Here is a 56,677-nt window from a genome sequence, read left to right as displayed (position 1 = left end):
TCGGGCCCGATCGTGATCGGCGGCAGCACTTCGCGGCGCGCATGGCCGATCTTGGCATCCTTTGACAGACGGTAGACAGGTGCAGCAAGGCCCGGATTTGCCCCGAAAAGGCGATCGACAGTCACAGGCGCCCCTTCGGACTGGTTCATCATCAGCGCCATGCTGGTAAGTTCACGATAGGCAGTATTGGCCGCGACAGGGGCGCCGCCCTGGTCCGCAATCAAAACAGACTCGTCCAGCGCCTCGATCCAGCCGAAGCGAGGCATTCCAGATTGCGCCGCCCGCGCGATGGAGCCACGCTCCGGGAACAGTCCCAGCATGCGACCTGCGCCGCGCACGCTCCACAGCAGGAAGACGAGGCCGCCAGACGCCATGGCGATCAGCAGAATCGGCCCCGGCGCACCCGACGCGCCGGGCCAGGCCAGCGCCACACTCGCCGCTGCAATCGAAATGAGCAGGCAGACCCAGAAGCCAAGCTGCATCATGTCAATCTGATTGCTCGCAGACGTTGCACTTGCCTCGGGGGCCAGTTCAAGGTCTTCTGCGGGGGTCGCTTTCGCCTGGTCTGGGGAATCCATGGGTCGCTTTACACTCCTACCGCCAGCGCTGAATTTTTCGCGCTGTTTACTGTACGCCTTCTTCGCCCGGCGTAGCTTGCCGACTCAGACATGACGGAATCCTAGTTTATTCAGTTTCGCACGGCAAAGGTTAATGAAAGCGAAAAAACCGTTAAGGCAAACAGTAGAAATTACAGAATTCACAGAGCAATCGAGGCACTTCATGAGACAGACTTCCACCGCCATAGCAGGCCTTCTCCTCCTGGCAGCTTGCAACGGAACGCACATGGCAGAGACTGTCCCGGCGCCCGCAACGCAGGAGATGGCTCAGGAAGCCGTCGAGACCGAAACCGAGAGCGAGCGTCTTAACGCCTGGTTTGAAGAGAAATTCCAGGATGCCGCGGCCCGCAGCCCGATGATGCAGACCTATCTCGGCATCAAGACTGATTATGGCAAATGGGATGACATCACCGATGCTCGTGCAATCGAGGATCTGGAGATCCAGCGCCAGAACATCGCCGAGATGAAGGACAATTTCGATTTCGACAAGCTGGATGACCAGGCACAGCTCTCCTGGCGTCTGGCAGAGTATGAGCTTGCCCGCGCCGAGGCCGCCTTCCCGTATCGGCACTATGGCTACACGTTCAACCAGATGTTCGGCGCCCAATCCGGCATTCCGGCTTTCCTGGTAAACCAGCACCGCGTCGCCAGCCTGTCCGATGCCGAAGCCTATATCTCCCGCCTTGAAGGCGTCAGCGAATATCTCGGACAGAGTGTCGAGAATGCGAAATACTCCGTCAGCCAGGGCATCCAGCCACCGGCTTTCGTGTACCCATACGTGCTGAGCGACTCTCAAGGGGTTATCACGGGCTATCCCTTCACCAGCGATATATCTGATGGCAGCGAGGACAGCCCGCTGATGGAGGATTTCCGGGGCAAGCTACAGGCCATGCTCGACAAGGGCGATATCGACGCGGAGACAGCCTCAGATCTGCTGGACCGCGCAGCAATCGCGCTGAAAACCTCCGTCGGCCCCGCTTATGAAAACGCCATCGCCGTACTGACTGAACAAGCCAAAACAGCCACCACGGATGATGGCGCCTGGAAGTTCCCTGATGGGGAAGACTATTACGCAATGCGCCTGAAACAGGTGACCACAACGGACAAGAGCGCTGCGGAGATCCATCAGCTGGGCCTCGATGAAGTGGCCCGTATCCAGGATGAAATGCGCGGCATCATGCAACAGGTCGGCTTTGAAGGCAGCCTGCAGGATTTCTTCGAATTCATGCGGACCGATGAACAATTCTACCTGCCGAATACGGAAGAAGGCCGGGCGGAATATCTCAGCGAAGCGACTGAAATCATTGATGGCATGAAGGCGGATCTGCCAAGCGTATTCAAGACCTTCCCAAAAGCAGACATGATCGTCAAAGCGGTTGAGCCGTTCCGCGAGAAATCTGCTGGTAAGGCGTTCTATTCCCGCCCTGCCCCGGATGGCAGCCGCCCCGGCATCTATTACGCAAACCTGTACCGCATGCAGGATATGCCGACCTATCAGATGCAGGCGCTCGCCTTTCATGAAGGCATCCCCGGCCACCACATGCAGATCGCCATTGCCCAGGAACTGGACGGCATTCCGAGCTTCCGCAAGTTTGGCGGGTATACGGCCTTCACCGAAGGCTGGGGCCTCTATTCCGAACTTCTTCCGAAGGAAATGGGCTACTACTCTGATCCATATGATGATTTCGGCCGCCTCGCGATGGAGATCTGGCGGGCTGCCCGGCTGGTCGTGGATACGGGCATCCACGACAAGAAATGGACGCGCGAGCAGGCGATCCAGTATCTGATGGACAACACGCCAAACCCGGAAGGTGACGCGCGCAAGGCAATTGAGCGCTATATCGTGATGCCGGGCCAGGCTACGGCCTACAAAATCGGCATGCTGAAGATCGTTGAGCTGCGTGAACATGCCAAGGCGGAACTGGGCGACCAGTTCGATATTCGCGAATTTCATGACGTGGTTCTGAAGGATGGCGCGGTGCCGCTTCAGATACTGGAAGAAAATGTCGACGAATGGATCGACGAGAAGAAGGACGCATGAAAATGACAGCACGCAGACTGACCCGATTGGGACTTGCAACAGCGAGCCTGTGGGCTCTGACTGCGTGCACCTCTGTCGTTGCTCCCTTCCTGAAGCCGGATGTCGAGACTGAAACCATTCAGATGAAAGGGGGAAACTGGCAGCTTGATCCGGCACACGCCTCCCTGCTGTTCAAGATCAACCATCTGGATTTCTCCACTTATGTGGGACGTTTTGATCGTTTCGACGTGACGCTAAAGGGAGACCCAAAACATCCCGAAGACGCCATGCTGGAAGCCATTGTGGACATGACCTCACTCGACGTCGCCAATGAGGATTTCGCACAGACCCTGATGGGGCCGGACTGGTTCGATGCCACGCACTATCCACAGGCCCGGTTTCAGTCCACGCGGATCATCCGGACTGGCGAGACGACTGCGGATGTTGAGGGTGTCCTCACCCTGCATGGCCGGTCCGCGCCGATCACCTTGTCGGTCAAGTTCAATGGCTCGGCCTATGATCGGCTGCGTGGAGCCGATGTTGCAGGCTTCTCCATTCGTGGGGATATCGACCGGACCGAATTCGGGATCAGTAAATTCAGCGGATTGCTGGCCGACACCGTGCATCTGGAGATCGAAACGGAACTGTTGCGCAAGCCCGACGTATCTTGATCTGATGCATGTCTCCCCTAAGAGGGGGGAGAAAATACTGTTCTATGGGAGACGATGAATGCTGGGTGAGGTTATTGCGGAAGTCTTCACGGTATCAGGCTTGTTCACATTGATGATGCTGTTGATGCTCCAGGCTGTTCTGGGCTTTGACAACCTCCTCTACATTTCCATCGAATCCAAACGCGTGGGCGAGGCCAAGGCCCCCATGGTGCGCCGCTGGGGGATTGGCCTGGCCGTCGTCTTCCGGATCATTCTGCTGTTTATCATCGTGGCATTGTTCGATGCCCTGTCGGAACCTCTGTTCGGCTTCCATATGCCAGGTATTTTCGAGGGGGAATTCACCTTCCAGGGCCTCATCACATTGGCGGGCGGTGCCTTCATCATCTACACGGCGGTCAAGGAAATCTCCCACATGCTCACTGTGGAGCACATTGAGCATAGCGAGGGGGGCAAATCCAAATCCGTCACTCAGGCCATCCTCCTGATCGTGGCCATGAACATGGTTTTCTCTTTCGACTCTATCCTGTCAGCCATGGCGATTGCCAATGTGGAGATCGCAAAGATCGTCAATTCCGCAGGCGAGACACTCGGCACATTCAAAGGCACGGTGACAGACTGTAAGGCTGCGCTGATCTCCTCCCCTATTCCGGATGCCGTCGGCTGCCGCCCTGGCAAGGACTATCAGGTCTGGCTCATGGCCATCGCCATTATTGTATCGGGGGTCGTGATGGCCCTGATGGCAGATGCTGTGGCCAACTTCCTGAAGAAAAACCGCATGTATGAGGTGCTCGGCCTGTTCATCCTGTTCCTAGTCGGCGTTCTGCTGGTCACGGAAGGCGCACACCTGTCCCATATGACCCTGTTCACCTACACGATCGAAGCGATGTCCAAATCATCCTTCTATTTGGTGATCTTCGTACTGGTCGTGACGGACATCATTTCCAGCAAGTATCAGAAACGTCTATGGGCGCAGAAGGAAGCGGAGATCCTGGGCGGGGGCACCGAGCAAGCCTCACGTGACGGGGCGCAGGCGCATATGGACCGCAAGACACCGGCCAAGCCCCCTCAAAATTAGAGAGAGCGCTAACCCAGGATCTGTGTGCGTCGGGTGATGCGCAGGGCCATGCGATTGCCCTTGCGGCCAATCTGGCCTTCCGCTGCCACCGGGCCATCACGCCCGCCGGTCAGCAATTCCACGGGCTGATCTGCTGGCACGCCGAGAAGCAGGGTTGAGCCCGCTTTCAGGTTTGAAAGACGCGACATTGGCACACTGAGAGACGCAATGCGGGCTGTCAGCACAGCTGTCATGGCAGCAGGCGCAGGCTTTGGCTCCTCAGCTACAGGGGCGGCTTCAACTGGCGCCTCTACAGTTTGAGCCCGCCTCGCCTTGGGCGTGTCAGCCGCATCAAACAGATCATCTTCTGCCAGGATCAGGCGGGCCGTCATCCGAACCGTCTCCACCCGCACATCAAGATCCAGAATGGAGGCGTCGCCAGGGTTGGCGAGGGCCGCCGCAAATTCTTCGTCAGTCTCGATACGCGCAAACCGCAAGGCCGGGGCGATGGCCGGCCCAAGGGGGCGCACCAAGGCTTCCAGAAGCGCTGTATCCAGCAGGGTCAGCTGACGTACACGTTCTTCCTGTTCGCCCTGCCCTCCCGGCTTTCCGCCGCAGGCTGTTTCGATCAGGGCACTGACCAGAGGCGCGCTCAGCACCATCATTGCAGCAATCTCACCGCCCGGCGCCGCAAAGCAGGCAATCGCAGAGCCTGCTGGCGCAGAGCCCGGATAAAGCGCCTGGTCAAAACTGCCTGTTGATCCCGCACGCACAGTTGCCGCCGCTTTCAATCCACAGCCATCGCGCAGCGCCAGAGACAGGCGCGCAGCCAGACGGCGCGAATCTTCGGACACATCCGCAGCAGCTGGAGCTGCAGCAACAGGGCGCAGCCGGGGCTGCGCTTGTGGTTCAAAGTCAGGAATTGGTTTTTCGCTGGTGACATCCGGCTCTTCCGGAATATCCGGCATGTCATCCAAATTGGGACGCAGCAGAGCTTCAATCTCAGCCGGGCTCAACACGCCGCGCGACGTCGGCAGCGGCCTCTCTGGTGTAATCGGCTCAAACGTGGTGGGCATGTCCAGCATGATATCTGCCTCACGTCTCGGAGACATGTCCCATCCGTCATCGGCGGCGAGAGGCAAGGTGGAGCGCATGTGAGTATCAGCCGGGTCCTGTGTGAATCTCTTTTTTGCGCCTGATACGGTTAACGACTGGTTAGTAATTTCCCACCCGCTGCGGCTGTCATCAGTCATGAAAAGGTCTCCGGATCCTCCGGCGTTAACAGCGAAGCACTTATTGTTAAATATCACACTTCGGCGTTAAGGCCTTGATTACCATGCTGTAAGACATCGTTTGGACCTTCATGCCATGATGTCTTCAACGCATGAGGCGTCAAGCATATCTGCCGAAGCGTTGGGCTGATGAAAAAACGGCGGTGATCCTTTTCGGGGTCACCGCCGTTATCTTTTTGAAGCTGTGGAAGGATCAATCGTCGCGCAGGGTACGCTCTTTGCGCTCATGACGTTCCTGGGCTTCCAGGCTGAGCGTGGCTGTCGGCCGGGCTTCCAGACGGCGCAAGCTGATCGGCTCGCCCGTCACTTCGCAATAGCCATAAGAACCATCATCAATCCGGCGCAGCGCAGCATCGATCTTGGAGATCAGCTTGCGCTGACGGTCCCGCGTGCGCAGCTCCAGCGCCTTATCGCTTTCCGCCGAAGCTCGATCCACGATATCCGGGAGTGAGCCAGACTCATCCTGAAGATTATTGATGGTCTGCTTTGCACCATCCAGGATGTCGGCTTTCCAGGTTTCGAGAAGCTTCCGGAAGTAGGCGAGCTGTTGCTCGTTCATGAAGTCCTCGTCCTCCGAGGGGCGATAGTCGTCCGAGAGGTCAACACTCATCGCTTCATACCTTAACTCTGTTTGGGGGCGGATATAGAACGCCCAGCGATTCACTGCAATCATTCTTGCTGTGTAATTTTTGTCAATGTTTTCAGACAATTGCGGCAAAAACGTGTATTTTCTTAAAGAATATCACCAATCTTTCACTGGTTTGTTCCCGCTTTCACCTGCAATTTACAGGCCGGGACTTGATCTTTAGGGCGACGACGCGCTCTATGATCCTTCGTCCAAAACTCAGCCGATTGATGGTTTCAGCGTACATGCCCCGACGCCGGAAAACTATGGATAAGACCTCCGGCTGGATGCAGGCAGTGGTCTTCAACTCCTTGTTGATTTTAATGCCTGTCATCGCGGCCCAGAGCCTTGCTGCGGCTTTTTCCGGTTCAACCTTCTCGGAATCTCCGGGCATCGAAGCCATCGATACGACACGCCGCAACATGGATGAGGCCTTTGCCTCCTTTGCCCCCCGCAGTGCTGGCGACAAGTACAAATTCTGGCACGACATTGTTGAACGCGAGCTGACCGACATGGATGTCGCAGCCGCGCGCGGCTTCCTGCTCGCGGCGCCCCAGATGCTGGACAGGGAATCGGTTCGGGAACTGGAAGCCGATTCAAACGGCGTGCGCCTTGAGCGCGCCGACGATCGCCTTGCCGCCGCCGCCCTGCGAAAGCTGCCACTGGATATCGGGCTGAAATTCGAAGAAGCGCAGGTCTCTGCCCGTATTCGCGATTCCGGTATTGAGCCGACACCTGTCACGGAGGCAAGTGAAGCATCCGAAACGCCTGAAACGGCACCCGCCGAGGAAGATGGCGCCTTGGCTGAGGCGGAAGCTGAAGCCGACGGCGACATCTCCGTCAGCACCAATTCCCGCAATAACCGCCACTTCCTGCTGCTGGGCACATTTGCCGATTTGGCCAACAATTCCGAGCGCTGGCTCGATGGTGACCGGGTGGACATCATCGCGCTGAAAATTACGGCAATAGGCCTCTTGGAAGCAGAAGCCACAGATGGCCTGTCGGATACGAATATCCGCGCAGCCTCCATTCTGAAATCAGCGCGCCGTGCCCGCCGTATGACTCCGGAATTTACCGCCTACCTCAAAGAGCGCTTGAATGACGCCCTTCCCGACAGCAAGCTGCGTCCTGCCCTTGAAGATGCGCTTGGGGAACTGGCCACAACGAATGTCCGCGAGGATCGCGTCAAGGCAGCCTTCCTGGAATCCCTCGACCCGCATGGCCTGGAGAAACTGGAAGCTGACTTTGTGCAGATTGACCGCATCGGCATGCTGACCAGCCCGTCAGCAGCCATCACGCTGCTGGAGCCGGTGAAGGACACGGCCGATCTGCGCCGTGTGCGTCTGCTGACAGAAGCGGGGGGAGACCGCGCCGTTGCCCTGGTGAAACAGGAAGGCCCGGCTGCGCTTCGTATTGCCGACACAGGCATAAAATGGACCCGCCAGCTGATGCTGCAGGTCATGGGCCTGACCGCATCGGGCCTCGCGCTTTTCTATGTGATGATCGCGACCTTCCGCCGAAATGTCCGCCTTCCAAAGAAGCGCGTAGAGCCGGCAGGCATCTAAAAAGACAAAAGAGAACTGAAACAGGCCGCAGGCAGTGGAGCTTTAAATACCGAAAGCGCCCTGAATGCCGTCGATCAGCAACTGAACCGACAGGGCCGCAAGGATAACGCCCAGAATCCGCGTCAGGGCCCCTGCCACGCTGGCGCCCATCATGCGCACCAGCGGGCCTGCAATCAGGAAAATGACCAGCGTCAGCAAAAGGTTCAGGCCGATGGCGGACAGCACAACGCCCTTCTCTACCCAGTCAGACTTTTCAGACATGTAGAACATGGCCGTGGCGATAGAGCCCGGCCCGGCAACCATGGGAATACCCAACGGAAACACCGAAATATCGTCTGGCTCTGGATCTGCGTTGTGGCTATCCAGATGCTCTTCAGCGCGGTGCTCCCGGCGCTCGGTCCGCTTTTCAAACACCATATCCAGCGCGATCAGGAACAGCAGAATGCCGCCCGCAGCCCGGAAGGCATCAATCGAGATGTGCATGGCATTCAGCAGCCACGCGCCGCCGAAGGCGAAGCCGAAAATGATGATGCTGGCCACGAAAATGGACTTGAACGCCATCTGCCGGCGATAAGCGGCATTGCCCTGAGCGGTCAGCGTTGCGAACACGGGTGCAACGCCCAATGCATCTATCAGGACGAAGAATGTGACGAATGTCGCGGTAAAAAGGGAGATAAGGTCAGCGCTCATGCGCGCGCCCTAATCTTTTTGCGTGGCGGCGTCGAGTATTTCCTGCACCATCGGGGCCACGCTGACCTTGTCTGGAGTTGTCTCGAACCGGGAAAGATCGGCTGCGCCTGAAGCGAGGGCCAACATCATGCGATGCCCGCGCAGGCGTTGAAGGAGGCCTTCATTGCCCCGATGCCCGTCTGCCGAGGCCGTCCGGCCATTCCCAAGATCCACGATCATGTCTTCCCCCTGCCCGGCCTCCAGGCGAGAGATCGCCTCATCCAGGCTGACGGGGGGCGTTTCCGGTAAGGTGTGGGCTCTCATCAGACTTCCATCCGGCATCAGGCGGCTCCCCGCACGTCTGCCGCCATCATTTTGCGGCAACGGCTGAGCGCCCTGTAAAGGTTGGAACTGGTAACATCTGCGGAAATGTCCAGCACGGCTTCGCGATCTTCATCGGACTGGCAGCTCGCCAGCATGCTCGCCAAGGCTTCAGCGGCCTGCGCATAGGCCGGGCCGTCCACTTCTCCCAGCAGATACATTTGCATGACGGCGAAATAGGCCCGCCCAGCCGGCGTGGTGGCTTCGTTGGGGCGCAGGATGTCTTTCTCGCGCAGAACCCGCGCATGCGTTTCCAGCAGCAAGACGCCTCGCCGGTCGCCATTGCGCACGACCGCACCGTTTACAACGAATGTTTCACCCGGCTTCAGGGACAGCTTCAAGGGCATGGCGTGCGAATCCGATCCTGCATGTTTTGTTGAAATTTGCAGAAAGGCGTTAACGCTTAATTGCGATCTCGTTAGTTGTGCCAGAATGAGACCGAACTGTCCCGAATACGGATTGGGGTAAAGTGCCATGCGCCCGTGTCACGGATGCGTAGGGTCATAAGGCCTGCAGCATCTCCGGACTATCCAGCCAATCAGGCCAACCAACCGGAGCGCGCGGCGCTGATCTGAAGCTTGAGCTTCTGCGGCGGCGCGCATGGCCATATCTATATACCACGCGGTCCAGGCAGCAGATAATTAAATCCCTGCTGCAGCGCGTCACTGCCCTTTCGCCACGTAAGCGCTTGCCCCACAGGGTGGCCCGTCTATTGTGTAGCCAGACCCAGATGAGGAAGAATTCATGCGCTTTGAAGGCACCCAGGATTACGTCGCAACGGATGATTTGAAAGTGGCCGTCAACGCCGCGATTGCTCTGGAACGCCCCCTCTTGATCAAGGGCGAACCCGGCACCGGCAAGACCGTTCTGGCCGTTGAAGTGGCCAAGGCCCTCGGCGCCGAACTGATTGAGTGGCATATCAAATCCACGACAAAGGCCAATCAGGGCCTGTATGAATATGATGCGGTCTCTCGACTGCGCGACGGCCAGATGGGTGAAGAGCGCGCGAAAGACGTCAAGAACTACATCAAGAAGGGCAAGCTGTGGGAGGCGTTCACCGCCGACAAGCGCCCTGTCCTGCTGATCGATGAAATCGACAAGGCCGACATCGAATTCCCGAACGACCTTCTCCAGGAACTCGACCGTATGGAGTTCTATGTCTACGAGACGGATGAGACCGTGAAGGCAAAACAGCGCCCGATCGTGATCATCACCTCCAACAATGAGAAGGAACTGCCGGACGCTTTCCTGCGCCGCTGCTTCTTCCACTTCATCAAGTTCCCGGACGAGGAAACGATGCAGGAGATCGTCGATGTCCACTATCCAGGCATCAAGCAGAAACTGGTCAAAGACGCACTGACCACATTCTACGCCATGCGCGAACTGCCGGGCGTGAAGAAAAAGCCATCGACCAGTGAGCTGCTCGATTGGCTGAAGCTCCTGATGAACGAGGATATCGACCTCGAAACGCTGAAAGAGAAAGACCCTGAGCGTCTGACTCCGCCGCTGCATGGCGCGCTTCTGAAGAATGAGCAGGACGTCGCCCTGTTCGAACGCCTCGCCTTCCTCGCACGTCGCGGCGAAGGCGGCGGCCGCAGAGGGCCTGCGGGCTAAGCAGACGCTCTGATAGACCCGCCTGCTTTGCAGGCGGCGCTTGCAGTTAAGAATCCTGTTACCTGAACCTCAGGGGCTTCCGGTTGTGTTGAGCATTATCGCACAGAACAGCGTCCCCTAATCCTGTTTGATCTCTCCCAGAGGGTGCGCTTTGGGGCGGCGGTTCACGTCGGAACGGCTTCTCAGAAAGTCTTCCATCTTTGTCTTGTCGCCGCGCTCATCAAGCCAGGTTTTCCAGGCAAGGCTGATCCAGCCAACATGGAACAACAGGCCGCAAATGATAGCAATGAGGCCCGGTATGGGGCCAAGGTGCGCGCGCCGTACATACTCGTCCCATGTGAGCACATCGGTCGGATGAATGGCGATCTTGGCGAAATAGGCCGCGCCCTGAATAGCGAAAATCCACCCATAATTCCGGCGAAGGCGACGACCGATCGCCCGCAAGGAAGATATCCGATATTGCGGCTTTTCATAATCGTCTGAGAGCGCTGTGCCACGATCCAGAGGGATCCTGGCCCCCTGCCCGCGCAGCATCGGCACATAGAAAGCGATCTCCAGCACACGCGCGCGAAACCGCCAGACATAGAAGAACCGATAGCGCCGCGCCTCCAGCATCAGGAACATGATGCACAAAGCCCCCACCAGAACGATGGGGAATGGGGAGGCACTGGCAGAAGAGAAAGATACAGACAGGCCAATACCTGTCGTGATCACGGCCCAATTTGTTGTCTGGTCAAGACGCTGCCGCCATATGGTCGAGCGGTACACTTCCGCCCGGTAGAGGTGGGCCAACGCACCGACCTCCTTGCTACCCGCAATGGCCTCTGGCGGATCACCCTCTGGATCCTCTGAAAACTCGATGTCGCTGCTCATGAGGCATAGTATGGCGCGAGTCAGTCTCGCGCCAAGGGGCAAAGCGTCCCGTTATCACTTGTTTTTACGGGACTCTGCCTCGTCTTCACTTTCTTCCTCAGTCTCTTTGGACGCCAGGCCCTTTAGCGGGATAGGCACAGCCTCAGGCCGGAAGGACAATGTGGACTGCGGGAACGGGATCGTGATGCCAGCTTCGTCCAGAGCGTCTTTCACCGCAAAAGCGACTTCATCATAGGTCGCGCGCTGGTCAGCCGGGCGACTATCGGCCCACCAGAACAATTTGAAATCGATGGAGGAGCCACCGAATGAGACACATTGCACCTGCATTTGCTCATTCTGATTAACGGTCTCGCACGACTTGAGCGCTTCCATCAGAGCCGATTTCGCCTTCCGCATGTCAGTGTCATAATCCACGCCGACGACAAGCTCCTGCCGCTTCAAGCCGCGATCCGTCTGAATGACGACCGGATTGTCGAACAGATAGGAGTTCGGCACGATCACCAGTTCCCCATCCGTTTGGCGGACATGCGTCTCCCGGATCTGGATATTCTCCACGCGGCCATAGACATCTTCACACTCGATCACGTCACCGATGCGCAGCTTCTTGCGACCGAGGATCACAACGCCTGCCAGGAAGTTAGAAAAGACATCCTTGAAGGCAAAACCTATGGCCACAGACGTAAGGCCCAGCCCGGCAACCAAATTACCGGGAGAAACAGACGGGAAGACAACCAGGGCGGCGAGCGCCAGGCCGATGATCCAGGCCACAATGGAAATGAGATTTTGGGCGAGCGTGATCAGGGCGCTGCGCACATGAGCGCGCTTCATACCTGCCGTGACAACGGCCCGTATAATACGACCCGCAACAATGGTCAGGACGAGAATGATGAGAGCAAGAATCAGAGCAGGCAGACTTTTGAAAAAGCCCGTAGCCATACCTTCTACGGCTGTTTTCAAATCATCTATGGGGGTAAATTCCATGCGCCCTGAACGCATGACGCAGCGAGAAGTTCCGCTCAATCAGGACAGTAGCCGCGGGAGACAATAGGAGCATACCCTTCCAGAACGGCGCGGACGTGTCGCGTATCCTGATCATCCGCCTCATTCCGGATCCTCGCGGCCAGAGGCGAGGCATCTCCTGTAATTCGGGCACGCCACAAGGCATAGCGCAGGGAGTCTGGCGTCGCAGTCAGCCTCACGGCGCGGTCAAAATCCTGCAGATTACACGCCTCCATTGATAGCTCTGCCAGCAGGTGACCGAAATCGGCCTGCTCAAAGGAGCGCTCTAGCCCCTTCCCGCCCTGCGGCGGCCCCGCCAGCTCGAACATGGCGCTGACAATACGCTCGCGGAGGGCGGGCGTCTCGGCCAGCCGTGCACCTTCCGCCATGATTTCCGGGCGGCCAATATTGAAGGGAGCGCTTCCCGAGCGCGCCTTCTGGAGGAAATCATCCCAGCCTCCCTCTGCCAACACGCCCCGCGCCTTTCGCCCAGCATAGCCGGGGCCTTCACGGGGAAGGATTGGCGCGCTGTTGAGCCTGCGAGACCATTCGCGCGTGAGGGCAGCATCATGCGTCTCAGCCACCACATAAAGAAACGGCCGCTTCACGCGGTCCTGCTTTTCCGGCGGCAGGACACTTGCCGCAACCCAAATCGATTCCAGCATGCATTCTGTCTCATCCTGTTGCCCGCACGGGCTGATCAGCTGCGCAGAGGCAGGCCCTGCGACAAGACCGGAAGCGGCAAAAGTGGCAGCAAGAACAAGGGATTTCATACCGCCCTCCTAGCAAATGCAGGTGAACGCTGGATGAGCGCTGCCAAAGCCTCTGCAGCAGACTTGCCCGCTTATCCCAGCGTCAGCTTGGACATAGGCCCCTGCGGAGGCTATCTTGCCAACGAACGCCATATAAAGAGATCCGCCCATGTTCCTGAAATTCTTCAATGAGCTGCGCGAAGCCAAAGTGCCCGTCACCCTGAAGGAGTACCTCGCCCTGATGGAGGCGATGGACAAGCAGGTGATCGATATGGATGTGGAGGATTTCTACTATCTCTCTCGCGCAGCTCTGGTGAAGGATGAGCGCAATATCGACAAGTTCGACAAGGTGTTCGGCCATACGTTCAAGGGGCTAGACACTCTGGCCGATGCCGTTGACGTGCAGGACCTGCCGGAAGAATGGCTGCGCAAAATGACAGAGAAATTCCTGTCCAAGGAAGAGATGGACGAGATCGAAGCGCTGGGCGGCTTTGAGAAGCTGATGGAAACACTTCAGGAGCGCCTCAAGGAACAGAAAGAGCGTCACGAAGGCGGCAATAAATGGATCGGCACAGGCGGCACCTCCCCGTTCGGCGCGAATGGCTATAACCCTGAAGGCGTGCGCATCGGCCAGGAAAAGTCCCGCCACCGCCGCGCCGTGAAGGTGTGGGACAAGCGAGAATTCAAGAACTACGATGACAGTGTCGAACTCGGCACACGGAACATCAAGGTCGCCATGAAGCGCCTGCGCAAATGGGCCCGCACCGGTGCGCATGACGAGTTGGATCTGGACCAGACGATCCGCAACACGGCCCGCAAGGGCTATCTCGATATCGAGATGCGCCCGGAAAAGCGCAACACGGTCTCTGTCCTGCTTCTGCTGGATGTCGGCGGATCGATGGACCCTTATGTGCGGATCATGGAAGAGCTGTTCTCCGCCGCACGGTCCGAGATCAAGAACCTAGAATACTACTACTTCCACAACTGCCCCTATGAAGGCCTGTGGAAAGACAATCGCCGCCGCTTGAACAATCGCATCCCGACCTGGGACGTGCTGAACAAGTTCCCGTCAGACTATAAAGTCATCATCGTTGGCGATGCCACGATGAGCCCGTATGAAATCACCTATGCAGGCGGCTCGGTCGAGCACTGGAATGAAGAGGCTGGCGGCATCTGGATCCAGCGCTTCGTCGAACGCTATCCAAACCTTGTCTGGCTGAACCCGGTCAAGGAAGGCGCATGGGAGTATACCGGCTCCATCAAGCTGATCCGTGAACTGATCGGCGGGCACCGGATGTTCGAGCTGACTCTGGAAGGCCTGGATGAGGCCATGAAGGAACTCAGCCGCTAGCGCTCTTCACTCTCCTGTCCTACACTATTCGTAACGGATAGAGGGAGACAGGTATGCCACGCATCAAGGCCAACGGACTGGATATCGAGTACGAAGATATCGGCTCACCAGATGATCCGATGATCCTGCTCATATCAGGCTATATGGGGCAGATGACGGAATGGCCTGACAGTTTCAAACAATCCCTTGTTGATGCAGGCCGCAGGGTTGTCACCTTCGACAATCGGGACATTGGCCTGACCACTGCAGCAGAATATCCCGGTTTGGAAGAGACAGTTCCTCCGCCCATGGAGGCCCTGATGCAGGGCGCGGCAGAGGGCGCTCCGGTGCATGAGCAAGTGCCCTATGTGCTGGACGATATGGCGGCAGATGCCGCTGCGCTGATTGAAGCGCTCGGCGCTGATCAGGCGGATGTACTCGGGCTTTCAATGGGCGGCATGATTGTTCAGCTGATGGCCCTGAACCATCCAGAGCGCGTGCGCACGCTGATCCCCGTCATGACCACATCCGGCGACCCGGAATTGCCACCAACATCGGATGACGCGCTGGAGGCTCTGACAGCAGAACCGGAGGCAGAAACGCTTGAAGCCATCGGCGACCTGGCCGTACAGACCTACCACGTAATTGGTTCGCATCCGGATATTCGTAATTCCGATGCGGAACTGCGCGCGTCCGCGATTGCGGATGTCCAGCGCGCCAATCGCCCGCTCGGCTTGGCCCGGCAGTTTGCAGCCTTGCTGGCGCAACCCCGCTGGCATGAACGTCTTGGCACGGTGACGCAACCAACCCTGGTGCTTCACGGTGCAGCGGACCGCCTGATCAATCCTGAAGGCGGGCGCGACATTGCCCGGCGCATTCCTAATGCAGAATTTGAAATCATCGAAAAATGGGGTCATGATCTGCCAGAGAAAGTCGTCCCTGTTCTGCTAAACCGGATCATTCCCTTCCTGGGACGCACCACCCCAACAGGCCCAGCAAATGCTGACTGAGGTCGAGGAAAACATCTGGCTGGTCGACGGGCCAAATGTGAACTTCTATGGCTATCCCTATTCGACCCGCATGGTGATCGTGCGCCTGCCGGATGGAGCGCTTTGGGTCTGGTCACCCATTCAGCTGACAGATGAATTGAAGGAAGCCGTCAACGCCCTAGGGCGCGTGGCACATCTCATCAGCCCGAACAAAATCCACCATCTCTTCCTTCAGGACTGGAAAGCCGCCTGGCCGGATGCAAAGCTCTGGGGCCCTGCCTCAACCATCAAGAAACGCAAAGACCTAAAGTTTGAACCTGCCCTGCAGCACACTCCGCCTGCAGACTGGCAGGGCGTGATCGATCAGTTTTGGTTCACAGGCTCTCTCTTCATGGATGAGGTCGCCTTCCTTCACACGGCTTCGGGCACGGCAATCTTTGCAGACCTGTCAGAGAACTTCTCGCAATCCTTTCTGGAGAGATACTGGAAAAGCTGGCAACGCATGATCGCCAATGTTTGGGGCATTGTGCAAGGCAAAGGCTACGCACCGCTGGAATGGAGGCTCAGTTGGATCAACCGATCATCTGCACGCCAGACCATTCTCCGCCTGATTGGCCGCAAACCTGAGCATGTCATCATGGCGCATGGCGAGTGGATTGATACGGGCGCGGATGCCTTCCTCCGCCGGGCCTTCAGCTGGCTGCTGAAAGAATAGGGAAACTCATATGGATCTGGTCACCACCCATCAGGATCAGGACATTCTGATCGTCACCATCAACAGACCGCAGGCGCGTAACGCAGTCGATTCAGAGACAGCTTCAGCCCTTTATGACGCGTTCAAAACATTTGACGCCAATAAAGATCTGAGCGTGGCGATCCTGACGGGTGCAGGCGGCAATTTCTGCGCGGGCGCAGATCTGAAAGCCGTTGCCCAAGGCAAGGGCAACCGGGTTGAGACCGAAGGCGATTTCGGCCCAATGGGCCCCAGCCGTCTGATGCTGTCCAAACCCGTTATTGCAGCCGTCGACGGATATGCCGTTGCAGGTGGACTTGAACTGGCCGCGTGGTGTGATCTTCGCGTGGTCTCGCCATCGGCAATATTCGGCGTCTTCTGCCGGCGCTTTGGCGTGCCCCTGATTGATGGCGGTACGATACGCCTGTCCCGTCTTATCGGCGCCTCGCGGGCGATGGACATCATCCTGACCGGTCGAGAAGTGGACGCGGCAGAGGCCATGGCGATCGGCCTTGCCAATTACGAAACGTCGGAAGAGACCGCGCTCCCCAAAGCGGTGGAAATTGCACAGCGCATTGCCAGCTTCCCGCAACTCTGCATGCGAACCGACAGGCTGTCTGCGTTGCAGCAATGGAGCCTGGATATGCCGGCAGCCCTGAAGGCAGAAATCGAAGGCGGCCGGGACGTTCTGCGTGCGGGCAGCGCCGTGGAAGGCGCCAGCCGCTTTGCCTCAGGCCAGGGCCGCGCGGGCAGCTTCAGCCAGGACTAGGCGCTACCAGCCACCGCCGCCGCCTCCACCGCCGCCTCCACCAGAGAAGCCGCCGCCCCCTCCCCCGGAGGAGCTGGAGCTTTGCGGCAGAGAGGCGCTGACACCGGAATTCATGGTGGACACCATGCTGTCGGTCATGCTGCTGAGATTGCCCAGAGAGTGCCCGCCGAAATGCCCCCAGGCGGGGGAATAGTCCGCGGCCTCACTCGGCAGGGTCTTTTCGAAATACTTCGTCCACGGCTTTTCCACGCCCAGCGCGATCGCATAGGGCAGGAATTTCTCATAGCGATCCTTGCTCATGGGCGGCGGCGTCTCACTGCCCACCTCTGCCGCATTCAGTTGCAGCTTCTCTGCTGTCTCCAGATATAACCGGAACCCTTCAATATCGGTTCGGATTTTCTGGCCCTTTTTCGTCGGCGCCGGCATCAGATACATGAAGACACCATTCAAGACAGCAAAGGCCAATACGACCAGGCTATGCCACCAGGTCCAGTTCACCGTCAGCAAGGCCGATACGACAATCACCGCAACGGTCAGGATCAGGGCAACAAGTGTATAGCCTATGTTCCACTTGAAGTACGGGTCTCCATACTTTCGGGAAATATATTTCCGAAAGGCGGTGTACGCCTTGGTGAAATCGGAATCATAGGCCGTGCCGAGCATCAGTCTGGATCGATCAGAAAACAATCCGTGCTCCAGGATTTTCTCATCATCGCTCAACGTCGCGACATTCGTCTCGAGTGTCCGGTTCAGCAACGTGTTTTTCTTATCCGAAGCATCAATATCGACAAAGCCACCGGTCGCCATGTGCAGCAGCGCGGAAATCAGAGAGCCATGCCCCCGGAAGCCTCTGTAATAGATGTGATGAACGGCCGCCGGTGAATAACCGGCTGGCGGCTCATACTGCGCGAAGACAGGGCCCTTTGGCGGATCCTCCCCCACTTTACGAAAGCTTGCCAACAGGAAGCCGAGGACACCCAGAAACGACAGGACCAGAATGCCCAACGCGCCATAGCGGAACCAGAACAATGTGCCCTTGTCAGACAGGGAGGGCGGCGCAATCGCGCCCTTCTCGATACGGAGGGAGACCGTCAGCCCCTCTCTCAAACCCAGGGGGCGCGTGGTTTCAAAAACATAAGCCCCGCCACTCTGGCGGAAGGCATAGTCACGGCCATCTGCCCCATAGCCGCCTGTATAGGCAGATTTGTCCAGCAGCACCGCATCTTCAGGAAGGGTTACCCGTACAGAGGCCTTTTCAATCGGGAACAGCCAGTAATTTCCGGTGACATTCCAATAGAGTTCATCATGATCCTCGAAATAGCGGATTTGGTTCTTCACCTCATATTCGATTTCATAGACATGCTCTCCATTCTCAAGATACCTGTCAGCATTGCCTATGCGTATCTGATAGGCATTGCCTTCCTTGAGAATCTCGTAGGGCTCACTGTTCCCATTCCGGGTCACCCTTGTGACCTTGTACTGATAAGGCAGCTTGTCGCCTTCATGCTGGTCGTCGGCATAATAGCGCGGCAGGTCCCGGAAGATACCGCGGCGAATTTCATATCCTTCGGAGGTGACATTCAACCGCTCGGACACGTCGATATCGCCGTCTTCCTGAACGGTTATGGCAACGTCAAAACTGTTGATCTTCTCTTCCGCAACTGCGGCCAGCGCAAAGCAGGCAAAGACAAGGCTCAGCAGGATCGTCCGTATACTCACGCCTGATCTCCCATATCAATCTGCGGCACGGCCCGGTCCGCCATATCCACCTCGAAATAGTCCCTCTGCCGGAAGCCAATTGGCCCCGCAATCAGCATGGCGGGGAAACTCTGCACTGACGTGTTCAACTCCCGCACCGCGCCATTATAGAAGCGCCGGGCCATTTCGATCTTGTCTTCAGTATCGGAAAGCTCTCTTTGCAATTCCAGGAAATTTTCGCTTGCCTTCAGCTCGGGATAGTCTTCGGCCACGGCCACGAGACGGGAGACAGGCTGAGACAGCGCTGTCTCGGCTGCGCTGCGGCCAGATACATCATCCCCCGCGGCCATCGCCTCTGCGCGGCGCGTGGCGATTTCTGCAAACAGCTTCTGCTCGTGCGAGGCATAGCCTTCGACGGTGCTGACGAGTTGCGGGATAAGATTTGCCCGCCGCTTCAATTGCACATCGATGTCAGACCAGCCATTGTCCGCCATCTGAGATTTCTTCACGAGATTGTTGTAGATAAGCACGCCGCCAATCACGAAGATGGCCAGCAGGCCCAGCACGGCATAGATAAGCATGATGCAAACTCCTGGGGCTTGGGCCTTCATCCATATCCAGCATTGCCGCCGGTGTTAAGGCCAGTGTTAGGGCGTCTCTGCAGGTGAGCGTTTTTGCCAGGCCTCACGCGTCATTTCCCAGACCAGGGATTCCCGCGTCGTGCCATCCGGTCTGGTACTGAGCACACAGCCCATACGGGCAAAGCCGAGCCCGTCCAGCAGACGCTGCGTTGGCGTATTCTCCATGCTCGCTGTCATGCAGAGCAGGTCCAGATCCAGCGCCTCGAACATCCATCCAAAGCTCTCTGCCGCACCACGGGTGCCCTGCCCTTTTGAGTGCTGGGACGGGTGCAGTGCACCGCCCAGTTCGCCTGCTGCCCAGTCCGGCCATATCTGGAAATCGCTATAGCCCATGATCCGGCCGTCCCGCTCCCGCACAAACAGCAGGCCCTCTCCACGCTCCCGCTCCTCCTCATGCCGGGCGATGAACCCTTCCACGGTCTGCAGGGTCAGAGGACGCGGCAGCGAGTATATGGGCGCATGGACCGCAGGATCTGACAGGAGCGCCAGCAGACCGGCCGCATCATCCCGTCTTGCAAGTCGGGACGCATCTTCGCCCTGCCCCAGACGCTCCATCTTGCGAACGCGCTGCCGAATGCCTTCCGCCCGCTGCGGGGGCACCACATTGCGTGTAATGGGAATGTCATCCGCCATTCGCGAATTGGGCCACATTTAGCGAAGGCCTGCAATCATTTCCGCAAAAGCCACAAACACATTGACCGCTGCTGCGGCTAAGGCCAGACGGTCTATCCATGACTGAAGCCCCTGCCATTCGAAAACACGGCAAAAATGCCTTTCTGTTCGTGATCATCACGGTCGCGATGGACATGCTGGCATTCGGCATGATTGTCCCGGTGATCCCGAGCCTGGTTCAGGAACTCGCCAACATCCCTGCCGAAGAGGCTACACTCTATATTGGTGGCCTTGGGGCGACCTATGCCTTCATGAACTTCCTGTTTGGGCCAACACTCGGCGCGGTGTCGGACAGATTCGGACGCCGCCCCGTTCTGCTCGCCTCCATTGCGACCCTGGCGCTCGACTTTCTGGTCATGGCGCTCGCGCATAACATACTGTTGCTGTTCATAGGACGGGCCCTGTCCGGCATCTCCGGCGCAACCTATTCCACGGCCAATGCCTATATTGCGGACGTTACCGAGCCGGAAAATCGCGGCAAGGCCTTCGGCATGATCGGCGCCGCCTTTGGCTTCGGCTTTGTGTTCGGGCCGGTCTTTGGCGGCTTGCTGGGCGATATTGACCCGCGTGCGCCCTTCTTCGCCGCAGCAGGTCTGGCCGTTCTGAATTTCTGCTACGGCATGTTCGTCCTGCCGGAATCCCTGGCCAAGGAAGATCGTCGTAAGTTTGAGGCCGCACGGGCCAATCCGTTCGGCGCCGTGAAACATTTCTCCAAACTGCCTCACATTGCCTGGTTTCTGGTGGCCGCAGGCACCTTCTTCCTGGCGCACACTGTCTTCCCGTCGACCTGGTCTGTGCATGGCGAGATCCGCTATGACTGGACACCAAAGGAAATCGGCCTTTCGCTAGGGCTTGTCGGTGTTGGCGCGGCCGTGGTGCAGGCCGGGCTGATGGGTGTTGTCCTGAAGCGGCTGGGCACAGTGAAAACGGCCATTTTAGGGATCGTTGTGAACGTGCTGGCTCTGCTGGGTTATGCCTTCGCCGGTGCCGGGTGGATCGTCTACATGATCATCCCGCTTGGCGCCCTCGGCGGCGTGGCAGGCCCTGCCGTCAACTCCCTGATGTCCACGCTCACACCGCGCAATGCACAGGGCGAGTTGCAAGGCGCCTCCGCCAGCCTGAATTCTCTGGCGATGATCCTCGGGCCGCTGATCATGTCCTCGACGCTCTACCACTTCACGCGGGCAGATACGAAAGTGCATTTTGCGGGCGCAGCCTTCCTGCTGGCCGCAATCCTGACCGCCCTGGCCCTGATCCCCTTCCTGCAAGGGGTACGCGCCAACAAGGGTGCCATTCCCGACACGGCGGAATAAGCCGAGGGACTTGTGCGCATTCAGCGCTTGGGCCGCATCAATACACCGCCCAGCAATCCCAGAATGCCGCCGCCCAAGGCGCCTTCCAGCAGATTATTGATGACATTGATGGGGGCGAGAACGCTGTCCGCCCCATCGCCCAACACCTGTATGTTCGCAGCGTCCAGCCCGTAATGCGCGGCCAGCCCGCCAATAATGCCGCCCAGCAGGCCGCCGGTCGCGCTCGCCCCGGCAAGTCTGGTGAGGATCGGCCCCAGCACGACGCCTCCAGCGGCACTCAGAATAGCGGCTATGAAGTCTTCCATGTCTGCCCTCCTTGGCTGAGGCGAACACTTCCCGGTTCATCCTTAACTGACCAAACGGGCATTTCCGGTGCCCGTCCAGCCATTTCCCCGCAACAGGGAGTGTTGCAACTTGCCCCCACTCCGGGCAAAGACCGGCGTGATGAGTTCCTCCCGGCCTGCCCTCTTCCTGGATCGAGACGGCGTGATCAACGTCGACAAGGGCTATGTCAGCCGTATCGAGGATTTTGAATGGGTCGACGGTGCCGCTGAAACCATTTCCAGCTTCAACAAAATGGGCTGGTTCGTGTTCGTGGTGACCAATCAGTCCGGAATCGCCCGCAATTACTACAGCGAAGACGACATGAACGTGCTGCATCAATGGATGCAGGAAGAATTGCGCGCAAAAGACGCCAATATCGACAGAATTTATTTTTGTCCGTTTCACGCGGACGGAGAAAATTTTTTTTATCGGCGCGACAGCTTTGACCGAAAACCCAATCCGGGCATGTTGCTTAAGGCAATGGCCGATTTTCCCGTCAAGCGTGAAAGCAGCTTTCTCATAGGCGACAAGGCGACCGACATTGAGGCCGCGCGTGCAGCAGGCATTGCAGGATACCTTTTCCGCGGCGGCAACCTCAAAAACTTCGCAGACTGGACATTGGCCAGTTTTGAAGACGGCAATCGCGGCTGATTTCTTAACTTTACAAGAAAATTAACGGGTTAACCCAGGGTCAATGTAATTCCTGTTATTGAGACTGAAACTCAATTCACCCGAAAGAAATTCCATCCAAAATGGAGTCAATGGCGCTGGAAAGGGCTGAAATCCTGTCTGTGCGCTCAGGATTATTCGGAGGAATATGAACATGAAATACTCTCTCGTTTCAACCGCAGCGATTGGCGCCCTTTTGGTTTTGGGCGCTTGCGAATCCACAACGACACGACGCATCGCCAGTGTCGGAAATACAATGCAGACAATCGACCGCGCTCCTGGCGACCAAAGCCCACTCGGCAGTGGATCTCAGCAAGGTGAGGTCGGCCCGGCTGGTCCGGCCGGGCCAGCTGGTCCCGCAGGCCCGCAAGGCATGGCCGGTCTGGACGGGATGGATGGGTTAGACGGCATGGACGGGACTGACGGCAACTTCAATCTCGGTGAAGCTGGCATGATCGCCACGGGCGGCCTGGTTGGGGACAACGGAATTGGCGGCACGGGCCTTCTGGCAAATCTTGGAGATCCGGGCACCAGCGCCCCAATCCTGGATACTGTCTCCATTGCTGCCGGTGACATGCTTTCCGGAACGGGTGAGCAGCTTGCCTCCACCATGACAGATGCAAGCTCAGACTCCTCCCTCAGCAATATCGTCGTTGCCGCAGCCGACACTGTAACCAATGTCGGCGACACCCTGACCGGTTATGGCAGCGGCAATGAGATGCTCGTGGACGGCGCACTTGATGCCGCTTCGCCGCTTCTCGCCGCCAATATTGGCGCCTCGGATGTTGTCGGCGGCGATACAACGCCTTTGATCGGCGCCAGCGTTCTGTCTGATACCCAAGCTGATGGTAGCTTGCTTGAGGCGGGCGTCGCGAATGACGACATGCTGCTCAATGTTGACCTGGCCCCGAACACTGACGGAGGCTTGGACGTCGCAGGCGTCGCCACGGTTGATATCGTTGGTGGCGAAGGAGACCTGCTGAACGCGAACCTGCTGTCCGACACCCAGAACACCGTGGAAGACGTCATCACGGCAGCCAGCGATCCGCAATTCACGGAAGCCCTGCTGACCGACACGGTATCCGGCCTCGAAGACACGACGGACGGACTGCTCGAAACAGTCTCTGCCTCTGAACCAGGTGGCAGCCTGCTGGGTGATACCACAGACAGTCTTACCGACACGACCGAAGAGCTGCTGGACACAGAGGGCGCCGGCGGCCTGTTGGGAGACCTGACAGAGTCCACTGAAGACGGGGAAAGCGGAGGCCTTGGCGGCCTGCTCTCCGGTTTAGGCGGCATCAGCTAATCCAGGTCAGGAGACGCGAATATGAAGCATCGCGCTTGTAAATCATCGGCTATCGCCCTGTTCAGTGCGATGCTTTTCATCCAACCGGCCGCGGCACTGCAAGGTGCCGCGACTGATTTGAACCGACCATTGGACCCCGGCTACACACCAACGGAATCTGATGAGATGGAGCCAAAGCCTGAAGCCCCTCAGCAACGTGGCCGCACCGATGTGGCAGCCCCCATGGGGACTGCCTCGACCATACGCGGCATCAACTTCATTGGCGCAGATGTGCCCGAAGACGTGGCCGCCGTTGCGGAGAGCTTTCTGGGACAGCAGGCAGACGTCAAAACTCTAAAGGCCCTCGCCGCAGCCATGTCTGCAGCCTATCAGGACTCCCCTGTCGCCCTCTTCTCTCTCGCCATTCCAAGTCAGGACCTGTCTGACGGGATTGTCGATATTCGTATCGCCGAGGGCTATGTGAAGAACGCCTATGTCCGCAAGGATGACAAGGTCACAGAAAGCAAATTGCTCTCCGGATATATGGAGCCTGTTATAGGCCAGCAGCCAGCGTCGCGGTCCAGCTATGAACGGGCGCTTGCGCTCTCACGGCGTGTGCCCGGTTACAAGGTGACGCCTCGGCTCGGCACGACAAAGGAACAAGGCGCAACAAATGTTATCCTGGATGTCGAACCCAAGAAGAACCGCTTCTATGGCGGGTATGACAATCGTGAATCCCGTCTGATTGACCGCGGCCGCCTGACCGCCGGCGGCGTCGGGTACAATCTGATGCGCGAGGGGGACCAACTGTCCGGGCGGCTGTCGATATCAACAGATGGCCAGCAGGCACGCTCAGCCGAAATCAGCTATCGCAGTCCCGTCGGCACGCGCGGCACAATGCTGGATCTTGCCGCCGCCTATCAAGAGACCCGGCCTGACGCCATCCCGATCGAGGGGGAAGCCGTTCAGGTCTCTGCAGGTCTCTCTCACCCCCTTCTGCTGGACTTCAAACGCGAAGTCTCTGCAAGCTTCCGGATCGACCATCTGCAAAGCACGAACGCAGCCTTCGGCTCTGTCCTGACCAATGATGAAATCACCGCTGCGCGGCTGGGTCTGACGGGTCGCAAGACAACGAAGAAACGCGCAGTGCAAGGCGTTGCGACCCTGTCTCAGGGAGTGGATATCAATAGTGCAGAAACCTCGACCCCCGGCGCGTCGGTAGACTTCACCAAAATAGACGTCAGATCCCGCCTAATTCAGGCTGTCGGCAAGCGTGTCCGCTTGAACCTCTCAGCGTCTGCGCAGTGGACAGAAGACGCGCTGCCCGCAAATGAGCGCTTGCTGATCGGTGGCGCGAGCTTCGGGCGAGGGTTTCGGAACGGCCTTGTCGCCTTCGACAAGGGCTATGCCGCCATTTTCGAACCGAGCTATCGCCCTCTGCAAAAGGGAGACTTCAAGCAGAGCGACATCTATGTCTTTGCCGATTATGGCGGCGGCTCGCTGAACACCCCTGCCTCTTCCTTGCAAGACATCACGCTTGGCTCTGCTGGCGTTGGCGTGCGCTTCAAATGGAAAGACATGGCCATGTTGGGGCTGGAAATGGCAGAGCCCTTTAAGCTGCCGGTTTCGAGCCTGAATGATGACCCAATCTACAGCGTCACATGGTCCTTCAAGTATCAGCCTGGACAGTCCTGATCCCTGTAAACAAAGGGATCTCGGAAGCTGGACTGTACAATCTGAATTCCGTTTACGCAAAGGTAAGGCTGGCGTAACGGAAATCTCCCGACTAGTGTGCGCCGCAACAATGTACGCACATCTGGAGGAAAGCATATGCGTGAAGCAGTTATCGTATCCTACGCCCGGACCGGCATGGGGAAAGCCAGCCGGGGTTCGCTGAACAACACCCACGGCATCACGCTGGCAGGCCATGCGATCAAGGGCGCCATCGACCGCTCCGGCATCGAAGCAGCTGAGATTGAAGATGTCTTCCTCGGCTGTGCTCAGCCTGAAGGCGCGACCGGCCACAATGTGGCGCGCAACGCAGCGCTTTGGGCCGGTTGCCCGTCCACCACATCCGGCGCGACGATCAACCGTTTCTGCTCTTCCGGCCTGCAGGCCATCGCCAATGCAGCTCACACCGTCATCAATGAAGGCGCTCCGGTTGCCATCGGCGGCGGCGTTGAGTCCCTTTCCCTCGTCTCCCGCAGCGGCCACATGAACATGTACCGCTACACCGAAGACGAACTGATGAAGAAATGGCCGGCGATCTGGATGACCATGATCGAAACCGCAGAGATCGTTGCAGACCGTTATGGCGTCAGCCGCGAATATCAGGACGAATATTCCGTTGAATCCCAGAAGCGCACCGCAGCCTTCCAGGAAAAAGGCTACATGGCCGAGGAAATCGTTCCACTGAAGACCACGATGAAACTGGTCAACAAGGAAACCGGCGAAGAGACCCTGCAGGAAGTCGTGTGCGACCGTGACGAATGTAATCGCCCGGGCACGACCTATGAAAGCCTGGCTGGCCTGAAGCCGGTCTTCTCCGGCGGCATGGTCGTCAAGCAAGGTCAGTATGTTACTGCCGGTAACGCCTCCCAGCTCTCCGATGGCGCCGCTGCTGTGGTCGTCATGGAAGCCAAGGAAGCCGAAAAGCGCGGCCTGAAGCCGCTCGGCCGTTTCGTTGGCTTCAACGTTGCTGGCTGCGATCCGGACGAAATGGGCATCGGCCCGGTCTTTGCCGTTCCGCGCCTGCTGGAACGCCATGGCCTGACCGTTGACGACATCGACCTTTGGGAACTGAACGAAGCGTTCGCGTCCCAGTGCCTCTACAGCCGTGACCGTCTTGGCATCGACCCGGCGAAATACAACGTCAATGGCGGCTCCATCTCCATCGGTCACCCATTCGGCATGACCGGCGCACGTTGCACCGGCTCCATCCTGATGGAAGGCCAGCGCCGCGGCGCGAAATACGGTGTTGTCACAATGTGTATCGGTGGCGGCATGGGCGCTGCAGGTCTGTTCGAGATCTTCAGCTAAGCCTTCCCCCACACACGGGAAAATCAGGCCCTGGCGCACTGCGCCGGGGCCTTTTTCTTGCCACCCAATCTGTAGAGAATATTGCAGTCAGGCACTCTACCGAACGCGATCAAAGGGAGACGAGGCAGTGATCAGACAGATATCTCCGTCGGCCATCTATATGGGGCTTCTGGCCGCCTTTGTCGGCTACTCGGCCTCCTTTGCCATCGTTCTGGCAGGCCTCACCGCCATGGGGGCGAGCGAAAGCCAGGTGGCAACCGGCCTGTTCTTCGCAACTCTGGGCATGGGCGTGTGCAGCATCTGGCTTCCGCTGGCGACGCGGATTCCCGCCGCCATAGCCTGGTCCACACCGGGCGCAGCTTTTCTGGCCGCTGCGGCCACGCTGCCCGGCGGGTTTGCCGAAGCCGTCGGCGCCCTGATCTGCTGCGCGGTGCTGATTGTTGTTACCGGCTTTGTGCCTGCCCTGGGACGTCTTGTTTCGTCCATTCCGAAGCCGATTGCCAATGCACTTCTGGCGGGCGTGATCGTTCCGCTCTGCCTCGCGCCTGCCATCTCGGCTGGCAAGGTGCCCTACCTGATCCTGCCGCTCTTGCTGGCCTGGATCGTTGGATTTGCCTGGCACAAGCTGGCGGCCATGCCGATCACGATTGCGGCCTTCATCATTCTTGTCGTGCTCAATATAGATCCATCGGAGGCCAGCGTGACGTCCAGCGCTCCGGGCTTGCCGCCGCTTGAAGCCATCATGCCGGTGTTCACGCTGCGCGGCTTCATTTCGATCGCCGTCCCGTTGTACCTCGTCACTATGGCCGGACAGAACATACCCGGCTTCGCAGTGCTGGACCTCAGCGGATACACATATGAGCGCCAGCCCCTGTTGCGGAAAACCGGACTGGCGAGCCTGCTGATCGCGCCCTTTGGCGCCATCCCGGTGAACATGTCGGCGATTACCGCAGCGATGATGTCGGGCGAAGATGCAGGGCGTGATCCCGCACAGCGTTACTGGGCCGCCGTTGCCTCTGGCGTCGCCTACATAATGATAGCCTTCTTCTCCAAACCCATCGTGGCCTTTGCCAATATTGCCCCAAGAGAGCTGATCACCGCCGTCGCCGGGTTCGCACTGATCCCGGCACTCGTCTCATCGCTCTCTGCAGCCTTTGCGGACCCAGGCCGGATTGAAGCGCCCGCGCTGACCTTCCTGTTTGCCGCCAGCGGCATGACCATGTTCGGTGTCAGCGGGGCCTTCTGGGGTACGCTGGTCGGCGTTCTGGTCTGGTCCTTGAAGCAATGGAGACACCGCGCGCAGAACAAGCCCGGCTGATCCACGCGGCACAACGGCACCAATCCGTGCATTAGGCCTGCTGAACGCGCCTTTCAGGGCATTTTGCTTTTCAGGACCATGCGGCGTGCTAGCTTTCCTCATGTGAAACGATACTGGAGCCGCCATGAGACGCGCTTTCTACGCCGCCGCATCCCTTCTCCTGGTCGCGGCCTGCAGCCCGGCAGAGACCGCTGATCCGCAACACGGCGTCAGCACCGATCCCAATTCCGCGACCCGGTTCATTACGGTGAACGCCCCCCCGCCCAACACGGCAACGGTCAAGGAGGGAGACAGTGTTGCGCGCGATGCTGACGGGCGGCCCTATGCCTATGAACTGCTTGGCAAACCCCTGCCCCCGCTTTCCGGCCAGATGGCAGATGGCTCGCCCTTCGACCCGGACACGCTGGACACTTGGACGGTGATCGATGTCTGGGGCATCTGGTGCGGAGACTGTATGGCCGACGCACCGTATGTCGCCGCACTGGTGACAGCGATTGACCAGGATCCGGACCTCAACTTCCTCTCCATTCACACGCCCGCAAATGCCAATCGCGCCACAACGGAAGACATGTTCGGCAAGTATGGCTCCGTCGCCGCCTATTTCGAGGAAAAGGGCTACAGCTTCCCGACGCTGATAGATGACGACGCCTCTATCCGTGAGGCGCTGAAGATCAAATGGACCCCCTCTTACCTTCTGGTCGATCCGGACGGCATCATTCGCGGCTTCCGTTCAGATCTTTCCGTGGCAGATGGTGAGCCGGTGAAAGACTTCCTGCAGGATGTCGCGAAGCTGAAGGCAGATCTGCGCGAAAGCGGAATAGAAAACCCCTTGCAACAGGCCTCAATCGGGCCTGAAGGCGCCGCCGGTCTGACCGGCGCGGTGCCGTTCAACACAAACGCCATACGCGGGGCTTTCCCGGGCTATCAGATCGTACCGGACCAGATCTCGGATGAGGGCGAAAGCTATCCGGTTTTCAACATCATGGCAGAGGGCGACGACACACCTGTCTATGTCGTGGAGTCGAGTTGGTCCCTCGGCCAGGTCTACCGCGTCATCACAAGACATCCGGAAGTCACCGGCCCCTTGGGCGAACATGTCGGCAGCTTTCACCTCAGCGATCTGCCGGAGTTGACCCGCAAGGGCTGCGCGGAGGGTACAAAATCCTATGCCGGAAAGCTGGTTTGCACCGAAACTGCAGGCGAGGCTCTGTTCCAGCGTGTGTTCGATATACCGGACGGCGAAGAGGCCGATCCCGTACTGATACAAATGATCTGGCTGCCGGGAGCCGAGGCGCCAACCGAATAGACATGTCGCGCCAAGTTGAAACGCGCAATGACAGGCATGCTGCCATTTAATTCGAATAGCCCCTCACAGGCGTTTGATCATTCGCGCGTCAGCCTGTAACTGTTAGGGTAGCGCTGGGGCAAGACGGAAAGGTGGGACTTGATGCTGCATCCATCCACAAAACGGCTGATCGATAAGCTCAGCGAGATGACGCACAAGCAGAAAGTGGCCTGGCAGGAAGGCGAGAACGGCCAGATCACGCACGATACCGAAGGGTATCGGGTGACTCTGACGCCCGATCCTTGCGCCGTGTTGCTGACGGATGCGCTGGGCCGCGAAATAGAGACCTGCTCGCCGGATGACTTCGCCAATGAAGTTGATGCAAACGGCCGCCCCTACACCCAGTTCGTCAGCGAGCTCTATCTGGAAGCGCGCCGCCATGCGCGCGGCGCTGAAAAAGCGATCAATGCGCTGCTCGCTGGTCTGGACGATGTTGATGCCGAAGCTGAGACAGATGAGGCAGAGGCTGAGGTGGAAGAGACGTTCGAAGCCATCGAAGCAGATACCAGCGCAGAGGACATGATCGAGGATATCGGCGATGACAGCGATCCGCTGGACCCCGAAATGTATCCGGAATTCGAAGGCCAGTCCGACATGCAACGCGCGGTCGCGAGCCTGGCGGACCAGGTAAACGGCCAACCAGGCACCGCCGCGCCAGAAGAGGCCGCCGCCGAGGAGCTCGAAGAAGAGACAGAACTTCAAGGCTTCTCGATTCCGCCAGAGGAAGAAGAGGCCGTGGCGGAAGACGAGCACACCGTGCTGGATGAGCCGGAAGCCGGCTACACACCAACCCATATGGATGTGATCGAAGAAACGCAGCCAGAGCCCGAAACCCAACCTGAGACAGCAGCCACGGAAACAGATATTGAAGCCGAGACAGAGGAAGACATTCCCGCTGCCACAGTAGAGGCTGAAGCCGCGCCGGAACCAGAGGCAGAACCGGCTCCCTACGCGCCTGCCTTCATGGAAGATGACGCAACTGCGCCGACCTATGCGCAATCAGAAGCCGTGAGAGATTTCACCCCGCAGGCTGATGCCGAACCGGAAACGGTAGCAGAGGAAGAGACGCCTCCCCCCTTCGTCGAGGAGACGGTCGACACATTCGAGGCACCCGCCAGCGAAGAGCTGCATGTTTCAGAAGCGCCGGAAGAGTCCGTGTACACGGAGGAAACGGCCGAGGAGATCGCCGCTGAAGACGCCGACATGGATACGCTCGAATCTCCGCCGGCAAGCAATAATATGAATCAGGGCTATTTCGGCGGAGGCTTTGGCGCGGGCGCGCTCAACCAGTACCGCCTAAGCCCTGCACCAGCAGAGCCTGAGGAAGCCGCCAGCGAGGCCGATCCGGAACCGGAAGATACCTTTGAGGCGACGTCTCCTGAAGAGACAGAGACAGCCCCTCAACCAGAGTCAGAGCCAATCCGCAGCTACAGCCTGTCAGGCATCACATCAGGCTTCGGTCTGGGTGCCCATAGCCGCCCGGCAGAGCCTGAGCCACACCCCCAATCTGCAGACCCGGTCGAAGAAGTGGGATCTCCACATGTCGTGATCGACGGCACGAGCGATCTACCTGACTGGTTACCGGAACAATCAGACGCAGATACTGACACAGAGGCAGAGGAAGCCGACCAATATCAGCCTGCTGAGCATGTTGCAGACGCGGAGGAAACCGAAGAGGTTCCCGTCCAGGAAGAGACACCTGCGCCGCAGCCCGACGCAGAGATTCGGGAAACTCCCGCCCCCGCTCCTGACTACACGCCTTTCCCGGAAGCGGAGACGGCTGCGCCAGAAGCTCATGACAGCTCAGGCGAAACCTACACAGCGTATGAGTCCGAAACCTTTGAGGAAGACGAGGATCCTGAGCCCACACCGCCCCCGCGCGCGGCGAAACGGTTCAACCCCTGGAACTGATTGTCAGTTTACGGATATTCCGCGCATTCAAGCATCAAAAAGCCGGGCCATGCACCCGGCTTTTTTTATGCCCAGCACAGAAACGCTCGCTTTAGCCACGCCAAAAGCGGCGGGTCATCACCACGAACACTGCCACGAATTCCAGTCGCCCCAGCAGCATGGCAATGGCGCAAACCCATTTGGCAAAATCCGACAGTTCCTGGAACGTGCTGGACGGTCCGATCAGCGGTCCGAGACCCGGGCCAACATTTGATACGCTGGTCGCAGAGGCCGAGATTGCCGTCAGCGCGTCCAGCCCTGCCAGCCCCAGCAAGGCCGCTGCACCCAGAAATGTGACGAGGTAGAGAAACACAAACACCATCACCGACTGCAGCGTTTCCTCATTCACAGCCTTGCCCGCATAGCGGATCGGCGTGCGCCGGTGCGGCTGGGTCATGCGGCGCGAATAGGCCACGATGGTTTTCGCGGCGATCTCCAGCCGGAACATTTTCAGCCCGCATGCCGCCGAGCCTGCACAGCCGCCGACAAAGGTCGCCACCAGAAAGATGGTCATCACCGGCGGGCCCCACGTGTCATACGGGGCAGAGGCATAGCCCGTGCCGGTCATGATGGAGATGATGTTGAACAGGGCTTCCTTGAAGCCATGGAAGACGTGATCGAAGATTGGCGGCTCCACCACCGCCTCGTGATAGACGACGATCGCAGTCGAGAAGAACAGTGCGAGGCCAAGATAAACGCGGGGCTGTGGGTCCGTCAGCATCGGCCGGATCCGCCCCTGCAACAACAGCATGGCCAACAGGCTGAATGGCAGGCCGGCAATGAACATGAAGACCGTCGCCACATAGGGCGCATTGGTATCGTTGAAATAGCCAAACGAGGCATCATGCGTGGAATAGCCCCCGGCAGACATCGTCGTCATTGAGTGCGTGATGGCATCAAACCAGTTCATGCCGGTCAGGTAATACAGCAGAGCGCACAGCATTGAGATGATCAGATAGGTCAGGCCCAGATAGGCCGCGATGTCGGTGATGCGCGGCAGGAACTTGCCGGACATGTCAGAGCTTTCCAGTTCGAACAGCTGCATCCCGCCGACGCGTAGCTGGGGCAGAATGGCAATCGCCGTCACGATAATGCCAATGCCGCCGATCCATTGCAGAATGGCCCGCCACAGCAACAGGCCGCGCGGCATGTCATCCAGCCCCGTCAGCACGGTCGCGCCCGTCGTCGTCAGGCCGGAAATGCACTCAAACACGGAATCCGTAAAGCTCATGCCGGAAGCGAGAAAAGGAATCGACGCGATCACTGGCAGATAGACCCAGACCAGCACGGTCAGCAGGAACGCCTCGCGCTGGCCACTTCGCTCCACTTCCCCGCGAGACAGTACCCAGATGCACGTACCGATCAGAATGGTGCCAAACGAAGACACTTCGAAAACATAGGTTTCCGGGCGGTGATCTGCCCAGTCGATCAGCATGCACGGGATCATCGCCATGCCCAGCAGGACGGTCATGATGCCTATGGCAAGGAGGACGGGTCGCAATTGCATGGTTCAGAGAGGGGCAGGATACGCGCTAAATCCTGCTGAGGTGTCAACGCATTGTGTGGTTAAGCAGCATGCGGTTTTCAGGCATGATCCGGTGTCGTCAGGCGCTTTCAACTATATCCTTGGCTAAGTGTTACGCGGTGTCTGGCAAGTCTCAGGCCAGTTATGTCATTTTACATTGCAGTCATAGGGGGCAAACCATTTGACGCAGCGTTGCCCAGACGCCAGAAAGTCGCCATCTTTCATCTGCAACTGACTGATCTCCCATGTTCGACCACGCTTCCTTTGACGCCCATGAGGGCGTGCACCTGTTCCATGATGCCAAAAGCGGATTGAGGGCGATCATTGCCATTCACTCCTCGGCTCTTGGACCGGCGGCTGGCGGCTGCCGCATGTGGGATTACGAGACCGGCGAAGATATGCTGAAGGATGCCCTGCGCCTCAGCCAGGGCATGAGCTACAAGAATGCCATGGCGGATATTCCGTTGGGCGGCGGCAAGGCTGTTATCTGGGGCAATGCCAAGACGGACAAATCCCCTGAGCTGTTCCGCGCCTTTGGCCGCGCCGTCGACAGCCTGCAGGGCAAGTACATCACCGCTGAGGATGTCGGCATCAGCGTCTCAGACATGCAGATCGTCCGCGAAGAGACCCGATATGTTGCGGGTCTGGATGAAGGCGAAGCCGCCAGTGGAGACCCCTCCCCCGTAACCGCCAAGGGCGTCTATCTCGGCATTCGCGAAACCGCCAAGCGGGCCTTTGGCACAGATGATCTGAATGGCCGCACGATTGCGGTTCAGGGCGTCGGCCATGTTGGCGGCTATACTTGTGATCACCTGGCTGAGGCTGGTGCAAACCTGATCATCACGGATATCGACCAGCAGGCCCTGAAAGATGTCTCGGCCCGCACTGGCGCGCGTATCGTTGAGCCGGATGATATCTACGACGCAGGCGCCGATATTTTCGCCCCCTGCGCCCTCGGCGCCGTAGTGAACGAACAGACGCTGGACCGTTTCAAGGTGAAGGCCATTGCCGGCGCCGCGAACAATCAGCTGGTCATGCCGGAAATGGGCGAGCTGCTTCGCCGCAAGGGCATTCTCTATGCGCCCGATTACGTCATCAATGGCGGCGGCATCATCAATGTGGCGGCAGAGATCTCCGGCACCTATTCCCGCGAATGGGTAGACGGCAAGCTGGAAACCCTGATGCACACGCTCGGCGAAGTGCTGGACGAGGCACTCAGCACGGACAAGCCGACAAATCGTGTAGCTGACGCCATCGCGCGCCGCCGCATAGGCCGCTGAACCAAGGCTTAAGTACAAATCCTTAGTTTGACTCGCAGGCCCTGCTGGTAGGACAGTAGTGTCGAGAGTTCAGCAATATGAGGATGTGCCATGTCTGTTGTCGCCATGCTGCAAGGAACGAGCAAGGAAGACTGTTCAACAACGCTTTCCGCTCTCGCCCTGGCCAAGAAAATGAACGTCCCGGTAAGAGGCCTCTGCGCCCTGCCGGACCCGAATTCCGCAATGATGGTCATCGCGACTCCGGAAGCGACCGGCCTGGCCGGAACGACCACTCAGTCCATTATCGAGATGCAGGATCAGGTTCTGAAAGTCTCGCGCGCAGCCTTTGAGGATACATGCGGAAGCGGCGCCCATGGCCTCAGCTGTGAATTCATCCATGATGTAAACACGGTGGAGCAATCCGGCTCCAATGCCGCCACGCTGGCCGAGGCCGTCATCTTCCCCCGCACGGCGGCCAAGGGCGGCGAGCCACTGAATCTGGCCTTTGAACATGTTCTGATGACGGCAGGCTTGCCCGTGGTTCTGGCCGGTACGTATGAGCCCTTCAGCGGCCCCGCCATCATTGCCTGGGACGGCAGCAATGGCGCGGCCCGCGCGGTTCGCTTCCACCTGCCTATCCTGCGCGCCATGGGCGACGTGATCATTGCTCAGAACACAAAGGACCTGAAAAAAGATCCTGACCGTGAGATCGCCGCACCACACGCCCTGCAGGATTGGCTGAACTTTCACAACATTACGTCGAAGACGGAAGAAATCGAAGGCGAAGTCGGCACCGGCCTGCTTGCCATGGCCAAGGGCGCGAATGCCTCGATGATCGTCGCCGGCGCCTATGGCCACTCACGGCTGACGGAGCGCCTGTTTGGCGGCACAACACGACGCCTGCTCACGGCAGACGAAGCCCCTGCCCTGGCGCTGGCCCATTAAACATCCCTACCAAGGAGGTCCAGATCGATGAGCTTGTCAAAAATCACGCTTCAACTCGCGCGCAATCCAGGGCTTCCTGGCGGAGACCCCAGCCAGGGCTACACCCTCATTGCGCCTCTCACAGCGGAAGGCCAGATTGATCTGGACGCATGGCGGGAGAACCGGGACTCCTGCCGCGTCGTCCGGTTTCACCCGGACCCGGACGAACGCGCCGACGGCCTGCTGACCCATCGCGGCAGCCACTGGTTCTTCCATTATGACGAAGATGATGAAGGCGATGATGAAGCCGGCTACAAGCTGGGCCAGCATGTCTTCAAGGAAGGCGAGTACATCACGATCGCCAGCCATGGCGAAACACCGCTCACTTACAAGATTACGGATGTCAGCCCGGTCTGACTTGACGGCGCGTAAATCTGGACAGACTGACAATTAAGACGCACACTTCTTCTCACAAGGGCAGGAAAAATATGCCTGTGGGAGGAAAATATGAAGAGCTATCTTGGCCTCGCCGTATCGGCGATCGCTTTGGCTGCGTGTAACAGCCCTGCGCCGGAAACATCAGAGACAGTTACGGAAATGGCGGCGGTGGAGACACCTGACACCGCGCCAGCAGATGGCCACACGGCCGGATACAATCCGGATCGCAACGCCTATTTCGGCGATCTGCACATCCATACAAGGTCCAGCTTTGATGCCTACATCTTCAATGTCCGGCGTACCGCGGATGATGCCTACCGCTTCGCCCGCGGTGAAACGATCAAGCATCCGGCCGGCTTTGACATGACCATCGCGGGTGGCCCGCTCGATTTCTACACCGTGACAGACCACGCCGAATATCTCGGCATCCTGCCTGCCATGGACACACCGGGCACAGAACTGTCAGAACTTCCGCGCGCCAAGGACATGTTCTCAAGAGACCCTGACAAGATCACCGCAGCCTTCCAGGGCGTCGGCGCGTCTGTACGCTCGGGTGTGCCCATCGAAGACATGTATGATAAAAGCGTGATCAACTCTGTCTGGCTACAGAATGTCGACGCGGCAAACCGCCATTATGTGCCGGGGGAGTTCACCACCTTCGCGGCCTATGAATTCACCTCCGTCACGACAAACCGCGAGGACGGCACCTTTGGCGGCGGAAACCTTCACCGCAATGTGTTCTTCAAGGGAGACGCGCCTGACCGCGCCTTCTCGACGCTAGACTCCACCAATCCGGAAGATTTGTGGGACTGGATGGATGAGAAGCGCTCCGAAGGGTATGAATCCATCGCCATTCCGCACAACTCCAATGTGTCCGACGGTCAGATGTTCCGCCTGGAAACATATAATGGAGACCCGCTGGATGCCGCCTATGCTGACCAGCGCATGCGGAATGAGCCGCTTGTAGAGGTCACGCAGGTAAAAGGCACCAGTGAAACCCACCCATCCCTGTCACCGAATGACGAATGGGCCGATTTTGAAATCTATGACAAGCTGCTCGGCGTCTATGATGTCTCCAAGACAGAAGGATCCTATGTCCGCGAAGCCTATCGCAATGGCCTGAAGCTTCAGGAAGAGAAGGGTTTTGATCCCTTCCATTTCGGCCTTGTGGCCGCCTCTGACAGCCATGTTGCCGGGGGCGCCTACTCCGAAGAAGACTACTGGTCCAAGATTGGCCTTGTGGATGGCTCGCCTGTTGCCCGCGGTTCTGTTCCATTCCCTGGCACGACCAGCTGGGATAATCAGCCTGAAAACAATGTCGTCAAGAATGGCCGCGAATGGTTCTCCCGCTGGAGCGCCTCTGGCCTCACAGGCGTCTGGGCAGAAGAGAATACACGCGAAGCCATCTTCGATGCCTTCCGCCGCAAGGAAACCTTTGCCACCACAGGCCCACGCATGAAGGTGCGCTTCTTTGGTGGGTATGATTACACAGGTGATATGCTGAGTGCCGCGAACCTGACCCGCCAGGCCTATGATGGCGGTGTGCCCATGGGTGGAGACCTTGTCGGCACAGGCCAGGCCCCGTCCTTCATCGCCTGGGCCCAGCGCGATCCGAACATGGGCGCCCTGCAGCGTGTGCAGATCGTCAAGGTCACATCAGATGGCGAAGCCGTTTATGATGTCGCCTGTCACACCGGCACACCTGACCCGACCACACATCGCTGCCCGGACAATGGCGCAGCCGTCGACATGTCTACCTGCACGCCCACCGGCGAGGGCGCCAGCGAGCTGAAGACCCTGTGGCAGGATCCGGACTTCGATGCCAATACGCGCGCGACCTATTATGTCCGTGTGCTGGAAAATCCGAGCTGCCGCTGGTCAACCTGGGAAGCCCTGCGCAATGGTACGCCGCCGCGCCCGGACGTGCCGGAAACCATTCAGGAGCGCGCCTATACCTCGCCCATCTGGTACATCCCGGCAGAATAGACGGGAGTACAAAGAAGCGTGAAATATCTGCGTGAACCGCTGATCCAGTTTGTTGTCGCGGCGGCCCTTGTCTTTGGCCTGCACACGGCGTGGCAAGCCTGGCAGGACAAGTCGGACTCGACCATTTTTGTTTCGGAACCCGAGCTGGAGCGCCTCGCCGCGCTCTATGCGTCCGAAGCCGGTGCCCTGCCCGGCCCGGAAGACATGACAACCATGGTATCGGACTATGTGCGTGACGAGGCGCTGGCTCGTGAGGCCCGTCGGCTCGGCCTTGACCAGAACGACACGATCATCACCCGCCGCCTCGCCCAGAAGATGAGCTTCATGGTGTCGGACCTGCGAGAAGACCCCGTCCCTTCGGAAGACACGTTGCGCGAATGGTATCAGGCGCATGCGGACAGATTCACTGAGCCTGCCCGCCTGACCTTCTCTCAGATATTCTTCAGCCCCAGCGTACGCGGCGATGCGGCGGAGAAAGACGCAGAAACCCTGCTGGCAGAGCTGAACAATAACCCCACGATGGAGACGGCTGCCCTTGGCGACCCCTTCATGTTGCAACGCCAGTATGGGGACGTGCCGGTCCGTGAACTCGCCCGCCAGTTCGGGGTGGAGTTCGCCGCCGCCATGGCAGGCCTACCCGCCTCGGATGACTGGCAAGGCCCGGTCCGGTCCGCCCTTGGTCTTCACCTCGTCCACATTACACACAAGACCCCCGCAGCACTGCGCCCCTTCGAAGAGGTCCGCGCGGAGGTGAAGCGGGATTGGGTGGAGCAAAAGCGCCGCGAAGCGAATGAACAGGCAATTGCCGACATCATCGCGCGCTATAATGTCGAGATTGAGGGCGTCGAGTGATCCGCGCCTGCCTTCTTTTCCTTGCCATAATGATCGCGGCCCTTGGCGCCGAGGCGCATGAAGTCCGCCCGGCCTATCTGGAGATCACAGAGACCGCGCCCGGCCAATATGACGTCACCTGGAAACAGCCCATCCTCGATGGTCGCCGCCTGAAGCTGGAACCAACTTTCCCTGAAGGCTGCGAACGACAGAATGAGCGCGTTACCGGCGCTGGCGGCACAGTCATCCTGCGCTGGTCCATGGCCTGCGACCTGAATAGGGGCGAAGTGTCCATTGCTGGCCTGGACCGCACCCTGACGGATGTCTTCCTGCGGATTGACCGGCAGACGACAGATGACCTCACCGCCGTCCTGCGGCCCGGCGCCGCCACGCTGGACCTGACGGTCCCCTCCGGCGCGCCAACGCTTGCCTATTTCCGTATCGGCGTGGAGCACATCATCTTTGGCTTTGACCATTTGCTGTTCGTGCTCGGCCTGGTCCTGTTGGTGCGCCCACGCCAGCTGATCCCTACGGTTACGGCCTTTACGGTCGCCCACTCCATTACGCTCGCCGCCTCTGCACTGGGCGGTATCACCCTGCCCGGCGCACCGGTCGAGATCACCATCGCCATGAGCATTGCCCTGCTCGGCGCAGAGGCCATCTACCGTATGCGTGGCCGCATGACGCTGGCCCAGCGCATGCCCTGGCTGATCGCCTTCGGCTTTGGCCTGATCCATGGCTTTGGCTTTGCCGGGGCACTGTCGGAAATCGGCCTACCCAAAGGCGCCGAAGTGATGGCACTGCTGCTGTTCAATCTGGGCGTAGAGGCCGGGCAGATCACATTCGTGCTGTTCGTGCTCGCCCTTGTCTGGCTCGGCCGCCATCTCTACCGCCAGGGCGAACCTGCCTTACGCGTTGCCACCGCCTACGCCATCGGCATAACCGGCAGCTATTGGGCGATTGAGCGCATTGTCGGCGTCTTCATTTAAAGGCCGATTGCCTTCCACAGCATTCGCGCCGCAACAACCGCCAGCAGCACGGCAAACCAGCGTTTCAGCTTCACCGCATCCAGCGTGTGGGCCAGCTTCGCCCCCACCGGCGCCATAGTGACGGTAAGTGCGGAGATCAGCGCAAACGCAGCCAGATTCACATTGCCCAATGAGAAAGGCGGCCGCCCAGGCTCCCCCCAGCCGACAATGATAGCAGCCAGCGCGCCCGGCAGGCCGATGGCCACGCCCCAGCCTGCCGCCGTCGCCACAGCGCGGTGGATCGGCCGCCCACAGAGCGTCATCAGGCTGACCCCGAACGTACCACCACCAATCCCCATCAGCGCAGACAGCGTGCCAACGCCGACACCCAGCCCCGCCCGCGCCGGCCCCTTCGGCATGTCATCCGCCAGACGCCAGGTCGGCCGTCCAAAGAAAAGCTGCGCCGCCAAGAGGAAGGCCAGCGATCCAAAAATTGCGAGCAGGCCGCGATTGGAAAGATAGCCACTGATTGCCATGCCGATCAGAGAGCCGACCACGATCCACGGGGCCCAGCCCTTGATGATGTTCCAGTCAACCGCGCCATGCTTGTTATGCGCCATGACGCTGCGGATCGACGTCAGGATGATCGTCGCAAGTGAGGTCGACACCGCCACATGCATCGCCGTTTCCGGATAGCCCAGCGCATCGAACAGGAAGTACAGAACCGGCACAATAATGGCGCCGCCGCCAATGCCGAACAGGCCTGCCGCCAAACCGGCGGTAATCCCTGCTGCGATCAATGCCAGCAGGAGAGGTGCATACTGAACAATCAGATCCATTATGTAACGACCGCCTTTTCGCGATAACACGCCTTGTCCCAGCTGCGTGTTTCCAGAATTTCCGTCAGTTCCTGCATCGCGTCCCACACTTCGGCGTAAGACAGGAACAAGGGCGACAGGCCGAAGCGGATCGTGTCCGGCGCGCGGAAATCTGCCTCGATGCCCCAATCGGCCATGGCACGCACGACGGCATAGCCTTCGCAGTGGCGTACGCTGATGTGCCCGCCGCGCCGGTCTGCCTCCAGGGGACAACTGATTTTCAGTTCGGCCTTTTCGGCCAGCATCAAGCACATCTGGCTTAGCCGCCGTGCCTTCTCCTGCACGTCGGCCATGTTCAGCCCATGGAAAATCTCCAGCGCACCATCCAGCGCCGCCAGTGAGAGGATGGGCGGCGTCCCGGCGGCAAAGCGCGCCACGCCCTCTTTCGGCTGATAGGTGGATTTGAAATCAAACGCCGCAGCATGGCCCATCCAGCCCGGCAGCGGAGAGGCAAGTTCCGGTGCCAGCGCCTCATCCACAAAAACGAATGCCGGCGCGCCCGGCCCGCCATTCAGGTATTTGTACGTGCACCCCGCCGCCAGTCGCGCGCCCCACGCTTTCAGGCGCACATCCAGTACGCCGGTCGCATGGCTGAGGTCCCAGACGATCAGACCGCCCCCTGCCTGCGCGGCGGCTTCATCGCCCGCGACATCCGCCACCTCTCCAGTGCGATAATTGACCAGGCTCTTGACCAGAACGCCGCCTTTCAGCTCTGCAACGCCCTTTCCCGCCTCTGCGCGCACCAGCTCCACGCCGGTCATGCTGGAGAGGCCCTCCAGGATGTACTGATCGGTCGGGAATTCGTCTTCCTCCACCACAAGCCGCCTCGCGGCAGCCAGAGGCTGGGCAGACGCGGCCAGCTTGAAGAGGTTTACCGAAACGCTGTCGCATACCAGGACGTCGCGCTCCCCGGCCCCGATCAGGCGCGCCAGTTTTGCGCCCACCTGCTCGGCCAGGCCAATCCAGTTGGCGCTATTCCAGGCGCTGACCCGGTCCCGCACCCACCCCTCATCTGCAGCCCGCTGCAGGGCCAGCAAGGCGCCTTGTGTGGCCGGGCCCAGTGAATGGCCGACCAGATAGGTTATGCCCTCCGGCAGAGCAAACGCCGCCCGGCAATGCGCCAGCGGGTCTCTGGCATCCAGCGCTTCGGCATCGCTGCGGCTTAGCGGGAAATGAAATGAATTCATGACAAGCTTTGTGCATGACAGATCGACCGGACGCTAGTAGCAACCCCTTATGCGACCATTGCTTTTTTCCATTGCCCTCGCGTCATTCGCCCTGACGGGCTGTGAAGCCCCCGCCGAAAACCGCCCACCTCAAAGCGCCAGCACAGCTGAGGAGGCCGCCATGCCCCTGATGACCTGGAATGATCTTCTCTCGAGAGAGCAGCCGTCGACGCCGCATCATATCCGCACGGGGCCCGGCACGTCGGATGTCATTGATCTCTGGCTGCCGGACGGCAAAGGCCCCTTCCCTGTCGTCATCATGGTGCATGGCGGATGCTGGCAGAAAAGCATCGCAGACCGCACGCTGATGGACTATGCGGCCGAAGATCTACGCCAGCGCGGCCTCGCCGTCTGGAACATAGAATATCGCGGCGTGGACGAGGATGGCGGCGGCTATCCCGGCACCTTCCAGGATGTCGCCCGCGCCGCTGATCTGTTGCGGGACTATGCCGGCGAATACAATCTGAAGCTCGACAGGGTTGCCGCGATTGGCCATTCCGCTGGCGGCCACCTGGCCCTCTGGCTGGCCGCGCGTCCGAAACTGCCACGCTACAGCCCGCTCTGGAGCGAAAACCCGCTACACATTGATCTTGTCGTGAATTCCGGCGGCCTGGCTGACCTTGAGGCCTCCGCCCCTGTCACGCAGGAAGGCTGTCTGGCCTCCATCATGGATGTGCTGACCGGGCCGCCCAGTGGGCAGCGGCCGGACGTATTCGCCGACACGTCGCCATCAGAAATGCTGCCCTTCGCCGCTCGGCAGGTCAGCGTGAATGGAGAGCAGGACCGGATCGCCCCACCCATTCTGGGCAAAGATTACACGAATAAGGCAAAATCCGCCGGCAGCGCCGCCAGTTTCATCCAGGTGCCGGACACAGGCCATGTCGAACTGATCTCGCCCGGCAGCGAAGCCTTCGAGATGGAAGCCACCCTGCTGACCGAGGAACTGAAGCGCTAGGCGCTCACCAGACGCCCGCCTGCTTCAGCGCAGCGTCCAGATCCGGCGGAATGTTCACAGCGGCTTCCCCGCTGGTCAGGTCCCGCGGCGCATCTGCAGGTTTCAGGTAGCGCCAGCCCTGGAAGGCCTTCTTGCGCTTGGCATAGGTGCGCACAAGGTTCGGGTCGAACACCAGTTCGCACATGGAATGCTCCTCGCCAGCAATCTGGCGGACATCCACAATGCGCTGGCGCACCCGGATCGCCCCCTTGATGACCCAATAGATCGATCCGCCATCCATCAGCTGGTCTTTCTGTTTAGGCATCATGCGCGTGTGATGAAATGGCTCGCGCCCCTGCTTCATCAGGCGCGCCTGCCAGTTTTCCAGATCTTCAATATCCTCCGCGCCAACGCAGAGCTTCACCATGTGAATCGTCATGGCCCCAATCTAGCGGGCTCAGCCGGGCAATCCAGACATCAGCTGCGGGCCTTTGCGATTTGCCTCGAAATCGGCTTCGGCTTCGGCGCTGGAAAAGAAGAATTCCGTCTTCACGATATTGGCCGAATAGCGACGGCTGATCGTGCGAAAAGCCGCGCGTGCCTCCAGTTCGATGGAGAAGCTGGACACATAGCTGATGCCCCAGCGTGGCTCCGTGCGAATGAAATAGCTCTGATCATATTTGGTCAGCTTGCCGCCCTCAGGCCCGGCGACCGGATGTGGCAGGTGATAGTCGATGCGCAGGAAGCGCTCGCCAACCGGGTCCAGCCAGGCCGTGGCCTGCAGCCGCTCGGCGGCCCAGACATCAAACTCGCCATCATTCTGGGAGGGGTGATGCCGGAACGCGATGCGCCAGGCATGGCCCATATCGTCCACCTGTACGTCACGCCCCATGCTGGCGCGCAAATCATCCGCGAACAGGCGGCCATCCGGCGCGGGCTCAGATGCCCAGTTGCGGGCCACCTCTTCCAGCTCGTCATCATCCCCCTGCCAGGAGACGACCTGCCAGCGTTCGCCCATGTCGCGGCGTGGATCGTAATTGTAGATGCGGCTGGCATTCTGGCTGCTCAGCTCGACTGTAAAGGCTGCCCGCAGCGTACGCGGGGCTTCGGTTGCGCTCAGCGCCTCATCAAGCGGCGGCGCGCCGGTCATCATGATAAAGCTTGTCAGCAATGCCAGCAGCATGCGCTCGTCCCGTCTCGCATAAATTGCCTGTCCCGGCTGGCCGCAGACTACGCCGCCCGGGTCGTCAGGCATTCCATCCTGCACGTCCATTTATTTACGGGAGTTGAACAAAGCTGCCACCGGCCCGTGACTGGGCCGGAAAACCTAGTCTTCGTCCTTCAGGGGCACGCCGTACAGCTCAAGCCGGTGGTCCACCAGACGGAAGCCCAGACGCTTGGCAATCTCTTCTTGCAAGGCTTCGATTTCTTCGGAATGAAACTCCACGACTTCACCCGTTTTCACATTGATCAGGTGGTCGTGATGCTCGTCCGGCACTTCTTCATAGCGCGCGCGGCCATCGCGGAAATCATGCGCCTGGATGATGCCAGCATCCTCGAACAGTTTGACCGTCCGGTATACCGTCGCCAGCGAGATCGACGCATCCATGGAATTGGCTCGGCGGTGCAGCTCCTCTGCGTCAGGGTGATCATCCGAAGTGGACAGGACACGCGCGATCACGCGGCGCGGTTCCGTCATTCGCAGGCCTTTATCGGCACAGAGTTTCTCGAGTCGATCCATGCGCATGTTTTGCCCTCACATTGACCTTAAGTCCAGTCAGTTACGCCCCCAAACAATAGTGCTTGCAGGCAAAAAGCCACCCTAGCCCAGCTGGCGGCTGAAGAAGTCCAGCGTCCGGCTCCAGGCCAGCGTCGCGGCGGCTTCATTATAGCGAGACGTGGTGTCATTATTGAACCCATGCTGCACGCCGGGATAGATGTACGCTTCGTACTCGACATCATTGGCGTCCAGCGCCGCCTTGTAGGCCGGCCAACCCGCATTGACCCGCTCATCCAGTCCCGCCAGGTGGATTTGCAGGGGCACGGCCACATATCCGGCCTGCTCCGCCGTCGGCCAGCCGCCATAATAGGCAACGGCTGCTGACAACCATGGCAGACGCACGGCCATCATGTTGGCAACGGCCCCGCCAAAGCAAAAGCCGACACAGCCGACTTTACCGTTCACCGCCGCATGGTCGCGCAGGAAGGCGGCCCCTGCCATGAAGTCTTCAATCATCTCGTTGCGATCGCGCTGCGTCTGCAGGGCGCGGCCATCATCATCATTTCCTGGATACCCGCCGAGCGGAGAGAGCGCATCCGGTGCAAAGGCGACATAGCCCGCCTTGGCCACGCGCCGGGTGATGTCCCGGATATGCGGGTTCAGGCCCCGGTTTTCATGGATCACGACAATGCCCGGCAATTCGCCGTTCACATTATCGGGGCGCACGAAATAGCCTCCCATTTCCCCTGCCCCATTCGGAGAGGGATAAACGAGCGTCTCTTCATAAAGATCGTCTTCGCCAGGCTCGGTCTGCATCTGGCTATAGTCCGGCAGCACACAGGCCGCGAGCGAGGAGACCGTCAGGCCGCCGACGGCATACTTCCCCAGCCCTTCAAAAAAGCCGCGCCGCGACAGATGACCATGACAATACTCATCATACAGGTCGAACACTTGCTGCGGGATCTTGTCGGTTTTCGGGGTATCAGTCATGGCTCAGCTCCTCACAGGGGTCTCAGGCCAACATAGCCTATTTCCCGAAATCGCCCAGAGCTGATGCGTCCTCAAACGCCAAGCTCAAGAGATTTTGACATCAGAATGCCATCCACAGGCACATCCCGCTTGGTCGAGTAATAGCGCGGGCGGCGGCCATCCTCGGTAAAGCCATGCGCCGCATAAAGGGCGCGGGCGGCGGTATTGTCCTCTGCCACGTCCAGCGTCAGGCGAGAGACACCGCGCTCTCCGCAGCGTTTGATCATCGCCTCCAGCAAGTGCCGGGCAATGCCCTGCCGGCGCAGCTCCGGATTGGTGCAGACGGTCAGAATGTCGGTCTCGCCAACAATTGTCTGCCCCATGATGAAGCCTGCAAGCTGGCCTTCGCGCTCAATGCCCAGCGTCAGGATGGACGGGTCTTTCAACAGCCCCCGCAAGGAGGCCGCGCTCCACGGGTCAGGAAAGCATCTCAGGTGCAGCATCGCGGTGCGTCCTGCATCGTCCGGCCTCAGAACGATCAGACCGTCCGTCACTTTCGCGGCTCCGGCAGTGTGGCGTCGGGGTCGCGGGCATAGACGGGTGCGGGCAGATGCTTCGCCGGATCAAACAAGGGTGCCTTCAGCGCGGCTGTGATCGCCGAAGGCGTCAGCGGACGGATGTCCAGCTTCCCGGCCAGGTCCTCGCCCAGCGCCTCGGCGCCCTGCATGAAGACCGGCGCATGAAACCCGACCAGCATGGCCTTGAGTTCCTCCAGGCCAATCTCGATCGTATCGGCAATGCCCTTGTTCTCGGACACGCCCTGCACCCACCAGGTCTGGTCCGGCGGACGCTTCTGGGCCATCAGGGCCCCCAGCGCCGTGTCTTCCATGCCTGTCGGAATACCCGCCTCAATGCTGCTGACGCCGATGCAGGGCGCTTCAGTCACCAAGGCCAGGCCCCGCGCATAGGCAACGCCAATGCGGATGCCGGTAAAACTGCCCGGGCCGGTCACGACGGCGATGCGGTCCACATCATCCAGAGTGACACCGCCCTCGGCCAGCAGGCGCTCGACAAAGCCCGGCAAGGCCTTGTCCTGACCACGCGCCATCGTCTCGCGCGCATCAGCGATGATCTCGCCATCGCGCACCAGCGCCGCTTCCATCGCGGTGAACGCAGTATTCAGACCAAGGACAATCATGGCGGGTCAGCCAGGATCAGAGGATCCGGCAGGCCTCATCAAAGTGCAGGCGCGGGCTGCGCGCAAAGATGGAGGATTTGTCGCCATAGCCGAGATTGCAGATCCAGTTGGCGCGCCAGTTCTTCTCTTCGCCGTCCTGGCTTTCAAAGAACTCCTTGTTCACGCCGTCCATGTCAAAGCCTGACATCGGGCCGCAATCGAGACCAAGCGAGCGTGCCGCCATCAGGAAATAGGCGCTTTGCAGCGTGCCATTCCGGAAGGCCGTTTCCTCGCGATTACTGTCGAACCAGTTCTTCGCGCTCGGATTGTGCGGGAACAGTTTCGGGACTTTTTCCTGAAACTCCATGTCATAAGCGATGATCACGGACCATTTTGCCTCGGACACTTTCTGCTGGTTGTTTTCGGAGACCAACGGCAACAGGCGCTTCTTGCCCTCTTCCGAAGAGACGAACACAAAGCGCGCCGGGCAACAGTTTGCACTGGTCGGCCCCATCTTCGCCAGATCGTAAACCGCACGGACCAGAACTTCCGGGACATCCTTGTCGTGGAAGCCATTATAGCTGCGCCCGTCACGGAAAATCACGTCGAGCGCATGGTCGTTTACCGGATGGGTCATGACCTTTAAATCCTCTTGCTTTTAACTTTGTTCATCCGCCCCAGCGTGCCGGGGGTCGCGTGCATTATCAATGCACTATGCGGTGCGATATATGGTCGTTCCGACTAGAGTACAGCTTCCACCGCCGTGACTTCCGGCACATAGGTTTTCAGCATGTTCTCGATGCCCTGCTTCAGCGTCATCGTGGATGACGGGCACCCAGCACAAGCGCCGCGCATCGACAGGTGCACAATGCCGGTATCCGGCTCGAATTTGTGGAAGATGATGTCCCCGCCATCCTGCGCCACGGCCGGGCGCACGCGGGTTTCGATCAGTTCCCGAATTTCATCGACGATCTCGGCGGCTTCGCCTTCATAGGAAACCTCGGCCTCGCTTGAGGCAGACGGCTCAGCGCCCTCTTCCACAACCGGCAGGCCCGCCATGTAATGATCCATGATCGCGGCCAGCACCATCGGCTTCACATGTTTCCAGTCGCGGTCAGTCTCCTTGTTGATGGAGACGAAATCGCTGCCCAGGAACACACGCTCCACCCCGTCCACCTGGAACAGGGCGCGCGCCAGCAGGCTGATGCGGGCGCTTGCGGCATCTGGAAAATCGAACGGTCCCTTGTCGCCAGCCACTGGATGGCCGGGCAGGAATTTCACCGTATCCGGGTTCGGGGTCGGTTCGGTCTGGATGAACATGGCCGGAAGCCCTTTCTACTGTGCGCGTTGCCCATCAGATGGCGCGCAACACCAGCAGGTTCAAGACGTCAGCGTGTGATTAGGCCCGCAGGATCAGGGCGCCGTGGAGGCGAGCCGCGTCTCCAGAGCAGCGACATTCTCCAGCGCGCCTTCCGGCAGTTCGTTCAGCGCGGCCGCCAATTCGCGGGAAGCGTCCTCGGCTTCGACCAGGAAAAAGCCAATGCTGGCCAAATGATTGGCCATGAATGGGCCATCGCCGCTCTGATTGGAAACGATCAGAGGCTTCATCTCTGCCGCGCGGCCCCAGGCAAGCTCTGCCTTGTCGAACGCCGTGCTGACGGCCGGCAGACGTGCCAGACGCGGCTCAGTCATGCGGGCAGCCGCCAGCATTTGCTGGGCCACATGGGCACGCGCCTTCGCACCATAGAAGCTCTCAATGTCGGCCTTGCTGGCGGGAAACTCAACAACATCCTGATTGACCTGAACGGCCAGATCCACACGGTCATCCTTCGCCCAATCAGCAAACAAATTTGCTTCGGCTTTCAGCTTTTCCACCTTGCCCGGTGTCACGGCCAGACCGCGGCCTGCGCGGGAATCATAGCGGTTCAGCGCTTCTGCAGCCGCTGTCAGGCGAGGGCGCATGTCTTCGCCCGGCACACCGCGCAGCAGGCGCGTGGCTGCTTTCAGGTCGGAATCCACTTCGCCGCCCTTCACGGTCAGTTCGGACAGCATGCGCGTATGGTCAGACAGCGCGTCCGTCGTGGCAACCTGCCAGGCCGGCATCGCCGTCAGGCGCGCCTGCGGGTGCCAGTTTGCACGGTCCCCTGCCCAGCCGGCCCCTTCCAGTTCACGGGCGATCTTGTTGATGGCGACGCCCACTTCCGGCATCGTCCAGTTCTGACCGGCAATCTCGACCGGGCCATCATCAATCTTGTTGGAGGCGATGGTCAGGACCGGGTAGGCCGCAACAGCCGCCACCACGACGCCGATCTTCAAAACCAGCTTGGTCCGGCGCCACCAGCGCTGCGCAAACAGCATCACCGGGCTCGGCTCGGCATAATCGAACGTTACGAGATGATCTGACCCAAGCACGGTAACGGCAGGACCTTCCTCTTGGTAGGCCGCGGGGAGGCGACTACTATCAAATGCCATCTACTCTACCCTGTTTACATGAAACGCTGGAGACCTGTTGCGTTTACACCACTATGCAGGCGAATGGGGCATTTTAACAGTACATTAACTGTTAAATATCCGCAAAGCTACGGAGTGCCGGTTTTTTGACCGGGCACACCAAGATGTCAGGAAGTATAGCGGCCTGAGGCCAGCTCAAAAGAGACGGGCGTCACTCGCCCATGGCGCGGATTTCGGCTTCGGTGGTCACCGTCTGCTCTTTGCCATTCTCATCGGTCAGGGTCAGCACCAGCTCTGCCTGGTCGCCCGGTGCAATCTCGTCACTGATTCCGAAGAACATCAGGTGCGCCCCGCCGCGTTCCAGTTCCAGCGGCACAATCGGCGTGGCTTCCAGACGTTCCACCTTGCGCATGCGCATGACGCCGTCTTCCATGCTCATCGTGTGCAGCTCGGTCTTGTCGGCGATATTGGTATCAGCTGCGGTCAGCCAGATCGGGGCGTCTTCCACGCTCAGCGTCAGGCCGCCCATGGCCACATCCCGTCCCGGTGCCGGCATCACGATGAAGGCGTCTGTCACAGTCGGAACCGGCGCCGCCTCCGGCGCTTTCGCTTCCTGGGAACAGGCCGCGAGGGCAGCAACGGAAAGACCGGCAATCAGGGATACAAGACGCATGGAAAGCTCCAGAATGATTTCAGCCTCAGAGGGATAGACCGCATGCGCAGAAGGTCAACAAACCAAATCCGCGCAGCCTGGTTCAGGCGCCCCAGAAGCCGACCAGTTCGCGCACTTCGCGGATCACCGGCGCAGCAATCGCATCGGCCCGCTCTGCGCCATCCTGCAGCACGCTGTCGATATAGCTGACATCGTCCAGAATCTCGCGGAAGCGCTGGGTGATCGGGGCCAGATGGTTCACCGTCACCTCGGCCAGCGCCGGCTTGAACACGCCAAAGCCCTGCCCGCCATACTGCTTCAGTACAGCGTCGACCGTTTCGCCCGACAGCGCCGCATAGATACCGACAAGGTTTTCCACTTCGGGGCGCCCTTCCAGGCCCTCCTTGTCGCTCGGCATGTCGCCCAGCAGGTCGGTCTTCGCCTTCTTGATCTTCTTCGCGATCGTGTCGGCATCATCCACCAGCGCGATACGGGACAGCTCTGACGGATCAGACTTCGACATCTTCTTGGTGCCATCCTTCAGGCTCATCACGCGGGCGCCCGGCCCCTTGATCAGCGGTTCCGGCAGCGGGAAAAAGCCCGGCGCGTCATAGTCGCGGTTGAAGCGATCCGCGATGTCGCGGCTCAGCTCCAGATGCTGTTTCTGGTCTTCGCCGACCGGCACATGGGTCGCCTTGTAGGCCAGAATGTCCGCCGCCTGCAGCACAGGATAGGTGAACAGGCCGACAGAGGCCCGCTCGGCATCCTTGCCCGCCTTGTCCTTGAACTGCGTCATCCGCTCGACCCAGCCCATGCGCGCCACGCAATTGAAGATCCAGGCCAGCTCCACATGCGCCTTCACCGAAGACTGCGCATAGATGATGGATTTCTTCGGGTCGACGCCGCACGCCAGGAAGGCCGCTGCGATCTGCCGTGTCTGGCTGATCAGTGCCCCCTTCTCCACCGGCATTGTGATCGCGTGAAGGTCCACCACGGCATAAACCGCGTCCCAGCCCTCTTCCTGCAAATCCACGAATTTCTTCAGGGCGCCCAGATAGTTGCCCAGATGGAGATTGCCGGTTGGCTGGATGCCCGAGAAAATGCGCTGCGGGCCGCTATAGGTGGGGGAATGTGTGTCGGTCATGGGCAGGCGCTTTAGCGCGTTTGTTTAGCGCCGCAAAGCCTGCCTGATGTCAGAAATGCGGATCGCGCCGGTCAGCAGGGCTGCAAAAGCGTATATCACGCCCCCGGTCAGCACGATCACGACCGCCGCCAGGATGCGGGAGTTCAGCACCTGCGCCTGTATCACGGCCAGATTCTGCAGCATGAACCACACCGCCGCGCTCATCACCGCCGTCGACAGCGCCGCGCGCACCACGCCGGACACCAGCCGTGGGCCGGGCGTGTACCAGCCCCGCCGCATCAGCGTCGTCGCCAGCAGGAACGTATTCACCCAGGCCGCGATGGAGGTTGCGATGGCCAGGCCGATAAAGCCCGCCTCCCCATTGGATTTCATCCAGAAGAACAGCCCCGCCCCCAGCACCGTATTGATCAGCACAGATGTCAGCGCATAGCGCATCGGCGTCTTGGTATCTTCCCGCGCAAAGAAGGCCGGGGCCAGCACCTTGATCAGCACAAAGGCCGGCACGCCCCAGGCAAAGTGGAACAGCGCATGGCCGGACATCTGCGCATCTGACAGCAGGAATTCCCCGCGCGTGAAAAACACATCAATCAGGAAGACCGGCGCAATCATCAGCGCCGCCGCCGCCGGCAGGGTCAGCGCCATGGCCAGGCCGATACCCTCATCCATCGTGCGGCGGCTGCCGCTCTCATCCAGGGCCCGCGCCGCCTTGCTGAGACGCGGCAGGATCGCGACGCCCACCGCCACACCGACCAGGCCCAGCGGCAGCTGGTAGAGCCGGTCTGCCGCATAGAGCCAGGATTTCGCGCCAACCTCAAAGCTGGCGAGGGACTGACTGACAATGATGTTGATCTGCGTGCCAGAGGCCGCAATCGTGCCCGGTATCGCCAGCTTCAGCACTTTCCTCACAGCGGGTGTCATGCGCGGCCAGCCGATCAGGCTGATATGCACTTTCTGGCGACGCACGCCCCACCACAGCACGCCCGCCTGCAACAGGCCCGCAATGAAATAGGCCACCGCCGCCGCCAGCGCCGTCTTTTCCGCCGAAGGCGCCACAAAGGCCGCCGGGATCAGAGACAGGTTCAACAGGGTCGGCGCACCGGCAGACAGGATGAACCGCTCGGCGGAGTTCAGCACGCCAGACAGCAGCGCCGCAATCGCCATGAAGGTCAGATACGGCATCGTGATCCGCGTCAGCAGAACGGCCAGCGCGTAATTCGCCGGATCATCCGCCTGCCCGCCATGGATCAACAGCAAGACCCAGGGCATGAAGATCTGCGCCAGAATGGTCAGCGCCGCCGTCGCCGCGAACAGAACGCGCAGCGCTTCCTGCGCCACGGCCCGTGCGGCCTCATGCCCTTCGGCCTCCAGGGTGCGCGCATAGATCGGCACGAAAGCAGACGCGAACGCGCCTTCGGCAAAGATGCGGCGGAACAGGTTCGGGAATTGCTGCGCCGTCGCCCAGGCATCGCCCACAGGCCCCGCACCGATCTTGGCGATCAGCAATATGTCGCGCACCATGCCCAGCACGCGGCTGCCCAGGGTCAGCGAGGATTGCACCAGGGTATTGCGCGCGACGCTCATCGCGATTCCTCTGATCGAATTCTCAGAAACTGTCCACGGCGCGAGATCGCTTCAATTTCCGGGCTGGTGTTTGCGGCGCATCCGGTTCATGGCGCCCCAATGCGCCAAGAAGACGGTCTCTCAGGGCCTCTTTCTGGGCGTCATCGGACAATTTGTGGCCGTCTTCGGACTGCACATAGAACGCGTCGAACATCCGCTCGCCATAGGAGCCGACATGGGCGGAGTGAATGGACAGGTCCAGATCCGCCAGAACGCGCGCCACATCGAACAGAAGGCCCTGCCGGTCGCGGCCGGCAATATCGATCACGGTATAGTCTGCCGACACGTCATCCCTGATCTGCGCTGAGGGTTGCACTAGGAAGGCCGCCTGGCGGCGTCCGGTCCGCGATTTCGCCAGTTCTTTCACCTGCGCGCCGGCCAGCACGTCTTCCAGCGCTTTCTCCAGACGGGTCAGGCGGCTCGGATCGCTCTGGCCATAAGGCTTTTGCGCGGCGTCCTGCAGGATGAAAATGTCGACGATGCGCTTGCTCTTGCTGGTAAAGACCTGCGCAGACACAACGTTCGCGCCCAGATTGGCCAGCGTACCGGCCAGGTCTGCAAACAGGCCCTGCCTGTCAGACCCGGACACCATCAAGGCCAGCGCGCCGCCCTCCGGCGGGAAACGATGGCAGACAATATTGCCACTCATCGTCAGCGCCTCAGCATGCCAGGCCAGGTCTTCCAAATCGAAGCCCGTCCAGTAGGCCGTCTCCATTTCCAGCTGCAGTGGCGGGATCGTTCCGATCTGCTCGATCAGCGCTTCGCGGCGCGTCTCGGCTTTTGCTTCCAGTTCAGCCTGCACGCCCTTCTCATCGGCGCGCCCCCCGCGCAGCGCCGCAGCGGTATTGTGGTAAAGGTCTGCCATCAGCTGGCCCTTCCACGCATTCCACACGCCCGGCCCCACCGCGCGGATGTCTGCCGCCGTCAGGATGTAGAGCAGCCTCAGCCGCTCCAGAGAGCCGACCATATTGGCAAACTGCGTCACCGTGCGCGGATCGGAAATGTCCCGCTTCTGCGCCGTCTCGCTCAGCTCCAGATGGTGGCCCACCAGCCACGCAACCAGTTCCGTTTCGTCTTCCGGCATGCCCAGACGCTGGCAGGCCCGCGCAGAGGTCTTCATGCCCTCCACCTGCTGGTCGCCCCGGCCCTTGCCGGTATCATGCAGCAGCATGGCCATGTACAGCGCCCGGCGATTTTCGATCAGCGGGAAAATCTCTGTCGCCAGCGGCACGCGCTCGGCATTGCCACGCTCCATCTCGGCGATCGCCTCAACCGCGCGGATCGTATGCTCATCCACCGTATAATGATGATACATGTTGAATTGCGTCTGCGCGACGATACCGCCAAATTCCGGGATCACCTTTCCCAGAATGCCCGCTTCATTCATCCGGCGCAGGATCAGGCCGGGGTCCGTCCCGCCCAGAATGGCGTCCAGCACCAATTCCCGCGCCTCCGGCATGGTACGTACACGTTCAGTCAGGGATCGCAAATTCCGCGTCAGCGCCGTCAGCGCATCCGGGTGGATATCCTTGTCCTCTCGCCGTGCAATGATGAACAGGCGCAGCATGTTCAGCGGGTCAGACTTCATCACCTTTTCAGAGGCGATGCTGACACGGCCGGCATCAATCACAAAGCCCTCTTCCTTCAGGGGCTGCGGGCCACGTTGCGGCAACAGGCGGCGCAGGCCTTCCGGTTTCTTCTTCTGGTCCGCTTCCAGCTTCGCCGCCACAATCCGCGTCAGCGCGCCAATATCCTTGGTCACCAGGAAATAGCGCTTCATGAAGCGCTCAACCCCCTGCTGTCCGCGCCGGTCACGATAGCCCATACGCGCGGCGATTTCCGGCTGCAGGTCAAAGCTCAGGCGTTCTTCCGCACGCCCGGTAACGAAGTGCAGATGGCAGCGCACCGTCCACAGGAACCGCGCCGAGCGGATATAGGTGCCGTATTCACTTTCCGTGAACGGAGCCTTCTTCATCACGTCTTCCAGCGTCTTGCCGCCATGCATGTGCTTGATCAGCCAGTACAGCGTCTGCAGATCCCGCAGGCCGCCCTTGCCCTCTTTCAGGTTTGGCTCCACCACATAGCGCGCATCGCCCTGCCTGGCATGGCGGGCATCGCGCTCGGCCAGCTTGTCGGCGATGAAGTCGGCGTCCTTGCCGTCCACCGCATCCTTCTGGAACTTCACCTGCATCTCGTCGCACAGGGCCTGGTCACCACAAATGAACCGTGCATCCAGCAAGGATGTCTTGATCGTCACATCCTCTGCCGCCAGCTTGACGCATTCCGTAGGCGTACGGAATGCATTGCCCACTTTAAGGCCCATGTCCCACAGGGCATACAGCATGTATTCGATCACGCTTTCGGTGTGCGGGCTCGCCTTGTAGGCGCGCAGGAATAAAAGGTCTGTGTCAGACGATGGCGCCATCACGCCGCGGCCATAGCCGCCGGTCGCCAGGATCGCCAGACGCTCGGCCTCTGTGGGGTTGCGCGCACGGTGCACATGCGTCGTCGTGAAGTCATACAGCGCATGGATCACTTCATCCTGCACCGCAGACAACAGCCGCGCCGTATCCAGCCCGTCTGCCCCCTGCTGCAGCCGCTCCTGCGCAATCATGCGGCCGCGGAACATCGCGCCATGCAGATGGTCCAGCGCGGCCTTGCGCATGGCCTGGGGGTTGCCCAGATTGTCCAGCGCCGCCGCGGTCAGCTTCACCCGCAGGGCCCGGCCATCAATGATATTGGAAATCCGCCATTTGCCGGGACGCCGCAGCAGATGGCTGCGCGCCTCAACCAGGGTTGGGCCTTTGGGTGCAGTCGCAGGGGAATCTTTGCTCATCACCTGTCTATATAGCAGGTCCGCGCGCCGCGCCTATAGCGCACCCTCCAGCTTTACCGGCAAAACGCGGGACTTCTTCACAACGCCATAGGCAAAGCTGGTCTCGATGGAGGCAATCCCCGGCAGCCGCTGGATGGTGTGGCGTACCAGCTGCTCGTACGCATCCAGGCTCTCTGCCACGATGCGCAGCTGGTAATCGGCCCCGCCGGTCATCAGATAGCAGTCCAGCACGGCCTCGGTCTCCATGATCTTCGCCTCGAAGCGCTGAACGGCCTCTTCGCTGTGCACAGACAGGCGAATGCGCATGAAACAGGTGATCGGATAGCCGCAGGCCTTCTGGTCCACCAAAGCCGAATAGCCCTGGATCACCCCATCCGCCTCCAGATTGCGCACCCGGCGCAGGCAGGGCGACGGCGACAGACCCACCTTCTCCGCCAGATCCTGATTGGTCAGACGGCCATCTTCCTGCAGCGCCCGCACAATCTTGGCATCTATCCGGTCCATATCGCAATCCTGTTGGCAGATTATGCCAATAATATATCAGTTTACAGCAATGTTTGAAAGCTCCTGCTGCGCGCACAATGCTATTCTGCCGTCATACCGCAATTTCACGCACAGGAGCCTTCCATGGCCTTCGATTCCAGCCGCCCGCTTGGTCCCGCAACCCGCGCCATCCATCACGGCTATGAGCCCGCAGACCATGACAACGCCCTGACGCCGCCTTTGCACCTCACCTCCACCTTTGCCTTCCCGGATGCCGAAACCGGCGGCGCCCTGTTCGCAGGCGACGCAGAGGGCCACATCTATTCGCGCATTTCCAACCCCACGGTCAGCCTGCTGGAATCCCGCGTGGCCAGCCTTGAAGGCGCCGAAGCCGCCATCGCCACGGCCAGCGGCATGGGCGCCATCTCTGCCACGCTTTGGACGCTGGTAAAGCCGGGCGACGAAATCATCACGGACGAGACGCTCTATGGCTGTACCTTCGCCTTCATGCGCGACGGCCTCAGCCGCTTTGGCGTGAAGATCACCCATGTTGACCTGCGCGATCCGGAAAAGCTCTCCGCCGCAATCAGCGACACGACGCGCATCGTCTATTTCGAAACGCCGGCCAATCCGAACATGCGCCTGGTGGATATCCGCACCGTGTCAGACATTGCCCGCGCGGCTGGCGCGCTGACCATTGTCGACAACACCTATGCCTCTCCCCTGCTCACCCGCCCGGTAGAGCTGGGCGCAGACTTCGTGCTGCACTCGGCCACGAAATATCTTGGCGGCCACGGAGACCTGGTCGCGGGCATCGTTTGCGGACGGGCAGAGCCCATTCAGGACATCCGCATGATCGGCGTGAAAGACATGACCGGCTCTGTCATGGCGCCATTCAATGCCATGCTGGTAATGCGTGGGCTGAAGACATTGCAATTGCGTATGCAGCGCCACTGCGAAAGCGGTCAGACCGTCGCTGAATGGTTAGAGGCCCGGCCCGGCGTGTCCGTGGCCCACTATCCGGGCCTCCCCAGCCATCCGCAGCACCAGCTTGCCCAGCGCCAGATGTCCGGCTTTGGCGGCATGATCGCCTTTGAACTGGAAGGCGGCTATCAGGCCGGCATCGACATGATGAACCGCCTGCAGCTGATCCGCCGCGCCGTCAGCCTGGGGGATGCGGAAACCCTGATCCAGCATCCGGCCAGCATGACCCACTCCACCTACACGCCGGAAGAACGCGCCGCCCACGGCATCTCTGACGGCCTCATCCGCCTCTCCATCGGCCTGGAAGACGTGCCAGACATCCTCGCCGATCTGGAACAGGCGCTGGGCTGAGCCCCTGCCTTGTCGCCCCGGCGACTTATCCCACAAAAAATCACCCACAACCTGCAGCAAACATTGGCTCAAAAATAAAGTTTTCCGACACCCTCCGTTCCCGGTGTATATTGG

The 56,677-nt window shown here is 59.8% G+C and carries 55 protein-coding genes (1 of these 55 cut by a window edge); 25 read left to right on the top strand and 30 right to left on the bottom strand.

The window, feature by feature from the left end:
* Window positions 1-578, bottom strand: partial view of a response regulator gene (locus HY29_RS08110; protein WP_034795360.1) — the beginning only. Its footprint begins 2,014 nt before the window's first position; the window shows 578 of its 2,592 coding nt (coding positions 1-578); it begins with the start codon at window positions 576-578; its stop codon lies beyond the left edge, outside the window.
* 265 nt (window positions 579-843) lie between these two features.
* Between HY29_RS08110 and HY29_RS08105 the strand changes: the two genes are divergently transcribed.
* Genes HY29_RS08105 through HY29_RS08095 form a run of 3 tightly spaced genes read left to right on the top strand, consistent with a single transcriptional unit; the run spans window position 844 to window position 4,383 of the window.
* The gene (locus tag HY29_RS08105) at window positions 844-2,658 is read left to right on the top strand and encodes a DUF885 domain-containing protein (RefSeq protein WP_241765167.1); all 1,815 of its coding nucleotides are present in this window, start codon (window positions 844-846) and stop codon (window positions 2,656-2,658) included.
* Between the two features lie 2 nt (window positions 2,659-2,660).
* Entirely contained in the window at window positions 2,661-3,308 is a 648-nt protein-coding gene (locus HY29_RS08100) for a YceI family protein (RefSeq protein ID WP_162176690.1), read from the top strand.
* 58 nt (window positions 3,309-3,366) lie between these two features.
* A complete protein-coding gene (locus tag HY29_RS08095) occupies window positions 3,367-4,383 on the top strand; it encodes a TerC family protein (protein WP_051601301.1) in 1,017 nt (338 codons plus the stop codon).
* 8 nt (window positions 4,384-4,391) lie between these two features.
* On the opposite strand, the gene HY29_RS08090 is transcribed toward HY29_RS08095, so the two are convergent.
* Window positions 4,392-5,615, bottom strand: a complete 1,224-nt coding sequence (locus HY29_RS08090; RefSeq protein WP_081811291.1) for a FliM/FliN family flagellar motor switch protein — start codon at window positions 5,613-5,615, stop codon at window positions 4,392-4,394.
* 232 nt (window positions 5,616-5,847) lie between these two features.
* On the bottom strand, window positions 5,848-6,264 hold the full coding sequence (dksA, locus tag HY29_RS08085) for an RNA polymerase-binding protein DksA (protein ID WP_034795436.1): 417 nt from the start codon (window positions 6,262-6,264) through the stop codon (window positions 5,848-5,850).
* A 281-nt stretch (window positions 6,265-6,545) separates the two neighbouring features.
* On the opposite strand from dksA, the gene HY29_RS08080 reads away from it, so the two are divergent.
* A complete protein-coding gene (locus HY29_RS08080) occupies window positions 6,546-7,844 on the top strand; it encodes a hypothetical protein (protein WP_034795350.1) in 1,299 nt (432 codons plus the stop codon).
* A 42-nt stretch (window positions 7,845-7,886) separates the two neighbouring features.
* Here HY29_RS08080 and HY29_RS08075 read toward each other — a convergent pair whose 3' ends face one another.
* Genes HY29_RS08075 through flbT form a run of 3 tightly spaced genes read right to left on the bottom strand, consistent with a single transcriptional unit; the run spans window position 7,887 to window position 9,241 of the window.
* Window positions 7,887-8,534, bottom strand: coding sequence for a MarC family protein (locus HY29_RS08075; RefSeq protein WP_034795347.1), 648 nt, complete (start codon window positions 8,532-8,534; stop codon window positions 7,887-7,889).
* A gap of 9 nt (window positions 8,535-8,543) precedes the next feature.
* Window positions 8,544-8,855 carry a hypothetical protein gene (locus tag HY29_RS08070; protein ID WP_034795344.1) on the bottom strand — a complete coding sequence of 104 codons (312 nt, stop codon included), beginning with the start codon at window positions 8,853-8,855 and terminating at the stop codon, window positions 8,544-8,546.
* Complete coding sequence (flbT, locus tag HY29_RS08065; RefSeq protein WP_034795341.1) at window positions 8,855-9,241, bottom strand: flagellar biosynthesis repressor FlbT; 387 nt, start codon at window positions 9,239-9,241, stop codon at window positions 8,855-8,857. Before flbT ends, HY29_RS08070 begins: the two co-directional genes overlap by 1 nt.
* A 397-nt stretch (window positions 9,242-9,638) precedes the next feature.
* Between flbT and HY29_RS08060 the strand changes: the two genes are divergently transcribed.
* Complete coding sequence (locus tag HY29_RS08060) at window positions 9,639-10,508, top strand: AAA family ATPase (protein ID WP_034795338.1); 870 nt, start codon at window positions 9,639-9,641, stop codon at window positions 10,506-10,508.
* A gap of 117 nt (window positions 10,509-10,625) precedes the next feature.
* On the opposite strand, the gene HY29_RS08055 is transcribed toward HY29_RS08060, so the two are convergent.
* From HY29_RS08055 to HY29_RS08045, 3 genes are all read right to left on the bottom strand, one after another.
* The gene (locus HY29_RS08055) at window positions 10,626-11,381 is read right to left on the bottom strand and encodes a DUF2270 domain-containing protein (protein ID WP_051601299.1); all 756 of its coding nucleotides are present in this window, start codon (window positions 11,379-11,381) and stop codon (window positions 10,626-10,628) included.
* A 54-nt stretch (window positions 11,382-11,435) separates the two neighbouring features.
* Complete coding sequence (locus HY29_RS08050; protein ID WP_162176689.1) at window positions 11,436-12,317, bottom strand: mechanosensitive ion channel family protein; 882 nt, start codon at window positions 12,315-12,317, stop codon at window positions 11,436-11,438.
* Window positions 12,318-12,397: 80 nt separating this feature from the next.
* A complete protein-coding gene (locus HY29_RS08045) occupies window positions 12,398-13,153 on the bottom strand; it encodes a hypothetical protein (RefSeq protein WP_034795334.1) in 756 nt (251 codons plus the stop codon).
* Between the two features lie 148 nt (window positions 13,154-13,301).
* On the opposite strand from HY29_RS08045, the gene HY29_RS08040 reads away from it, so the two are divergent.
* From HY29_RS08040 to HY29_RS08025, 4 genes are read left to right on the top strand one after another with little or no spacing between them, the layout of a single operon-like run.
* Window positions 13,302-14,483, top strand: a complete 1,182-nt coding sequence (locus HY29_RS08040; protein WP_034795333.1) for a vWA domain-containing protein — start codon at window positions 13,302-13,304, stop codon at window positions 14,481-14,483.
* 53 nt (window positions 14,484-14,536) lie between these two features.
* Window positions 14,537-15,472, top strand: a complete 936-nt coding sequence (locus HY29_RS08035) for an alpha/beta fold hydrolase (protein ID WP_051601297.1) — start codon at window positions 14,537-14,539, stop codon at window positions 15,470-15,472.
* Window positions 15,462-16,166, top strand: coding sequence for a DUF4336 domain-containing protein (locus HY29_RS08030; RefSeq protein WP_034795332.1), 705 nt, complete (start codon window positions 15,462-15,464; stop codon window positions 16,164-16,166). Before HY29_RS08035 ends, HY29_RS08030 begins: the two co-directional genes overlap by 11 nt.
* A 10-nt stretch (window positions 16,167-16,176) precedes the next feature.
* Window positions 16,177-16,953 (top strand): crotonase/enoyl-CoA hydratase family protein, encoded by a 777-nt coding sequence (locus HY29_RS08025; protein WP_034795331.1) that lies wholly within the window; start codon window positions 16,177-16,179, stop codon window positions 16,951-16,953.
* Between the two features lie 3 nt (window positions 16,954-16,956).
* On the opposite strand, the gene HY29_RS08020 is transcribed toward HY29_RS08025, so the two are convergent.
* The 3 genes from HY29_RS08020 to HY29_RS08010 form a co-directional block, all read right to left on the bottom strand.
* Window positions 16,957-18,672, bottom strand: coding sequence for a DUF2207 domain-containing protein (locus tag HY29_RS08020; RefSeq protein ID WP_034795330.1), 1,716 nt, complete (start codon window positions 18,670-18,672; stop codon window positions 16,957-16,959).
* Window positions 18,669-19,226, bottom strand: a complete 558-nt coding sequence (locus tag HY29_RS08015) for a LemA family protein (RefSeq protein ID WP_034795428.1) — start codon at window positions 19,224-19,226, stop codon at window positions 18,669-18,671. Before HY29_RS08015 ends, HY29_RS08020 begins: the two co-directional genes overlap by 4 nt.
* Before the next feature lie 72 nt (window positions 19,227-19,298).
* On the bottom strand, window positions 19,299-19,925 hold the full coding sequence (locus HY29_RS08010; RefSeq protein WP_034795329.1) for a GNAT family N-acetyltransferase: 627 nt from the start codon (window positions 19,923-19,925) through the stop codon (window positions 19,299-19,301).
* A gap of 98 nt (window positions 19,926-20,023) precedes the next feature.
* Here HY29_RS08010 and HY29_RS08005 point away from each other — a divergent pair, with 98 nt between their 5' ends.
* Window positions 20,024-21,277 (top strand): TCR/Tet family MFS transporter, encoded by a 1,254-nt coding sequence (locus tag HY29_RS08005; protein WP_034795328.1) that lies wholly within the window; start codon window positions 20,024-20,026, stop codon window positions 21,275-21,277.
* Between the two features lie 20 nt (window positions 21,278-21,297).
* Here the strand turns inward: HY29_RS08005 and HY29_RS08000 are convergent, their stop codons facing one another.
* Window positions 21,298-21,582, bottom strand: a complete 285-nt coding sequence (locus HY29_RS08000) for a hypothetical protein (RefSeq protein WP_034795325.1) — start codon at window positions 21,580-21,582, stop codon at window positions 21,298-21,300.
* A 139-nt stretch (window positions 21,583-21,721) separates the two neighbouring features.
* Here HY29_RS08000 and HY29_RS07995 point away from each other — a divergent pair, with 139 nt between their 5' ends.
* From HY29_RS07995 to HY29_RS07965, 7 genes are all read left to right on the top strand, one after another.
* The gene (locus HY29_RS07995) at window positions 21,722-22,252 is read left to right on the top strand and encodes a D-glycero-alpha-D-manno-heptose-1,7-bisphosphate 7-phosphatase (protein ID WP_034795322.1); all 531 of its coding nucleotides are present in this window, start codon (window positions 21,722-21,724) and stop codon (window positions 22,250-22,252) included.
* Between the two features lie 172 nt (window positions 22,253-22,424).
* Window positions 22,425-23,576 (top strand): hypothetical protein, encoded by a 1,152-nt coding sequence (locus tag HY29_RS07990; RefSeq protein ID WP_155838256.1) that lies wholly within the window; start codon window positions 22,425-22,427, stop codon window positions 23,574-23,576.
* Between the two features lie 21 nt (window positions 23,577-23,597).
* The gene (locus HY29_RS07985) at window positions 23,598-25,250 is read left to right on the top strand and encodes a ShlB/FhaC/HecB family hemolysin secretion/activation protein (RefSeq protein ID WP_034795312.1); all 1,653 of its coding nucleotides are present in this window, start codon (window positions 23,598-23,600) and stop codon (window positions 25,248-25,250) included.
* Window positions 25,251-25,385: 135 nt separating this feature from the next.
* Window positions 25,386-26,594, top strand: a complete 1,209-nt coding sequence (locus HY29_RS07980; protein ID WP_034795305.1) for an acetyl-CoA C-acyltransferase — start codon at window positions 25,386-25,388, stop codon at window positions 26,592-26,594.
* A 127-nt stretch (window positions 26,595-26,721) separates the two neighbouring features.
* Window positions 26,722-27,912 (top strand): benzoate/H(+) symporter BenE family transporter, encoded by a 1,191-nt coding sequence (locus HY29_RS07975; protein ID WP_034795302.1) that lies wholly within the window; start codon window positions 26,722-26,724, stop codon window positions 27,910-27,912.
* Window positions 27,913-28,036: 124 nt separating this feature from the next.
* The gene (locus HY29_RS07970) at window positions 28,037-29,218 is read left to right on the top strand and encodes a TlpA family protein disulfide reductase (protein WP_034795299.1); all 1,182 of its coding nucleotides are present in this window, start codon (window positions 28,037-28,039) and stop codon (window positions 29,216-29,218) included.
* A 141-nt stretch (window positions 29,219-29,359) separates the two neighbouring features.
* Window positions 29,360-31,168 carry a hypothetical protein gene (locus tag HY29_RS07965; protein WP_034795296.1) on the top strand — a complete coding sequence of 603 codons (1,809 nt, stop codon included), beginning with the start codon at window positions 29,360-29,362 and terminating at the stop codon, window positions 31,166-31,168.
* A gap of 91 nt (window positions 31,169-31,259) precedes the next feature.
* Here HY29_RS07965 and HY29_RS07960 read toward each other — a convergent pair whose 3' ends face one another.
* Window positions 31,260-32,678, bottom strand: a complete 1,419-nt coding sequence (locus tag HY29_RS07960; protein WP_051601308.1) for a TrkH family potassium uptake protein — start codon at window positions 32,676-32,678, stop codon at window positions 31,260-31,262.
* A gap of 299 nt (window positions 32,679-32,977) precedes the next feature.
* Here HY29_RS07960 and HY29_RS07955 point away from each other — a divergent pair, with 299 nt between their 5' ends.
* The 6 genes from HY29_RS07955 to HY29_RS07930 all read left to right on the top strand — a co-directional run bounded on the left by HY29_RS07955 (window position 32,978) and on the right by HY29_RS07930 (window position 39,159).
* A complete protein-coding gene (locus tag HY29_RS07955) occupies window positions 32,978-34,012 on the top strand; it encodes a Glu/Leu/Phe/Val family dehydrogenase (RefSeq protein WP_034795288.1) in 1,035 nt (344 codons plus the stop codon).
* Window positions 34,013-34,102: 90 nt separating this feature from the next.
* On the top strand, window positions 34,103-34,936 hold the full coding sequence (locus tag HY29_RS18390; RefSeq protein ID WP_051601292.1) for a universal stress protein: 834 nt from the start codon (window positions 34,103-34,105) through the stop codon (window positions 34,934-34,936).
* Between the two features lie 27 nt (window positions 34,937-34,963).
* Entirely contained in the window at window positions 34,964-35,332 is a 369-nt protein-coding gene (locus HY29_RS07945; protein ID WP_034795285.1) for a hypothetical protein, read from the top strand.
* A 90-nt stretch (window positions 35,333-35,422) separates the two neighbouring features.
* Complete coding sequence (locus tag HY29_RS07940; protein WP_051601291.1) at window positions 35,423-37,339, top strand: DUF3604 domain-containing protein; 1,917 nt, start codon at window positions 35,423-35,425, stop codon at window positions 37,337-37,339.
* A gap of 18 nt (window positions 37,340-37,357) precedes the next feature.
* Window positions 37,358-38,191, top strand: coding sequence for a peptidyl-prolyl cis-trans isomerase (locus tag HY29_RS07935; RefSeq protein WP_034795282.1), 834 nt, complete (start codon window positions 37,358-37,360; stop codon window positions 38,189-38,191).
* The gene (locus HY29_RS07930; protein ID WP_034795279.1) at window positions 38,188-39,159 is read left to right on the top strand and encodes a HupE/UreJ family protein; all 972 of its coding nucleotides are present in this window, start codon (window positions 38,188-38,190) and stop codon (window positions 39,157-39,159) included. The genes HY29_RS07935 and HY29_RS07930 overlap by 4 nt, the downstream gene beginning before the upstream one ends.
* Here HY29_RS07930 and HY29_RS07925 read toward each other — a convergent pair.
* Together HY29_RS07925 and HY29_RS07920 are read right to left on the bottom strand one after the other, a co-directional pair.
* Window positions 39,156-39,977, bottom strand: coding sequence for a sulfite exporter TauE/SafE family protein (locus HY29_RS07925; RefSeq protein ID WP_034795276.1), 822 nt, complete (start codon window positions 39,975-39,977; stop codon window positions 39,156-39,158). The two genes, HY29_RS07930 and HY29_RS07925, sit on opposite strands and share 4 nt — an antisense overlap.
* Entirely contained in the window at window positions 39,977-41,203 is a 1,227-nt protein-coding gene (locus HY29_RS07920) for an aminotransferase class V-fold PLP-dependent enzyme (protein WP_034795273.1), read from the bottom strand. The genes HY29_RS07925 and HY29_RS07920 overlap by 1 nt, the downstream gene beginning before the upstream one ends.
* A 160-nt stretch (window positions 41,204-41,363) precedes the next feature.
* Here HY29_RS07920 and HY29_RS07915 point away from each other — a divergent pair, with 160 nt between their 5' ends.
* Window positions 41,364-42,197, top strand: a complete 834-nt coding sequence (locus HY29_RS07915) for an alpha/beta hydrolase (protein WP_051601306.1) — start codon at window positions 41,364-41,366, stop codon at window positions 42,195-42,197.
* Window positions 42,198-42,201: 4 nt separating this feature from the next.
* Here HY29_RS07915 and HY29_RS07910 read toward each other — a convergent pair whose 3' ends face one another.
* The 14 genes from HY29_RS07910 to HY29_RS07845 form a co-directional block, all read right to left on the bottom strand.
* A complete protein-coding gene (locus tag HY29_RS07910; RefSeq protein ID WP_034795270.1) occupies window positions 42,202-42,615 on the bottom strand; it encodes a DUF1489 family protein in 414 nt (137 codons plus the stop codon).
* A gap of 18 nt (window positions 42,616-42,633) precedes the next feature.
* On the bottom strand, window positions 42,634-43,431 hold the full coding sequence (locus HY29_RS07905) for a hypothetical protein (protein ID WP_034795267.1): 798 nt from the start codon (window positions 43,429-43,431) through the stop codon (window positions 42,634-42,636).
* A 72-nt stretch (window positions 43,432-43,503) separates the two neighbouring features.
* Window positions 43,504-43,917 (bottom strand): Fur family transcriptional regulator, encoded by a 414-nt coding sequence (locus tag HY29_RS07900; protein WP_034795417.1) that lies wholly within the window; start codon window positions 43,915-43,917, stop codon window positions 43,504-43,506.
* An 81-nt stretch (window positions 43,918-43,998) separates the two neighbouring features.
* Window positions 43,999-44,886, bottom strand: coding sequence for a dienelactone hydrolase family protein (locus HY29_RS07895; protein WP_034795264.1), 888 nt, complete (start codon window positions 44,884-44,886; stop codon window positions 43,999-44,001).
* Between the two features lie 71 nt (window positions 44,887-44,957).
* A complete protein-coding gene (gene rimI, locus HY29_RS07890) occupies window positions 44,958-45,419 on the bottom strand; it encodes a ribosomal protein S18-alanine N-acetyltransferase (RefSeq protein ID WP_051601289.1) in 462 nt (153 codons plus the stop codon).
* Window positions 45,416-46,063, bottom strand: a complete 648-nt coding sequence (gene tsaB, locus HY29_RS18385) for a tRNA (adenosine(37)-N6)-threonylcarbamoyltransferase complex dimerization subunit type 1 TsaB (protein WP_051601287.1) — start codon at window positions 46,061-46,063, stop codon at window positions 45,416-45,418. The genes rimI and tsaB overlap by 4 nt, the downstream gene beginning before the upstream one ends.
* A gap of 16 nt (window positions 46,064-46,079) precedes the next feature.
* Complete coding sequence (locus HY29_RS07880; RefSeq protein ID WP_034795262.1) at window positions 46,080-46,679, bottom strand: malonic semialdehyde reductase; 600 nt, start codon at window positions 46,677-46,679, stop codon at window positions 46,080-46,082.
* A gap of 104 nt (window positions 46,680-46,783) precedes the next feature.
* A complete protein-coding gene (locus HY29_RS19840) occupies window positions 46,784-47,362 on the bottom strand; it encodes a NifU family protein (RefSeq protein ID WP_034795259.1) in 579 nt (192 codons plus the stop codon).
* Window positions 47,363-47,455: 93 nt separating this feature from the next.
* Window positions 47,456-48,514 (bottom strand): hypothetical protein, encoded by a 1,059-nt coding sequence (locus tag HY29_RS07870; protein ID WP_034795257.1) that lies wholly within the window; start codon window positions 48,512-48,514, stop codon window positions 47,456-47,458.
* 190 nt (window positions 48,515-48,704) lie between these two features.
* Window positions 48,705-49,166 (bottom strand): copper chaperone PCu(A)C, encoded by a 462-nt coding sequence (locus tag HY29_RS07865; RefSeq protein WP_051601286.1) that lies wholly within the window; start codon window positions 49,164-49,166, stop codon window positions 48,705-48,707.
* An 82-nt stretch (window positions 49,167-49,248) separates the two neighbouring features.
* Window positions 49,249-50,289, bottom strand: a complete 1,041-nt coding sequence (gene trpS / locus HY29_RS07860) for a tryptophan--tRNA ligase (protein ID WP_034795254.1) — start codon at window positions 50,287-50,289, stop codon at window positions 49,249-49,251.
* Between the two features lie 24 nt (window positions 50,290-50,313).
* Window positions 50,314-51,870, bottom strand: a complete 1,557-nt coding sequence (gene murJ, locus HY29_RS07855; RefSeq protein ID WP_034795252.1) for a murein biosynthesis integral membrane protein MurJ — start codon at window positions 51,868-51,870, stop codon at window positions 50,314-50,316.
* Window positions 51,871-51,892: 22 nt separating this feature from the next.
* Entirely contained in the window at window positions 51,893-54,745 is a 2,853-nt protein-coding gene (locus HY29_RS07850; RefSeq protein WP_081811288.1) for a [protein-PII] uridylyltransferase, read from the bottom strand.
* Window positions 54,746-54,778: 33 nt separating this feature from the next.
* Window positions 54,779-55,249 carry an Lrp/AsnC family transcriptional regulator gene (locus tag HY29_RS07845; protein WP_034795250.1) on the bottom strand — a complete coding sequence of 157 codons (471 nt, stop codon included), beginning with the start codon at window positions 55,247-55,249 and terminating at the stop codon, window positions 54,779-54,781.
* A gap of 123 nt (window positions 55,250-55,372) precedes the next feature.
* On the opposite strand from HY29_RS07845, the gene HY29_RS07840 reads away from it, so the two are divergent.
* Entirely contained in the window at window positions 55,373-56,563 is a 1,191-nt protein-coding gene (locus HY29_RS07840; RefSeq protein WP_034795247.1) for a methionine gamma-lyase, read from the top strand.
* Window positions 56,564-56,677: the final 114 nt, after the last annotated feature.

Source organism: Hyphomonas beringensis, assembly GCF_000682755.1.
Classification (GTDB): Bacteria; Pseudomonadota; Alphaproteobacteria; order Caulobacterales; family Hyphomonadaceae; genus Hyphomonas; species Hyphomonas beringensis.
This window is presented reverse-complemented; position numbering and strand designations above follow the sequence as displayed.

Bases quoted from the DNA above. Each gene is read 5' to 3' on its own strand.
- HY29_RS08105 (WP_241765167.1), top strand. From the start codon at position 844: ATGGCAGAGACTGTCCCGGCGCCCGCAACGCAGGAGATGGCTCAGGAA.
- HY29_RS08100 (WP_162176690.1), top strand. From the start codon at position 2,661: ATGACAGCACGCAGACTGACCCGATTGGGACTTGCAACAGCGAGCCTG.
- HY29_RS08095 (WP_051601301.1), top strand. From the start codon at position 3,367: ATGCTGGGTGAGGTTATTGCGGAAGTCTTCACGGTATCAGGCTTGTTC.
- HY29_RS08090 (WP_081811291.1), bottom strand. From the start codon at position 5,615: ATGACTGATGACAGCCGCAGCGGGTGGGAAATTACTAACCAGTCGTTA.
- dksA (WP_034795436.1), bottom strand. From the start codon at position 6,264: ATGAGTGTTGACCTCTCGGACGACTATCGCCCCTCGGAGGACGAGGAC.
- HY29_RS08080 (WP_034795350.1), top strand. From the start codon at position 6,546: ATGGATAAGACCTCCGGCTGGATGCAGGCAGTGGTCTTCAACTCCTTG.
- HY29_RS08075 (WP_034795347.1), bottom strand. From the start codon at position 8,534: ATGAGCGCTGACCTTATCTCCCTTTTTACCGCGACATTCGTCACATTC.
- HY29_RS08070 (WP_034795344.1), bottom strand. From the start codon at position 8,855: ATGCCGGATGGAAGTCTGATGAGAGCCCACACCTTACCGGAAACGCCC.
- flbT (WP_034795341.1), bottom strand. From the start codon at position 9,241: ATGCCCTTGAAGCTGTCCCTGAAGCCGGGTGAAACATTCGTTGTAAAC.
- HY29_RS08060 (WP_034795338.1), top strand. From the start codon at position 9,639: ATGCGCTTTGAAGGCACCCAGGATTACGTCGCAACGGATGATTTGAAA.
- HY29_RS08055 (WP_051601299.1), bottom strand. From the start codon at position 11,381: ATGAGCAGCGACATCGAGTTTTCAGAGGATCCAGAGGGTGATCCGCCA.
- HY29_RS08050 (WP_162176689.1), bottom strand. From the start codon at position 12,317: ATGGCTACGGGCTTTTTCAAAAGTCTGCCTGCTCTGATTCTTGCTCTC.
- HY29_RS08045 (WP_034795334.1), bottom strand. From the start codon at position 13,153: ATGAAATCCCTTGTTCTTGCTGCCACTTTTGCCGCTTCCGGTCTTGTC.
- HY29_RS08040 (WP_034795333.1), top strand. From the start codon at position 13,302: ATGTTCCTGAAATTCTTCAATGAGCTGCGCGAAGCCAAAGTGCCCGTC.
- HY29_RS08035 (WP_051601297.1), top strand. From the start codon at position 14,537: ATGCCACGCATCAAGGCCAACGGACTGGATATCGAGTACGAAGATATC.
- HY29_RS08030 (WP_034795332.1), top strand. From the start codon at position 15,462: ATGCTGACTGAGGTCGAGGAAAACATCTGGCTGGTCGACGGGCCAAAT.
- HY29_RS08025 (WP_034795331.1), top strand. From the start codon at position 16,177: ATGGATCTGGTCACCACCCATCAGGATCAGGACATTCTGATCGTCACC.
- HY29_RS08010 (WP_034795329.1), bottom strand. From the start codon at position 19,925: ATGGCGGATGACATTCCCATTACACGCAATGTGGTGCCCCCGCAGCGG.
- HY29_RS08005 (WP_034795328.1), top strand. From the start codon at position 20,024: ATGACTGAAGCCCCTGCCATTCGAAAACACGGCAAAAATGCCTTTCTG.
- HY29_RS08000 (WP_034795325.1), bottom strand. From the start codon at position 21,582: ATGGAAGACTTCATAGCCGCTATTCTGAGTGCCGCTGGAGGCGTCGTG.
- HY29_RS07995 (WP_034795322.1), top strand. From the start codon at position 21,722: ATGAGTTCCTCCCGGCCTGCCCTCTTCCTGGATCGAGACGGCGTGATC.
- HY29_RS07990 (WP_155838256.1), top strand. From the start codon at position 22,425: ATGAAATACTCTCTCGTTTCAACCGCAGCGATTGGCGCCCTTTTGGTT.
- HY29_RS07985 (WP_034795312.1), top strand. From the start codon at position 23,598: ATGAAGCATCGCGCTTGTAAATCATCGGCTATCGCCCTGTTCAGTGCG.
- HY29_RS07980 (WP_034795305.1), top strand. From the start codon at position 25,386: ATGCGTGAAGCAGTTATCGTATCCTACGCCCGGACCGGCATGGGGAAA.
- HY29_RS07970 (WP_034795299.1), top strand. From the start codon at position 28,037: ATGAGACGCGCTTTCTACGCCGCCGCATCCCTTCTCCTGGTCGCGGCC.
- HY29_RS07965 (WP_034795296.1), top strand. From the start codon at position 29,360: ATGCTGCATCCATCCACAAAACGGCTGATCGATAAGCTCAGCGAGATG.
- HY29_RS07960 (WP_051601308.1), bottom strand. From the start codon at position 32,678: ATGACCGTCCTGCTGGGCATGGCGATGATCCCGTGCATGCTGATCGAC.
- HY29_RS07955 (WP_034795288.1), top strand. From the start codon at position 32,978: ATGTTCGACCACGCTTCCTTTGACGCCCATGAGGGCGTGCACCTGTTC.
- HY29_RS18390 (WP_051601292.1), top strand. From the start codon at position 34,103: ATGTCTGTTGTCGCCATGCTGCAAGGAACGAGCAAGGAAGACTGTTCA.
- HY29_RS07945 (WP_034795285.1), top strand. From the start codon at position 34,964: ATGAGCTTGTCAAAAATCACGCTTCAACTCGCGCGCAATCCAGGGCTT.
- HY29_RS07940 (WP_051601291.1), top strand. From the start codon at position 35,423: ATGAAGAGCTATCTTGGCCTCGCCGTATCGGCGATCGCTTTGGCTGCG.
- HY29_RS07925 (WP_034795276.1), bottom strand. From the start codon at position 39,977: ATGGATCTGATTGTTCAGTATGCACCTCTCCTGCTGGCATTGATCGCA.
- HY29_RS07920 (WP_034795273.1), bottom strand. From the start codon at position 41,203: ATGAATTCATTTCATTTCCCGCTAAGCCGCAGCGATGCCGAAGCGCTG.
- HY29_RS07915 (WP_051601306.1), top strand. From the start codon at position 41,364: ATGCCCCTGATGACCTGGAATGATCTTCTCTCGAGAGAGCAGCCGTCG.
- HY29_RS07910 (WP_034795270.1), bottom strand. From the start codon at position 42,615: ATGACGATTCACATGGTGAAGCTCTGCGTTGGCGCGGAGGATATTGAA.
- HY29_RS07905 (WP_034795267.1), bottom strand. From the start codon at position 43,431: ATGCCTGACGACCCGGGCGGCGTAGTCTGCGGCCAGCCGGGACAGGCA.
- HY29_RS07900 (WP_034795417.1), bottom strand. From the start codon at position 43,917: ATGGATCGACTCGAGAAACTCTGTGCCGATAAAGGCCTGCGAATGACG.
- HY29_RS07895 (WP_034795264.1), bottom strand. From the start codon at position 44,886: ATGACTGATACCCCGAAAACCGACAAGATCCCGCAGCAAGTGTTCGAC.
- tsaB (WP_051601287.1), bottom strand. From the start codon at position 46,063: ATGATTGTCCTTGGTCTGAATACTGCGTTCACCGCGATGGAAGCGGCG.
- HY29_RS07880 (WP_034795262.1), bottom strand. From the start codon at position 46,679: ATGACCCATCCGGTAAACGACCATGCGCTCGACGTGATTTTCCGTGAC.
- HY29_RS19840 (WP_034795259.1), bottom strand. From the start codon at position 47,362: ATGTTCATCCAGACCGAACCGACCCCGAACCCGGATACGGTGAAATTC.
- HY29_RS07870 (WP_034795257.1), bottom strand. From the start codon at position 48,514: ATGGCATTTGATAGTAGTCGCCTCCCCGCGGCCTACCAAGAGGAAGGT.
- HY29_RS07865 (WP_051601286.1), bottom strand. From the start codon at position 49,166: ATGCGTCTTGTATCCCTGATTGCCGGTCTTTCCGTTGCTGCCCTCGCG.
- trpS (WP_034795254.1), bottom strand. From the start codon at position 50,289: ATGACCGACACACATTCCCCCACCTATAGCGGCCCGCAGCGCATTTTC.
- murJ (WP_034795252.1), bottom strand. From the start codon at position 51,870: ATGAGCGTCGCGCGCAATACCCTGGTGCAATCCTCGCTGACCCTGGGC.
- HY29_RS07850 (WP_081811288.1), bottom strand. From the start codon at position 54,745: ATGAGCAAAGATTCCCCTGCGACTGCACCCAAAGGCCCAACCCTGGTT.
- HY29_RS07845 (WP_034795250.1), bottom strand. From the start codon at position 55,249: ATGGACCGGATAGATGCCAAGATTGTGCGGGCGCTGCAGGAAGATGGC.
- HY29_RS07840 (WP_034795247.1), top strand. From the start codon at position 55,373: ATGGCCTTCGATTCCAGCCGCCCGCTTGGTCCCGCAACCCGCGCCATC.